Source organism: Streptomyces roseifaciens (genome assembly GCF_001445655.1).
Taxonomy (GTDB): domain Bacteria; phylum Actinomycetota; class Actinomycetes; order Streptomycetales; family Streptomycetaceae; genus Streptomyces; species Streptomyces aureoversilis.
Genome location: NZ_LNBE01000004.1, coordinates 2,842,782 through 2,898,280 on the forward strand (window position 1 = coordinate 2,842,782; position 55,499 = coordinate 2,898,280).

Annotated in this window: 55 protein-coding genes and 1 pseudogene (2 of these 56 cut by a window edge); 32 read left to right on the forward strand and 24 right to left on the reverse strand. The window is 71.9% G+C overall.

What is annotated here, in order from left to right:
* Positions 1-109 carry the final stretch of a hypothetical protein gene (locus tag AS857_RS30005; protein WP_058046303.1) on the forward strand. It extends 473 nt beyond the left edge of the window, so 109 of the gene's 582 nt are visible here — the last part of the coding sequence; its start codon lies off the left edge, out of view; its stop codon occupies positions 107-109.
* Between the two features lie 30 nt (positions 110-139).
* Here AS857_RS30005 and AS857_RS30010 read toward each other — a convergent pair whose 3' ends face one another.
* Positions 140-712 (reverse strand): cob(I)yrinic acid a,c-diamide adenosyltransferase, encoded by a 573-nt coding sequence (locus AS857_RS30010; RefSeq protein WP_058046304.1) that lies wholly within the window; start codon positions 710-712, stop codon positions 140-142.
* A 249-nt stretch (positions 713-961) separates the two neighbouring features.
* Here AS857_RS30010 and AS857_RS30015 point away from each other — a divergent pair, with 249 nt between their 5' ends.
* The 3 genes from AS857_RS30015 to AS857_RS30025 all read left to right on the forward strand — a co-directional run bounded on the left by AS857_RS30015 (position 962) and on the right by AS857_RS30025 (position 5,281).
* On the forward strand, positions 962-1,810 hold the full coding sequence (locus tag AS857_RS30015) for a 3-hydroxyacyl-CoA dehydrogenase family protein (protein ID WP_058046305.1): 849 nt from the start codon (positions 962-964) through the stop codon (positions 1,808-1,810).
* A gap of 191 nt (positions 1,811-2,001) precedes the next feature.
* Positions 2,002-2,334 (forward strand): STAS domain-containing protein, encoded by a 333-nt coding sequence (locus AS857_RS30020; protein WP_058046306.1) that lies wholly within the window; start codon positions 2,002-2,004, stop codon positions 2,332-2,334.
* 271 nt (positions 2,335-2,605) lie between these two features.
* A complete protein-coding gene (locus tag AS857_RS30025; protein ID WP_058046307.1) occupies positions 2,606-5,281 on the forward strand; it encodes an ATP-binding protein in 2,676 nt (891 codons plus the stop codon).
* A gap of 65 nt (positions 5,282-5,346) precedes the next feature.
* Here the strand turns inward: AS857_RS30025 and nucS are convergent, their stop codons facing one another.
* Positions 5,347-6,009, reverse strand: a complete 663-nt coding sequence (gene nucS, locus AS857_RS30030) for an endonuclease NucS (RefSeq protein ID WP_058046308.1) — start codon at positions 6,007-6,009, stop codon at positions 5,347-5,349.
* Positions 6,010-6,217: 208 nt separating this feature from the next.
* Here nucS and AS857_RS30035 point away from each other — a divergent pair, with 208 nt between their 5' ends.
* Positions 6,218-6,610: an SCO5389 family protein gene (locus AS857_RS30035; RefSeq protein WP_058046309.1), complete on the forward strand. Its 393-nt coding sequence runs from the start codon at positions 6,218-6,220 to the stop codon at positions 6,608-6,610.
* Positions 6,611-6,744: 134 nt separating this feature from the next.
* On the opposite strand, the gene AS857_RS30040 is transcribed toward AS857_RS30035, so the two are convergent.
* Positions 6,745-7,770, reverse strand: a complete 1,026-nt coding sequence (locus tag AS857_RS30040; protein WP_058046310.1) for an LLM class flavin-dependent oxidoreductase — start codon at positions 7,768-7,770, stop codon at positions 6,745-6,747.
* A 205-nt stretch (positions 7,771-7,975) separates the two neighbouring features.
* On the opposite strand from AS857_RS30040, the gene AS857_RS30045 reads away from it, so the two are divergent.
* Positions 7,976-8,308, forward strand: a complete 333-nt coding sequence (locus AS857_RS30045; RefSeq protein ID WP_058046311.1) for a hypothetical protein — start codon at positions 7,976-7,978, stop codon at positions 8,306-8,308.
* Positions 8,309-8,329: 21 nt separating this feature from the next.
* Here AS857_RS30045 and AS857_RS30050 read toward each other — a convergent pair whose 3' ends face one another.
* The 8 genes from AS857_RS30050 to mce form a co-directional block, all read right to left on the reverse strand.
* The gene (locus tag AS857_RS30050; RefSeq protein WP_058046312.1) at positions 8,330-9,250 is read right to left on the reverse strand and encodes an ABC transporter permease subunit; all 921 of its coding nucleotides are present in this window, start codon (positions 9,248-9,250) and stop codon (positions 8,330-8,332) included.
* Positions 9,247-10,428 (reverse strand): ABC transporter ATP-binding protein, encoded by a 1,182-nt coding sequence (locus AS857_RS30055; protein ID WP_058046313.1) that lies wholly within the window; start codon positions 10,426-10,428, stop codon positions 9,247-9,249. Before AS857_RS30055 ends, AS857_RS30050 begins: the two co-directional genes overlap by 4 nt.
* 87 nt (positions 10,429-10,515) lie before the next feature.
* Complete coding sequence (locus tag AS857_RS30060; protein WP_063804382.1) at positions 10,516-11,415, reverse strand: hypothetical protein; 900 nt, start codon at positions 11,413-11,415, stop codon at positions 10,516-10,518.
* Between the two features lie 133 nt (positions 11,416-11,548).
* A complete protein-coding gene (locus AS857_RS30065; RefSeq protein ID WP_058046314.1) occupies positions 11,549-12,316 on the reverse strand; it encodes an ABC transporter permease in 768 nt (255 codons plus the stop codon).
* Positions 12,317-12,318: 2 nt separating this feature from the next.
* Positions 12,319-13,320 carry an ATP-binding cassette domain-containing protein gene (locus tag AS857_RS30070; RefSeq protein ID WP_058046315.1) on the reverse strand — a complete coding sequence of 334 codons (1,002 nt, stop codon included), beginning with the start codon at positions 13,318-13,320 and terminating at the stop codon, positions 12,319-12,321.
* A gap of 157 nt (positions 13,321-13,477) precedes the next feature.
* Positions 13,478-14,416: a coiled-coil domain-containing protein gene (locus tag AS857_RS30075; protein WP_058046316.1), complete on the reverse strand. Its 939-nt coding sequence runs from the start codon at positions 14,414-14,416 to the stop codon at positions 13,478-13,480.
* A gap of 114 nt (positions 14,417-14,530) precedes the next feature.
* The gene (locus AS857_RS30080) at positions 14,531-17,275 is read right to left on the reverse strand and encodes a hypothetical protein (protein WP_058046317.1); all 2,745 of its coding nucleotides are present in this window, start codon (positions 17,273-17,275) and stop codon (positions 14,531-14,533) included.
* 181 nt (positions 17,276-17,456) lie between these two features.
* Positions 17,457-17,897: a methylmalonyl-CoA epimerase gene (gene mce, locus AS857_RS30085; protein WP_058046318.1), complete on the reverse strand. Its 441-nt coding sequence runs from the start codon at positions 17,895-17,897 to the stop codon at positions 17,457-17,459.
* A 193-nt stretch (positions 17,898-18,090) separates the two neighbouring features.
* On the opposite strand from mce, the gene AS857_RS30090 reads away from it, so the two are divergent.
* The 3 genes from AS857_RS30090 (at position 18,091) to AS857_RS30100 (ending at position 22,272) form a co-directional block, all read left to right on the forward strand.
* A complete protein-coding gene (locus AS857_RS30090) occupies positions 18,091-19,266 on the forward strand; it encodes an acetyl-CoA C-acetyltransferase (RefSeq protein ID WP_058047162.1) in 1,176 nt (391 codons plus the stop codon).
* A gap of 37 nt (positions 19,267-19,303) precedes the next feature.
* The gene (gene meaB, locus AS857_RS30095; RefSeq protein ID WP_173864822.1) at positions 19,304-20,275 is read left to right on the forward strand and encodes a methylmalonyl Co-A mutase-associated GTPase MeaB; all 972 of its coding nucleotides are present in this window, start codon (positions 19,304-19,306) and stop codon (positions 20,273-20,275) included.
* 62 nt (positions 20,276-20,337) lie between these two features.
* A complete protein-coding gene (locus AS857_RS30100; protein WP_079110725.1) occupies positions 20,338-22,272 on the forward strand; it encodes a transglycosylase domain-containing protein in 1,935 nt (644 codons plus the stop codon).
* A 55-nt stretch (positions 22,273-22,327) separates the two neighbouring features.
* On the opposite strand, the gene AS857_RS30105 is transcribed toward AS857_RS30100, so the two are convergent.
* The 4 genes from AS857_RS30105 to AS857_RS30120 form a co-directional block, all read right to left on the reverse strand.
* Entirely contained in the window at positions 22,328-22,804 is a 477-nt protein-coding gene (locus tag AS857_RS30105; RefSeq protein ID WP_058046320.1) for a MarR family winged helix-turn-helix transcriptional regulator, read from the reverse strand.
* A gap of 99 nt (positions 22,805-22,903) precedes the next feature.
* The gene (locus tag AS857_RS30110; protein WP_058046321.1) at positions 22,904-23,677 is read right to left on the reverse strand and encodes an AIM24 family protein; all 774 of its coding nucleotides are present in this window, start codon (positions 23,675-23,677) and stop codon (positions 22,904-22,906) included.
* The gene (locus AS857_RS30115; protein ID WP_058046322.1) at positions 23,674-24,324 is read right to left on the reverse strand and encodes an AIM24 family protein; all 651 of its coding nucleotides are present in this window, start codon (positions 24,322-24,324) and stop codon (positions 23,674-23,676) included. The genes AS857_RS30110 and AS857_RS30115 overlap by 4 nt, the downstream gene beginning before the upstream one ends.
* On the reverse strand, positions 24,324-24,962 hold the full coding sequence (locus tag AS857_RS30120; RefSeq protein ID WP_058046323.1) for an AIM24 family protein: 639 nt from the start codon (positions 24,960-24,962) through the stop codon (positions 24,324-24,326). The genes AS857_RS30115 and AS857_RS30120 overlap by 1 nt, the downstream gene beginning before the upstream one ends.
* Positions 24,963-25,134: 172 nt before the next feature.
* On the opposite strand from AS857_RS30120, the gene AS857_RS30125 reads away from it, so the two are divergent.
* From AS857_RS30125 to AS857_RS30155, 7 genes and pseudogenes are all read left to right on the forward strand, one after another.
* A complete protein-coding gene (locus AS857_RS30125) occupies positions 25,135-25,479 on the forward strand; it encodes a DUF3817 domain-containing protein (protein WP_058046324.1) in 345 nt (114 codons plus the stop codon).
* Positions 25,476-25,772, forward strand: coding sequence for an MTH1187 family thiamine-binding protein (locus tag AS857_RS30130; RefSeq protein ID WP_058046325.1), 297 nt, complete (start codon positions 25,476-25,478; stop codon positions 25,770-25,772). The genes AS857_RS30125 and AS857_RS30130 overlap by 4 nt, the downstream gene beginning before the upstream one ends.
* Before the next feature lie 241 nt (positions 25,773-26,013).
* A pseudogene (locus tag AS857_RS30135) lies at positions 26,014-26,419 on the forward strand (MFS transporter); the annotation flags it as partial.
* A 31-nt stretch (positions 26,420-26,450) separates the two neighbouring features.
* A complete protein-coding gene (locus AS857_RS30140; protein ID WP_058046327.1) occupies positions 26,451-26,813 on the forward strand; it encodes a hypothetical protein in 363 nt (120 codons plus the stop codon).
* 43 nt (positions 26,814-26,856) lie between these two features.
* On the forward strand, positions 26,857-27,378 hold the full coding sequence (locus tag AS857_RS30145) for a MarR family winged helix-turn-helix transcriptional regulator (protein ID WP_058047164.1): 522 nt from the start codon (positions 26,857-26,859) through the stop codon (positions 27,376-27,378).
* Positions 27,379-27,434: 56 nt separating this feature from the next.
* Positions 27,435-27,764 (forward strand): DUF3817 domain-containing protein, encoded by a 330-nt coding sequence (locus AS857_RS30150; protein WP_058046328.1) that lies wholly within the window; start codon positions 27,435-27,437, stop codon positions 27,762-27,764.
* A 168-nt stretch (positions 27,765-27,932) separates the two neighbouring features.
* Positions 27,933-29,633 (forward strand): coenzyme B12-dependent isobutyryl-CoA mutase large subunit, encoded by a 1,701-nt coding sequence (locus AS857_RS30155; protein ID WP_058046329.1) that lies wholly within the window; start codon positions 27,933-27,935, stop codon positions 29,631-29,633.
* A gap of 117 nt (positions 29,634-29,750) precedes the next feature.
* Here the strand turns inward: AS857_RS30155 and AS857_RS30160 are convergent, their stop codons facing one another.
* Positions 29,751-30,368 (reverse strand): TetR/AcrR family transcriptional regulator, encoded by a 618-nt coding sequence (locus AS857_RS30160; RefSeq protein WP_058046330.1) that lies wholly within the window; start codon positions 30,366-30,368, stop codon positions 29,751-29,753.
* Positions 30,369-30,551: 183 nt separating this feature from the next.
* Between AS857_RS30160 and AS857_RS30165 the strand changes: the two genes are divergently transcribed.
* The 4 genes from AS857_RS30165 to AS857_RS30180 all read left to right on the forward strand — a co-directional run bounded on the left by AS857_RS30165 (position 30,552) and on the right by AS857_RS30180 (position 34,589).
* Positions 30,552-31,523 (forward strand): tetratricopeptide repeat protein, encoded by a 972-nt coding sequence (locus AS857_RS30165; protein WP_058046331.1) that lies wholly within the window; start codon positions 30,552-30,554, stop codon positions 31,521-31,523.
* A gap of 555 nt (positions 31,524-32,078) precedes the next feature.
* Positions 32,079-32,720, forward strand: a complete 642-nt coding sequence (locus tag AS857_RS30170) for a DUF6230 family protein (RefSeq protein ID WP_058046332.1) — start codon at positions 32,079-32,081, stop codon at positions 32,718-32,720.
* Between the two features lie 101 nt (positions 32,721-32,821).
* Positions 32,822-33,307 carry a DUF6114 domain-containing protein gene (locus AS857_RS30175; RefSeq protein WP_058046333.1) on the forward strand — a complete coding sequence of 162 codons (486 nt, stop codon included), beginning with the start codon at positions 32,822-32,824 and terminating at the stop codon, positions 33,305-33,307.
* The gene (locus AS857_RS30180) at positions 33,297-34,589 is read left to right on the forward strand and encodes a hypothetical protein (RefSeq protein ID WP_058046334.1); all 1,293 of its coding nucleotides are present in this window, start codon (positions 33,297-33,299) and stop codon (positions 34,587-34,589) included. Before AS857_RS30175 ends, AS857_RS30180 begins: the two co-directional genes overlap by 11 nt.
* Positions 34,590-34,669: 80 nt before the next feature.
* Here the strand turns inward: AS857_RS30180 and pyk are convergent, their stop codons facing one another.
* The 3 genes from pyk to pta form a co-directional block, all read right to left on the reverse strand.
* On the reverse strand, positions 34,670-36,097 hold the full coding sequence (gene pyk, locus AS857_RS30185; RefSeq protein ID WP_058046335.1) for a pyruvate kinase: 1,428 nt from the start codon (positions 36,095-36,097) through the stop codon (positions 34,670-34,672).
* Between the two features lie 72 nt (positions 36,098-36,169).
* Complete coding sequence (locus AS857_RS30190; protein WP_058046336.1) at positions 36,170-37,381, reverse strand: acetate kinase; 1,212 nt, start codon at positions 37,379-37,381, stop codon at positions 36,170-36,172.
* Between the two features lie 100 nt (positions 37,382-37,481).
* A complete protein-coding gene (gene pta, locus AS857_RS30195; protein ID WP_058046337.1) occupies positions 37,482-39,590 on the reverse strand; it encodes a phosphate acetyltransferase in 2,109 nt (702 codons plus the stop codon).
* A gap of 295 nt (positions 39,591-39,885) precedes the next feature.
* Here pta and AS857_RS30200 point away from each other — a divergent pair, with 295 nt between their 5' ends.
* The 3 genes from AS857_RS30200 to AS857_RS30210 all read left to right on the forward strand — a co-directional run bounded on the left by AS857_RS30200 (position 39,886) and on the right by AS857_RS30210 (position 42,572).
* Positions 39,886-40,911 (forward strand): ATP-dependent 6-phosphofructokinase, encoded by a 1,026-nt coding sequence (locus AS857_RS30200; protein WP_058046338.1) that lies wholly within the window; start codon positions 39,886-39,888, stop codon positions 40,909-40,911.
* A gap of 394 nt (positions 40,912-41,305) precedes the next feature.
* Complete coding sequence (melC1, locus tag AS857_RS30205; RefSeq protein WP_058046339.1) at positions 41,306-41,671, forward strand: apotyrosinase chaperone MelC1; 366 nt, start codon at positions 41,306-41,308, stop codon at positions 41,669-41,671.
* A gap of 40 nt (positions 41,672-41,711) precedes the next feature.
* A complete protein-coding gene (locus tag AS857_RS30210; RefSeq protein ID WP_058046340.1) occupies positions 41,712-42,572 on the forward strand; it encodes a tyrosinase family protein in 861 nt (286 codons plus the stop codon).
* Positions 42,573-42,655: 83 nt separating this feature from the next.
* Here the strand turns inward: AS857_RS30210 and AS857_RS30215 are convergent, their stop codons facing one another.
* Entirely contained in the window at positions 42,656-43,078 is a 423-nt protein-coding gene (locus AS857_RS30215) for a MarR family winged helix-turn-helix transcriptional regulator (RefSeq protein WP_245700575.1), read from the reverse strand.
* Positions 43,079-43,219: 141 nt separating this feature from the next.
* Between AS857_RS30215 and AS857_RS30220 the strand changes: the two genes are divergently transcribed.
* Entirely contained in the window at positions 43,220-43,729 is a 510-nt protein-coding gene (locus AS857_RS30220) for an allene oxide cyclase barrel-like domain-containing protein (protein WP_058046342.1), read from the forward strand.
* Between the two features lie 95 nt (positions 43,730-43,824).
* On the forward strand, positions 43,825-44,442 hold the full coding sequence (locus AS857_RS30225; protein WP_058046343.1) for an NAD(P)-dependent oxidoreductase: 618 nt from the start codon (positions 43,825-43,827) through the stop codon (positions 44,440-44,442).
* 1,126 nt (positions 44,443-45,568) lie between these two features.
* On the opposite strand, the gene AS857_RS30230 is transcribed toward AS857_RS30225, so the two are convergent.
* Both AS857_RS30230 and AS857_RS30235 read right to left on the reverse strand, forming a co-directional pair.
* Positions 45,569-45,790 (reverse strand): DUF397 domain-containing protein, encoded by a 222-nt coding sequence (locus AS857_RS30230; protein ID WP_058046344.1) that lies wholly within the window; start codon positions 45,788-45,790, stop codon positions 45,569-45,571.
* On the reverse strand, positions 45,787-46,614 hold the full coding sequence (locus tag AS857_RS30235) for a helix-turn-helix domain-containing protein (protein ID WP_058046345.1): 828 nt from the start codon (positions 46,612-46,614) through the stop codon (positions 45,787-45,789). Before AS857_RS30235 ends, AS857_RS30230 begins: the two co-directional genes overlap by 4 nt.
* A gap of 133 nt (positions 46,615-46,747) precedes the next feature.
* Here AS857_RS30235 and AS857_RS30240 point away from each other — a divergent pair, with 133 nt between their 5' ends.
* The 6 genes from AS857_RS30240 to AS857_RS30260 all read left to right on the forward strand — a co-directional run bounded on the left by AS857_RS30240 (position 46,748) and on the right by AS857_RS30260 (position 53,225).
* Entirely contained in the window at positions 46,748-46,948 is a 201-nt protein-coding gene (locus AS857_RS30240) for a hypothetical protein (protein WP_058046346.1), read from the forward strand.
* Positions 46,873-47,190, forward strand: a complete 318-nt coding sequence (locus AS857_RS42470) for a DUF6255 family natural product biosynthesis protein (protein ID WP_420823978.1) — start codon at positions 46,873-46,875, stop codon at positions 47,188-47,190. Before AS857_RS30240 ends, AS857_RS42470 begins: the two co-directional genes overlap by 76 nt.
* A gap of 220 nt (positions 47,191-47,410) precedes the next feature.
* Complete coding sequence (locus AS857_RS30245) at positions 47,411-48,409, forward strand: AraC family transcriptional regulator (protein WP_058046347.1); 999 nt, start codon at positions 47,411-47,413, stop codon at positions 48,407-48,409.
* A gap of 228 nt (positions 48,410-48,637) precedes the next feature.
* Positions 48,638-49,465 carry an ABC transporter ATP-binding protein gene (locus AS857_RS30250; RefSeq protein ID WP_079110726.1) on the forward strand — a complete coding sequence of 276 codons (828 nt, stop codon included), beginning with the start codon at positions 48,638-48,640 and terminating at the stop codon, positions 49,463-49,465.
* 144 nt (positions 49,466-49,609) lie between these two features.
* Positions 49,610-52,141: an ABC transporter permease gene (locus AS857_RS30255; RefSeq protein ID WP_058046349.1), complete on the forward strand. Its 2,532-nt coding sequence runs from the start codon at positions 49,610-49,612 to the stop codon at positions 52,139-52,141.
* Between the two features lie 148 nt (positions 52,142-52,289).
* A complete protein-coding gene (locus AS857_RS30260) occupies positions 52,290-53,225 on the forward strand; it encodes an NAD(P)-dependent oxidoreductase (RefSeq protein ID WP_079110727.1) in 936 nt (311 codons plus the stop codon).
* 17 nt (positions 53,226-53,242) lie between these two features.
* Here AS857_RS30260 and AS857_RS30265 read toward each other — a convergent pair whose 3' ends face one another.
* Positions 53,243-54,079, reverse strand: a complete 837-nt coding sequence (locus tag AS857_RS30265; protein ID WP_058046351.1) for a carbohydrate ABC transporter permease — start codon at positions 54,077-54,079, stop codon at positions 53,243-53,245.
* 66 nt (positions 54,080-54,145) lie between these two features.
* Entirely contained in the window at positions 54,146-54,592 is a 447-nt protein-coding gene (locus AS857_RS30270) for an RICIN domain-containing protein (RefSeq protein ID WP_058046352.1), read from the reverse strand.
* A gap of 141 nt (positions 54,593-54,733) precedes the next feature.
* Between AS857_RS30270 and AS857_RS30275 the strand changes: the two genes are divergently transcribed.
* Positions 54,734-55,499, forward strand: the 5' portion of a protein-coding gene (locus AS857_RS30275) for a hypothetical protein (RefSeq protein ID WP_058046353.1). Its footprint extends 5 nt past the window's final position; only the first 766 of its 771 coding nucleotides appear in the window; it begins with the start codon at positions 54,734-54,736; the stop codon falls past the right edge of the window.

Consider the following 55,499-nt stretch of genomic DNA (forward strand, 5'->3'; position numbering starts at 1 on the left):
GGCCGGAATCAACCTGGCCATCGCGACGAGCTACACGATCTGGCCGAAGCAGGCCCCGGGTCCGGAGAAGACGGAGCAGGCCCCGGCCCCGGAGGAACTGAAGCGCTGACGCCCGACCGGTCCCCGGGCGCGCCGTGCGTCAGCGGTTCTCGCCCGGGACCCACAGGATGTCCCCGACCTCCTTGTTGGCCGTCCTCGCGAGAATGAACAGCAGGTCCGAGAGGCGGTTCAGGTATGTGGCCGTCAGCGGGTTCATGATGTCCGCGTGGAGTTCCATCGCCGCCCAGGTGGAGCGCTCCGCGCGGCGCACGACCGTGCAGGCCTGGTGCAGCAGCGCCGCCCCCGGCGTGCCGCCCGGCAGGATGAAGCTGCGGAGCTTCTCCAGGTCCTCCAGGAAGCGGTCGCAGTCCGCCTCCAGCTTGTCGATGTAGGACTGCTCCACGCGCAGCGGCGGGTACTTGGGGTTCTCGGCGACGGGCGTGGCCAGGTCGGCGCCCACGTCGAAGAGGTCGTTCTGGATGCGGACGAGCACCTTCACGATCTCCTCGGGCAGCTGCCCGAGCGCGATCGCCACCCCGATCGCGGCGTTGGCCTCGTTGGCGTCGGCGTAGGCGGCGATGCGGGTGTCGGTCTTCACGGTGCGGCTCATGTCGCCGAGGGCGGTGGTGCCCGTATCACCGGTGCGGGTGTAAATGCGCGTCAGGTTGACCATGGGGACGAGCCTAGCCACGTGGCGGGGGCCTGCCGAGGCCGACGCGCACCGCGCCACCCCTGTGACTCCTGAGGCTGAAGGGGCCCAACTGCAGTGTGGGGACCGGCCAGTGGGCGTCTCGATGTGATGTCCGTCATGTGGGACGTGACGCGCATCTCTTACCGCCCAACCGCGCCGCGACGGGCGCTAAGGTCCGGCCGAGAGAGTGCGTTGAGAACAGCTATGTGCACAGGGAGTAAGGGGACAGCCGTGGCCAAGAAGCTCGCCGTCATCGGGGCCGGACTGATGGGGTCCGGGATCGCGCAGGTCTCCGCCCAGGCCGGGTGGGACGTCGTGCTGCGGGACGTCACCGACGCGGCGCTGCAGCGCGGCACGGACGGCATCAAGGCCTCGTACGACAAGTTCGTCTCCAAGGGCAAGCTGGAGGCGTCCGCGGCCGAGGAGGCCCTCGCCCGCATCACCACCACGACGGACCTGGACGCGGCCGCCGATGCGGACATCGTCGTCGAGGCCGTCTTCGAGGACATCGACACCAAGCGGGACATCTTCCGCACCCTGGACGGCCTGGTGAAGGACGAGACGGTCCTCGCCTCCAACACCTCCGCCATCCCGATCACCAAGATCGCGGCGGCCACGCAGCGCCCCGAGCGCGTCGTCGGCGCCCACTTCTTCTCGCCGGTGCCGATGATGCAGCTGTGCGAGCTGGTCCGCGGCTACAAGACCAGCGACGAGACGCTGGCCAAGGCCCGTGAGTTCGCCGAGGGCGTCGGCAAGACCTGCATCGTCGTCAACCGCGACGTCGCCGGTTTCGTCACCACGCGGCTGATCTCGGCCCTCGTCGTCGAGGCCGCCAAGCTGTACGAGTCGGGCGTGGCCACCGCCGAGGACATCGACATCGCCTGCAAGCTGGGCTTCGGCCACGCGATGGGCCCGCTGGCCACGGCCGACCTGACCGGCATCGACATCCTGATGCACGCCACGGGGAACATCTACACCGAGTGCCAGGACGAGAAGTTCGCGCCGCCGGAGATCATGCGCCGCATGGTCGACGCGGGCGACCTGGGCCGTAAGAGCGGACAGGGCTTTTATCAGCACTGAATCGGCTCCGACCGGGTAACCGATACCTAATTCACCCGCCCGGGTGAATTAGGTATCGGTTCGCCAACAAGCGGCAACCTTGTCGTGTGAGAGGCAGTCAGTTCTTTGTAACCACAGAGCCTTGAGAACCGCACGGGGCTGCAGAGCCACACCGTCATCACGCACCATCGGGCATCACTCCGGGAGCGCATATGCACATCAGGGGCGACCACGCCGAACTGGTCGTCGGGGGCCGCCTCGACGTCCGCAGCGCGGCGGACGCCCGTACGGTCCTGCACTCCGCCCTCGACTCCGGCCGCGGCGACCTCGTCCTCGACCTCACCGAGCTGGACTCCTGGGACGCCACCGGCCTCGGCGTCATCATGGGCGCCCACCGCCGCGCCGGCCGCTCCGGCCGCCGCCTCGTCCTGCGCGGCGTGCCCGACCGGATGCAGCGGCTGCTCGTCGCCACCCGGCTGCACCGCATCCTCGCCATCGAGGGCGGAATCGGCGTCGAGGCGGGCGAGCCCCTGCCCCGCGTGTGAACGCAGTTGCCATAGAGGCACCCGCGTCCGGATGCGTCCCCTTCTTTCCGATTCTCATGAGACTGTGACATGCCCCGGGCAGCGGGGCCCCCGTCGCTTCATGGATACTGTGCCCAGGTCTGAGGTTCGGTTTTCCCGCCGCGAAAGGCCGCATAACAGAGCCCACGGCGGGCACCGATGAAGCGCCGGCCGGTATGCCCGGCCGAGGGTTGAGGAGTGCGGCAGGCCGGAAGGGCAGGACGGCACGCCACGCATTTGGGGGGCTTTCACCATGGACCCGACGAACCGACCCGAGGAATTCGGCGAGGGCGCACACGAGTCCGCGGAGGGCGGCGGCCCGCGCGACCTCCCGGGCGCCGAGGCCGGGGAGCAGGCCCCCGGGCTCGCCCGCGTCGTCCGGCTGGTCGCCGGCGACTACGCCCTCACCGTCAACCCCGTCGACGGCAGCGAGATCGAGCCCTGCCTGCCCGCCGAGGTGCCCCCGCACCCCGGCAGACACACCCCCGAGGAGCGCGCCGAGCTGCTCCGCGCCGCCGCGCCCCCGCCGCCCGCCCGCCAGGCCGGCCCCGAGCTGCCCCTGCTGCACCGCCAGGAGGAGCGCGAGCGCCTCTCCCGGCTGCTCTCGCGCGGCCGCTCCGTCCGGCTGACCGGCCCCTCGGGCTCCGGCCGCAGCGCCCTGCTGGACGCCGTCGCCGACGACTGCGTCCGCCTCGCCCCCGACGGCGTCGTCCGCCTCACCGGCCACCACCGCACCGTCACCGACGTCCTGTACGACCTCTTCGCCGCCGTCCACCACGCGCCGCTGCACCGCCCCGACCGGGCCGGGCTGCTCTCCCTCGTCCGCGAGATCGGCGCCGTCGTCGTCCTGGACGACCTCGAATTCGGCGGCGCCGCGCTGGACGAGCTCCTCGACGCCACCCCCGAGTGCGCCTTCCTCTTCGCGGCCACCCCCGAGGTCGCCGCGCCCTCTCCCGACTCGCACGTCGAAGAGGTCTTCCTCGGCGGCCTCGACCGCACCGCCTGCCTGGAGCTCCTGGAGCTCTGCGTCGACCGGCCGCTGACGGACGAGGAGGCCGACTGGGCGGCGGACCTGTGGTTCGAGTCCGAGGGCCTGCCGCTGCGCTTCGTCCAGGCCGGCGCACTGCTGCGGCTGGGGGCGCTTCCCGGTGCCGGCGGGAGGGACGCCGCCGGCGCCGACCCCGCCGCCGCCGACGAGTTCGGCGTCTTCGCCGAGAGGCCCTACGTGGCCGCAGCCGAGGCCGAGGCCGAGGGCGGTGCCGCACACGGCGTGCCGCTGCCCCCGCTCGCCGAGGCGTCCCGCCCGGCCGTGCCGCTCGCCTCCCGCCTCGACGACGCCTCCCGCGAGACCCTGCGCTTCGCCGTCGCCCTCGGCGGCGAGGTCCCGCACCAGGCCCATCTGCCCGCGCTCGTCGGCGACACCCACGCCGACGCGGCCGTCGGCGAGCTGCTCGCCGTCGGCCTGATCACCGCCGTCGCCGGGCACTACCGGCTCGCCGCGGGCGTCGCCGGCCAGCTCACCGCCGAGGGCTACGGCGCGGGCGCTGCCGAGCGCGCCCACTCCGCCGCCCAGCACTACGCCTGGTGGGCCGGCCACCCCTCCGTCGCGCCCGAGCGGGCCGCCGCCGAGGCCGACGCGATCCTCGCCGCGCTCGCGGCCCTCGCGGCCGACGGCGACCCCGGGCACCGCGCCGCGGCCGTCCAGCTCGCCCGAACCGCGGCGCCCGCCTTCGCCGCCGCCCTGCACTGGAGCGCCTGGGAGCGCGTCCTGCGCTACGGGCAGGAGGCCGCCCGGCGCGCCGGAGAGGTCGGCGAAGAGGCCTACTTCCACCACGAGTTGGGTGTGCTGGCGCTGTGCACCGGCAATCTGCAGCGGGCCCGCGCCGAGCTCGAGGCGTCCGTCGGCATGCGCGGTGTGATGGCGGACAAGCGCGGCGCCATAGCGGGCCGCCGGGCGCTCGCGCTGGTCGCCGACCGCTCCGGGTTCGCCGCGAGCGGCCCTGCGGGCGGTCCGCCCGCAGCCGGGCCCGGCGCCGCCGGTGCCGCCCCGGTGCCGCCCGTGCCGCAGCCGTCCGCGTCCCGGCCCGCAGGCGGCCCCGCGGGCCGTACGCCCGCGGGCGAGGAGATCCCGGCCGCCCGCAGCGAGCAGTCCGCCGTGCCGCCCTCCGTGCCCTCCGCCGCCTCCCCGGCGGCCCCCGGCGCCGACCCGGACCAGGTCGCCACGACGGTCATCGCCCGCCTCGCGGCCGAGCGCGCCCAGCGGCAGCGGGGCGCCGCGCGGCAGCCGTGGGCCCGGAAGATGATGATGGGCGGCGCCCGGCGCAACCTCGTCGCGGCCGGTGCGGGCGCCCTGCTCGCCGCCGTCCTCGGCACGGTCGTCACCCTGGGGGTGACCTCCGGCGGCCAGGACGGAAAGTCGCCCGAACGGGTGAAGCCGGGCCAGTCCGCGTCCCAGCAGGACGGTGACAACAGCCTCACCGCCGACCAGCCGGGCCCCGGTGAGGCCGGGCACGCCCAGGTGCCGGGCAAGCCGGGGAAGCCGAACCACTCGCCCGGCGCGGGCGGCTCCGGCTCGGCCTCGCCGGGCGCCTCCGGCAGCACGTCGCCGAGCGGCGCCCCCAGCGGCAGCGGCGAGCCGTCGGGCCGGCCCTCCTCGGGCGGGACGTCGCCGAGCCCGTCGCGCTCGCAGGGCGGCACCAAGCCCTCGCAGTCGCCCGAGCCGAGCAGGAGCAGCAGCGGCGGCACCGAGCCGTCGTCGAAGCCCTCGTCCTCCCAGCCCTCCTCGCCCTCCCAGCCGTCCTCGCCGGCCGGCAGCGGGTCGAGCTCGGCGAGCGGCCCCGTCGGCGGCAGCAGCCAGTCGGCCGCGAGCGGCTCGTCGGGCAGCAAGCCGGCCGACGGCAGCGGCAGCCCCTCGTCCGCCGGGGCGTGAACGCGAACGCCGGACGGGCCTGGTCGGCCCGTCCGGCGTGGTGATGCTCCCGCGCGCGGTGCGCGTCAGAACAGCCGCAGCTTGTCGTCCTCGATGCCGCGCAGCGCGTCGTAGTCCAGGACGACGCAGCCGATGCCGCGGTCCGTGGCGAGCACGCGAGCCTGCGGCTTGATCTCCTGGGCCGCGAAGACGCCGCGCACGGGCGCCAGGTGCGGGTCGCGGTTGAGGAGCTCCAGGTAGCGTGTGAGCTGCTCCACACCATCGATCTCGCCACGCCGCTTGATCTCCACGGCCACCGTCGCGCCGTCGGCGTCGCGGCACAGGATGTCCACCGGGCCGATCGCGGTGGGGTACTCGCGGCGGATCAGGGAGTAGCCCTCGCCGAGCGTCTCGATGCGGTCCGCGAGGAGCTCCTGAAGGTGTGCTTCCACGCCGTCCTTGATGAGGCCGGGGTCCACGCCGAGCTCGTGGGAGGAGTCGTGCAGCACTTCCTCCATCGTGATGATCAGCTTCTCGCCCGCCTTGTTGACCACGGTCCACACGTCCCCGTCGCCCTCCTTGAGGGTGCACGGCGGGGACATCCAGTTGAGCGGTTTGTAGGCGCGGTCGTCCGCATGGATCGAGACGCTGCCGTCCGCCTTGACGAGGATCAGCCGCGGGGCGGAGGGGAGGTGGGCGGTGAGCCGGCCCGCGTAGTCCACGGAGCAACGGGCGATGACGAGACGCATGGTGCGCAACGCTACTCGACTCCTGCCCCCCGACGCGATTCGCCCCCGATGGGCCCTTTGGCTGTGGCTGGTTGTCGGTGCGTTCTCCTGGTGCGCCCGCAGTGGCCGAATTACCGTTGAAGCGGGCGGTCGTCGTACGGGCACGGGGCGTCGTCGTCCGCTCGCCCACCCCTGAGACCCCGCTCGCGGGGTCGCGAGAGGAGAACCCATGTCGCTCGACGTCTCACCGGCCCTCCTCGAACAGGCCGAGCGAGGCGAGGTCGATGAAGCGGAATTCGTCGACTGCGTCCGGACCTCCCTGCCGTACGCGTGGGAGATGATCAGCTCCCTGGTGGCCCGGCTCAGGATCGACGGTGGCGAGTTCGCCGACAACCAGACGCCTCCGCCGGACGAGCAGGCCCGTGGCCAGCTGCTGCGCGCCCTGGCGAGTGATGCCATCCGAGGTGCCCTGGAGCGGCACTTCGGAGTGCGCCTGGCGTTCCAGAACTGCCATCGGGTGGCGGTGTTCCCGCTTGCCCCGCAGGCGGACCAGCGCCTGGCCCGTTTCACGTCGATCCGGGGCCAGCTGCTGAACCAGTCGCCGGAGCTGCGGGACTGCTGACGCGCTGACGCTGCCGCTCCGCACGCGGGAGGTGTCGATCAGTGCGGGAGCGGCAGCGGCCCCGGGAACGGCCGATGGCGGGCGAGTGGAGCCGGACCACGGGGGCGGAGGGGCCACAGGGGCGGCGAGGAAGGTCAGGAGAGGAGCGGCAGCACCTCGGTGCCGAGCCGGCGGAGGTTGTCCTCGGTGGCGGCGAGGTCGCCGGAGCCCTCGGCCAGCAGGGCGAAGCGCGTGATGCCCGTGCGCTCCGCGGTGGCCGCGAGGCGGTCGGCGCACAGCTGCGGCGGGCCGACGGGATGGATCTCGCACAGCAGCTTGGTGTACTCCAGCGGATCACGCATCGTGCGCGCCCGGCCGTCGACCGTCACGTACGCGGAGAGGCCCTGGTGCAGCCAGCCCGGCATGGCCTTCGTCAGGGTCTCCGCGGCCTCCTGCCGACGGTCCCCGACCTGCACGACCCCGGCGGAGACGTGGGCGGCCGCGGCGACCTCCCCGGGCGAACGCCCCGCCTCCAGCGAGCACTTGCGCCACAGGGCCACCATCTCCGCCTTCTCCTCGTCCCCGCTGTGCATCCCCAGCAGCATGGGCAGGCCGTGCCCGGCCGCGAGCCGGACGCTCGACGGCGAGGTGCACGCCATGAGGACGGGCGGGCCGGAACGATCCTCCAGGTCGTCGGGGCGCGGCACGACCGGCACTTCGCGGAAGCGGAAGCGGGGGCCCGCGGCGCCCACCCGGGGCTCGCGCAGCCACCGCATCAGCAGCGCCAGGGACTCGGGGTACCCCTCCTCGTACGCCGCCAGACCGGAGTTGAAGACCTCCAGGTCCACCCAGGGGCCGCCGCGGCCCACCCCGAGGGTGAACCGGCCCTCGGAGGCCAGGTGCAGCAGGGCGGCCTGCTCGCCGAGGGCCACGGGGTGGGTGGTGGGCAGCACGCTGACGGCCGTGCCCACGCGGATCCGGCGGGTGCGTCCCAGGGCCAGTGCCGCGAGCGTCACCGCCGAGGGGCAGACCCCGTACGGCATGAAGTGGTGCTCGGCGAACCAGACCGCGTCCAGCCCCGCCTCCTCGGCGACCACTGCCGTCCGCACGGCCCGGTGCAGGGCCTCCGCATGCCCCTGCCCGGGGAATTGGGCGGCCAGGACGAATGCTCCAACGCGCATCGCTCTTGCTCCTCCTAGCGACCGACGCGGCATCCCCCCACCGGAAATAACGGCTGACACGTGCCATGGGCACGGCTCGGCGTTAAGTTTTCATGATGATCGGGGGAGTGTCGCCGCGGTGCCGGGGGGACGCCTGCCCACCACGGTGACTCTGGCGCGTAATCTGGTCACGGCCCGTAGCCCCCCAGACCAACCGAGGTGCCCCGTGTCTCCGCGCCGAAACCGCCCGCGAGGCGGCGCAGACAAGCAGCCAGACGCCCCCCGCGGCGAGGGCGGCGACCGCTACGGCCTGGAGCGCACCGAGGACTGGCAGGGCGAGGAGTGGGCGGTGCGCACGATCGGCGGCGGCGCGGCCACGAAGCACTACCGCTGCCCGGGGTGCGACCAGGAGATCCCGCCGGGAGTGCCGCACCTGGTGGCCTGGCCGCAGTACGGGGCCGGCGTCGACGACCGGCGGCACTGGCACAAGTCCTGCTGGAACGCGAGGGACCGCCGGAGCGTGCGGCTCCAGCGGTCCCGGAATGCCCCTCGTTACTGAGGGTTCGTCAGCGGTGTGCGGTCACGCGTCGCGCTTCAGCAGCGAGGCGTAGGCGCCGCCGAGCGCGACGGCCGCGGCGATCGCCATGATCCACATGGGGTCCCAGCCGCTGAGGCTGGTGGCCGAGTCCTCGCCGGAGGCGCCGTAGAAGACCGACAGCTGCATGGGGATCGAGTACTCGAACAGCGCCTTGCGCAGGTCCGACAGGCTCTCCGTGAACATGAACATCGCCACGACCAGCGGCAGCAGCACCACGCCCAGCATCACCGTGATCGCTCCCGCGGAGTGCCGCAGCAGCGTGCCCATGGCGAGCGAGACCAGCCCGAGCAGGCCGATGAAGAGGCTGGTGCCGATCGTCGCCCGGAGCCATTCACTGCCGGTGGAGGCGAATTCGGCCTGGTCCTCCAGCAGGGCGACGTCGATGATCCCGACCAGCGCCGTGGCGACCAGGGTGATCACGAAGGTCAGGGTGAAGAAGACGATCGCCTTCGCCGTGAGCACCCGGGCGCGGTCGGGGCAGGCCGTCAGCGTCGTACGGATCATGCCCGTGCCGTACTCGGAGGAGATCGTCAGCACACCGAGCGTGAGCACGCAGATCATGCCGAGCATCACGCTGAAGAACCCGGCGGCGAGCGCGTTCGTGCCGTTCATGGAGCTGCCGGCGGCGTTGACGGCGGTTGCGATCAGCAGCCCGATGCCGACGATGATCCCCACCATGATGCTCAGCGTCCAGATCGTGGAGCGCACGGAGCGGATCTTGGTCCACTCGGCCGCGACGGCGTCCATGAGGGTCGCCTTGCGGACCGGGATCGGCGAGACGTAGCCGGAGACGCCGCCCGCGGGCGCGGTGCCGGGCCAGTAGCCGGGCGCGGCGTGCGGCGGGGCCTGCGGGGCGGCCTGCGGAGTCGCCGGGTGGGCCGCCTGGGGCTGGGGGGTGGTCATCGGGCGTCCTCGCTGTCGCGCTTGGTGAGGTCGGCGGGGGCAGGGGCGGGAGCGGCGGCGGGCGCGGCGGGCGGCGGGCCCGCGGGGGCCTGCGGAACCCCCGGGGCGCCGGCCGGGACCTGCGCGTACGGGTTGGGCTGCTCGCCCGGGAGCACGGGGTAGGGGTTGCCCTCCGGCGGGGCCCAGCCCTGCGGGGCGGGGGCGCCGGGGTGGCCGTAGCCGGGGCCCGGGGGCGGCGGGGCGAGGGCGGCGAGCTGGTCGGCCGTCGAACGGTAGTCGACCGCGCCCTGCGTCATCCGCATGTACGCCTCCTCCAGCGAGGCCTGGTGCGGCGAGAGCTCCCAGAGGCGGACGTCCGTCCCGTGGGCGATGTCGCTGATCCGCGGCAGCGGCAGACCGGTGACGCGCAGGCCGCCGTCCGGCTCGGACAGCACCTGGCCGCCGGCCTCGACGAGGGCGGCCGTGAGCTTCTCGCGGCTCGCCGGCTCCGTCTCCGGCGTGCGGACGCGCGCGAAGTCCGCGGAGTTCGCGGATATGAAGTCCTTGACGCTCATGTCGGCCATGAGCTGGCCGCGCCCGATGACGATCAGGTGGTCGGCGGTCAGCGCCATCTCGCTCATCAGGTGCGAGGAGACGAAGACCGTCCGGCCCTCGGCCGCGAGCTGCTTCATCAGGTTGCGGACCCAGAGGATGCCCTCGGGGTCGAGGCCGTTGACCGGCTCGTCGAAGAGCAGCACCTGCGGGTCGCCGAGCAGCGCGGCGGCGATGCCGAGGCGCTGCCCCATGCCGAGCGAGAAGCCCTTGGAGCGCCGCTTGGCGACGTCCTGGAGGCCGACGACGCCGAGGACCTCGTCCACCCGGCGGGCCGGGATGCCGCCGAGCTGCGCGAGGGAGAGCAGGTGGTGGTAGGCGCTGCGCCCGCCGTGCACGGCCTTCGCGTCGAGCAGCGCGCCGACCTGGCGCGGTGCGTTGGGGAGGCTGCGGAAGGGGTGGCCGCCGATGGTGACGCGTCCGGACGTGGGCTGGTCCAGTCCCAGGATCATGCGCATGGTCGTGGACTTGCCTGATCCGTTCGGACCCAGGAAGCCGGTGACGGCCCCGGGCCGCACCTGGAACGACAGATTGTGTACGGCCGTCTTGGCGCCGTAGCGCTTTGTCAGACCGACTGCCTCGATCATTCTCCGCCCCTCGCGAGCTCTTTTGGGCGTAAGGCCCCGTAAGGGTTAGGAGCATAACGAGGAGCTGACGGTTCCCGTTACCCGCGATTAGCTGCGCGGGGTGGGGAGCGCCTGGTGAGGGCGGTCGCCGGGCTGATCGCCGGGACGGCCGCCGGCCTGGTCCCCGACCCGGCCCTCGCCCAGGGACAGGCCTTCGGGGAGCACCCAGCCCTCCCTCCGGAAGACCGCCCGCCCCTCGGCCCGTACCGCCTCGTCCGCCCGCGCCCGGGTGACCCAGTCCTCCGGGCCCGGCCCGAGCAGCTCGCGCAGGGCCTGTGAGGCGGCCAGCAGCGCGCTCAGCAGGCCGCCCTGGTCGCCGCCGCCCGCGCGGGGCCCGCCGCCGCCCGGGTCGGCCAGGACGCCGTGCAGGCTCACGTAGAGATGCGCGCCGCCGAGCCGGTGTCCCGAGGGCAGCGCCATCGGGAAGTCCCCGCCCGGCACCCACACCCGCCGGTAGTTGAATTCGGTCTCGTCGACGACGGCCAGCTGCGCGTCGTCCAGCCAGCCGGCCACGAGCGTGCGCCGGGCCGCCGGGTCCGCGTAGGGCGCCGCGGCCACGTAGCCGTGGCGCCCGATGTGCGCGGAGCATCCGACGCCGATGCCGTGCACCTCCACGGGTGCCATCGGCACCGTGGCCCCCGCGCCGCGCCGCGTGAGCTTGTGGTGCAGCTGGGCGGGGGAGGCGTTGGACCCCACGGCGAGCACGGGGTGCCGCGACCGGACGCGCGCCGCGCTCATCCGGTCGAGGAAGGCGTCGAGGCCCGGCTCCGCGCCTCCCATCCCCGTCACCACCCGCCACTCGCCCGGCGGCCCCGGATCCGGCCGCAGCGGCAGCAGCTCGCCGCCCGTCAGCAGGGCCGGCTCCCCGACCGGGCGCCCGGGATACGTCAGCGGCAGCTCGGCGGGGGCACCGTCGAGCCCGAGGGCCCGCAGACTCCGATCGGCCAAGGCAGCTCCTCGTTCACGGATTCCCCGTCCACGGAATGGAACGGACTACGTCGCGCGCCCTGGAGAGAACTGCCCGCCGCCACGGCGATCCACCCCCGCGGCGAGGGCCCGGTGTGATCCGCCGGCAAAGGCGCTACGCGTCGCGCCGCTTCAGCACGACGTACCCGCCGGCCAGCGCCGCCGCCACCCACAGCACCATGATCGTGAAGCCGCCCCACGGCCCGTACGGGGCGTCGTCGACCGACACCACCTGCATGACCTTGTGGCCCGCCTGGTCGGGGAGGTACTGCCCGACCTTCTTCGTCGCCTCCACCGCGCCCAGAATGCTGGAGATGATGAAGAAGAACGGCATCAGAATGCCGAGCGAGAGCATCGGGCTGCGCAGCATCGCCGCGATCCCCATCGAGAACACCGCGATCAGCGTCATATAGAGGCCGCCGCCGATCACCGCCCGCAGGACTCCCGCATCGCCGATCGAGGTCCGGTGACTGCCGAGCATCGACTGGCCGACGAAGAAGGAGACAAAGCTGGTCAGCATCGCGATGACGAACGCGATCAGCGTGGCCACGGCGATCTTGCTGAAGAGGAACGTGCCCCGCTGCGGAACCGCCGCCAGTGAAGTGCGGATCATTCCGGTGCTGTATTCATTGGACACCACCAGCACCCCGAAAACGATCATGGCGAGCTGGCCGAGTCCCATTCCCGCGAAACTCGTAAAGGTCGGGTCGAAATTCACCCGCTCCTGCACCGGCATACGCTCGAAGTTACTGCTGGAGAAGGCACTGATCAGCGCGCCGAGCGCAACGGTGACCACCAGCGCGAGACCGAGCGTCCACACCGTGGAGCGGACGGATTTGATCTTCGTCCATTCCGATTGCAGGACCTGCCCCACCACCGCCATCGTCAGGATCCCTTCTTCCGCCAGTCGGCTCCCCACCCGCCGCCGGGCGGCACCGCGCCCCCGCCCGGCGGAGCGCCTGCGCCCGCATCCGCGGCCGGCGCGCTGTGCGCGTGGTACTCCACCGACTCGGCGGTCAGCTGCATGAAGGCCTCTTCCAGGGACGCCTGCTGGGGGCTCAGCTCGTGCAGGACGAGCTGGTGCCGCGCGGCGAGCTCGCCCAGCCGGGCCGCCTCCGTGCCGTCGACCTCCAGGTGGCCGTCCTGCGTGGTCACGGCCGTGATCCCGGCACCGGCCAGCACGTCCAGCAGCCGCTCGGTCTCGGGGGAGCGCAGCCGTACGTACGAGCGCGAGTTACGGGCGATGAAGTCCGCCATCGAGGTGTCGGCGAGCAGCCGGCCCTGGCCGATGACGATCAGGTGCTCGGCGGTCAGCGCCATCTCGCTCATCAGGTGCGAGGAGACGAAGACCGTACGCCCCTGGGAGGCGAGGTTCTTCATCAGATTGCGGATCCAGTGGATGCCCTCGGGGTCGAGGCCGTTGACGGGCTCGTCGAACATCAGGATCTGCGGGTCGCCGAGCAGCGCGGCGGCGATGCCCAGGCGCTGCCCCATGCCGAGCGAGAAGCCCTTGGAGCGCTTTCCGGCCACCGAGGCCAGGCCGACCGTGTCCAGAACCTCACGGACGCGGGAGCGCGCGATGCCGTTGCTCTGCGCCAGGCACAGCAGGTGGTTGTAGGCGCTGCGGCCACCGTGCATGGCCTTGGCGTCCAGCAGGGCGCCGACGGTCCGCAGCGGGTCCTTCAGCTGCCGGTAGTGCTGCCCGTCGATGAGGACCGTGCCGGCGGTGGGGCTGTCCAGGTCGAGCATCATCCGCATCGTCGTGGACTTGCCCGCGCCGTTGGGGCCCAGGAAGCCGGTGACGATCCCGGGGCGGACGGTGCAGGTGAGGCCGTCGACGGCGAGCTTGTCGCCGTAGCGCTTGGTCAGGCCCTGCAGCTCGATCATTCAGTCACGGTAAGGGGGGCCGGCATGCCCCGCCAGCGGTAGCGGGCCGTCCGGGGGAGCGGCCCGGGGCGCCCGGGAGGGCGACCGCTGCCCCGTGCGCCCGCACAGGCGGCGCACAGGGCAGGACGGGAGTCCCGGAAGGTCAGCGGCCCTGGGCTCAGCGGCTCTGCTGGGCGGGGACGCCGCGGGAGATCGGCTCGTCGTCGCCGGGGACGCCGGCCGCGGCGACGGCGGCGCCGGTCAGCGTGGCCAGCATCTCGCGGACGTTGGTCAGCTGGGCGTTGATGCTGTCGCGGCGGTTGGTGAGCGCGGCGAGCTCGCGCTCGGACTCGCTGCGGATGCGGTCCGCCTTGGCGTTGGCGTCGGCCACGATGTCCTCGGCCTGGCGCTGGGCGGTCTCCACCGTCTGGCGGGCGCGGCGCTCGGCGTCCGTGCGCAGCTTCTCCGCCTCCAGGCGCAGCTGCTCCGCGCGGTGCTCGATCTCCGCCAGCCGCTTCTCCGCCTTGGCCTGACGGGAGGCCAGGTCGCGCTCGGACTGCTCGCGCCGCTTGGCCAGGTTGGTCTCGAAGTCGGCGGCGGCCTGGGCCGCCTTGGCGCGGGTCTCCTCGAAGAGGGCGTCCGCCTCCTCGCGCTTGGACTGGGCGTCCTTCTGCGCCTCGGCCCGCAGCTGGGCGGAGTCGCCCTTGGCCTTCTCGACGATGCGCGCGCCCTCGTCCTCCGCCTTCGCCTTGCGGTCGGCGGCGAACGACTCGGCGTCGTTGCGCACCTGCTGGGCGGCGGACTCGGCAAGCTCGCGGTGCTGCTCGGCGGCGCGCCGCGCCTCCTCACGCAGATCCTTGGCCTCTTCCTCGGCCAGCCGAAGGATCTTCTCGACCCTCGCCCCCAGCCCCGCATAGGACGGCTCGGCGTCATTGACCTGGGCCTGAGCATTCTGCGTCTCGAGGTGCAGCTCCTCGATGCGCTTTTCCAGAGAGGTGATGCGTGCCAGTGCGCTGTCTCGGTCGGCGACGAGCTTGGTAATGCGGTCGTCCACCTGGCCGCGGTCGTATCCACGCCGCACAAGCTCGAAGCCGAAGGGGGAGGAAGTGTCACTCATGGGGTTCCTGTCATAAGAGACCGGTGAGGTGATAGAGGGAATCCTAGGGGTGCGAGCGGCGTGTCATCAGGTGAATGGTTGGCAGATCTGGAGAATGTCCCCCCGTTTGAGTGGCTACTTCTGTGACTGCTTGCCACCCGAACGAGTAGCACCGGCACCCGCCGCTGCCTTCACCCCGCCATCCTTGGCGCTTCCGGCCCCCGGGGCCTCAAAAGATTCCAACGCCTCCAACACGTCCTGGACACGGGAAATCTCGGCCTGAATGTCCTCGCGACGGCGCACCAGGACCTCCAACTCCCGCTTTCCCTCCTCGACAAGGCGCTTGGCCTCCTCCGCACCCTCGGTGCGCAGGCGCTCCGACTCCCGTACGGCGGCGGCCTTCTTCTGCTCGGCCTCCTTGAGCAGCCCCTCGACCTTCTTCACCGCGGCGATCCGCACCTTGCTGGCCTCGCTGCTCGCGTCGGACAGCAGCTTCTTCGCCTTCTCCTCGGCCTCCTCGAGCTGCTCGGTCGCGGCCGCGACGAGCTTGTCGCAGCGCTCGCCCGCCGACTGCATCGCCTCGGCGGCCTCGCGCCGCGCCCGGCCGTGCAGCTCCTCGACCTCGCCCTCGACGCGCGAGCGCAGCTCGTCGGCGCGCTCCCTTATCGCGGTGGCGTCCCCGCGCGCCTCGGCGAGCAGCGTGTCCGCGTCCGTACGGGCCTGCTCGACCAGGGCGTTGCCCTCGCCGGTGGCCTCCGTGACGATCCGCTCGGCCTCGCGGCGGGCGACGCCCACCATCGTGTCGGCCTGCTCCTCGGCGGTCGCGGCCGTGCGCAGCGCCTCCTCCTGCGCCTTGGCGATCAGGGCGTCCGCCTGCTCGCCCGCGTCGGCCAGCCGCTTGGCGGCGGCCTCACGGGCGTCGTCGACGGTCTGCTCGCCCTCGGCACGGGCCTCCGCGCGCAGCCGCTCCGCCTCCTGGACGGCGTCGGCCTTGATGCGTGCGGAGTCCGCGCGCGTGCTGTTGGCGTTCTCCTGCGCGGCGGCCAGCGCCTCGGAGGCCTCCAAGGCCATCCGCTCGGCCTCCGCCGTCGCCTCGGCGACGAGGCTGTCCGCCTGCTCGGCGGCCTCGGTGCGGCGGGCGTTCGCCGCCTCCCGGGCCTCGTCGAGGACCCGGGCGGCGTCGGTGCGCAGCCGCTCGGACTCGGCGTCCGCCTCGGCGAGCGTGCGCTCGGCCTTCCCGGCGGCCTCCGTGCGGACGGCTTCGGCGGCCTCGCGGGCCTCCTCGCTCGTACGGGCGGCCTCGCGGCGCGCGGTCTCCACCGTCTCGGCGGCCTCGGCCCGCAGCTTCTCCGCCTCGGCCGTGGCCTCGGAGATCAGCTCGTCGGCCTGCGCGGCCGCTTCCGTACGGTGCCGGCCGGCGGCCTCGCGGGCCTCGTCGACGATGCGGTCGGCCTCGCTCTGCGCCCCGGAGGTGAGCTCCTCGGCCTCGCGGATGATCCGCTCGGCCTCGGCGTGGCCCTCGGAGCGCATCCGGTTCGCGTCCTCGCGGGCCTCGGCGCGCGCCCGCGCCGCATCCTGCTCGGCCGACGCCAGGGCGTCGGACGCGTCGGTGCGCATCTGCTTGGAGCGGGCGGACGCCTCCGCCACCGTGCGCTCCGCGTCGGCCTTCGTCTTGGCGAGGAGCGCCTCGGCGGCCTCCTCGGCCTCGCGCCGGTGCTTCCCGGCGTCCTCGCGGGCCTCCGTGACCGTCCGCTCGGCCTCGGCGCGCAGCCTGGCGGCCTCCTCGGCCGCCTCCGCCTGCTGCGCCTCCGCCGACTCGCGGGCCTCCTCCAGGACGGAGCCGGCCTCGGCGACGAGCCGCTCGGCCTCCGCGGCGGCGTCCGCGCGCAGCTGCTCGGCCTCGGCCTTGAGCGCCTCGGCGTCCTTGGTGGCCTCGCTGACCAGCCGGGCGACCTCGGCCCGGGCGGTGCGGGTGCGCTGCTCGTTCTCCGACTCGGCGCCCGACAGGCGGCGCTCGGCGCTCTCCTTCGCCTCGGCGACCAGCTTCTCGGCCTCGGCGCGCGCCTCGCGCAGCGACGAGTCGGCCTCCTGCAGGCGGGCCTCGGCGGTACGGGTGAGCTCGGCCGCGGCCGTACGGGCCTGGTCGCTCTCCGTACCGGCGGACGCGCGCAGCCGCTCGGCGTGGTCGGTGGCCTCCTGCGCCTGCGCGGACGCGGCGGTCAGCAGCCGCTCGGCGTCCGTACGGGCACGGCGCAGCAGGGCCTCGGCCTCGGCGCGGGCCTCGTCGGCCGCGGAGCTGAGGCGGGCGCGGGCCTGCTCGGCCAGGCGCTGGGCCTCGGCGCGGGCCGTGGCCAGCGCCTGCTCGGCCTCCGCCCGGGACTCCTCCAGCAGCCGCCGGGCCTGGGACTCCGTGCGCGCACGCAGCTGCTCGGCCCAGGCCACGTTCTCGTTGACGTGCGACTCGACGGTCTGGCGGCGCTCGTTGAGCTCCTCGTCCAGGCGCTGGCGGCGCGCGACGGCCTCCGCGTGGAGCTCGGCCTCCATCCGCGCCTGGCGCTCGGCCTGCTCCTGCAGCAGACGCTGCGTCTGCGCCCGGGCCTCGCGCAGCTCGCGCTCGGCGTCCGTGCGCATCTGATCCGCCTGAATCTGGGCATTGCGGAGCAACTGCTCCGCCTGGTAACCCATGTCGGCGGTGTCGTACGCCGGGCGGTGGGCGAGATTGCGGCGCGCCTCGTGGAGCTTGGCGCGCAGCACCTCGACCTGGTAGCCGAGGTCGTCGGCGTGCTGGACCGCCTTCTCCCGCTCCTTCTTCAGCCGCTCCATCTCGGCTTCGAATTGCGAGAGGTGGTCGTCAGCCTCGTAGCGGTCGTTGCCCCGCACTGCGCGGTCCCATCCGTCCCCTGGTCGCCTTGGCGGCCGGCCCGTTCCCGCGTGTATCGGTTGGAATCCGGAGCCCGCCCTTCCGAAGAAATGGTGTCAGATCATCGGTACAGCCCGGTCCGGGCCCCCACCCCCAGGACCCCGGCCGAACCCGCACTCTACCGGCCGGGGGAGGTGAGGGTCAGTGCTCCCGGTCCGCCGGGGGCGCCGAGGTGACCAGTTCGGTCAGCACGCCGTGGCAGTCCTTGGGGTGCAGGAAGGTGATCCGCGAGCCCATGGAACCGATCCGCGGCTCGTCGTAGAGCACCCGCACGCCCTTGCCGCGGACGGCCTCGGCGTCCCCGTCCACGTCCGCCGTGCCGAAGGCGATGTGATGGACTCCCTCGCCGTTCTTCGCCAGCCACTTGCCGACCGCGGAGTCCTCCCTGGTCGGCTCCAGCAGCTGCAGGTAGGAGGCCCCTCCGTCGGAGGTCTCGTTGATTTTGAGCATGGCCTCGCGGACGCCCTGCTCCTCGTTGACCTCGGTGTGGAACACCTCGAAGCCGTACGTGGCACGGTAGAACTCGACAGTCCGGTCGAGGTCGAAGCAGGCGATCCCGATGTGGTCGATACGCGTCAGCATGGAACCAGTGCACCGCCGTACGGCTTGGTCACGCAACGTGTACGCAACGTGCTTGCGATCACACCCGCTGCCCGGTGACCCCGCGGGTACCGCTCAGTACATTGACGGAAACCACCGTTAACCTCCGCTCGAAGTCGACTCGAAGGGGCCGCGCCTCATGTCTGGTACGAACGGTTCGACCAGCACCACCTCCGTGATCGTCGCGGGCGCCCGTACGCCCATGGGCAAGCTGCTCGGCTCCCTGCGCAGCTTCTCCGCGGCCGAGCTGGGCGGCTTCGCCATCAAGGCGGCCCTCGACCGGGCCGGCATCGGCGGCGACCAGGTGCAGTACGTGATCATGGGTCAGGTGCTGCAGGCCGGCGCCGGGCAGATCCCGGCCCGCCAGGCGGCGGTCAAGGGCGGCATCCCCATGAACGTCCCCGCGCTGACCATCAACAAGGTCTGCCTCTCCGGCCTCGACGCCATCGCCCTCGCCGACCAGCTCATCCGCGCGGGCGAGTTCGACATCGTGGTGGCCGGCGGCCAGGAGTCCATGACCAACGCCCCGCACCTGCTGCCCAAGTCCCGCGAGGGCTACAAGTACGGCGCGATCGAGATGCTCGACTCGATGGACCACGACGGCCTCACCGACTCCTTCGAGTCCATCGCCATGGGCGCCTCCACCGAGAACCACAACACCCGCCTCGGCATCGGCCGCGCCGCCCAGGACGAGATCGGCGCCCGCTCCCACCAGCGCGCCGCCGCCGCCCAGAAGAACGGCATCTTCGAGGCCGAGATCACCCCGGTCGAGGTCCCGCAGCGCAAGGGCGACCCGGTGGTCTTCGCCCACGACGAGGGCGTCCGCGGCGACACCACCACCGAGGTCCTCGGCAGGCTGCGCCCGTCCTTCAGCAAGGACGGCACGATCACCGCCGGCACCTCCTCGCAGATCTCCGACGGCGCCGCCGCCGTCGTCGTGATGAGCAAGGCCAAGGCCGAGGAGCTGGGCCTGGAGTGGATCGCCGAGATCGGCGCCCACGGCAACGTCGCAGGTCCCGACAACTCCCTGCACTCCCAGCCCTCCAACGCCATCCAGCACGCGCTGCGCCGCGAGGGCCTGACCGTCGAGGACCTCGATCTCATCGAGATCAACGAGGCGTTCGCCGCCGTCCTCGTGCAGTCAATCAAGGACCTCGGCGTGTCCCCGGAAAAGGTGAACGTCAACGGCGGTGCCATCGCGCTCGGTCACCCGATCGGCATGTCCGGCGCCCGCACCGTCCTGCACCTCGCGCTGGAGCTCAAGCGGCGCGGCGGCGGCGTCGGCGCGGCGGCCCTGTGCGGCGGCGGCGGCCAGGGCGACGCCCTGATCATCCGCGTCCCCGGCAAGTGACCTCACGCTTCCCGAGGTTTCCCAGAACGGAGCACTGATGGTGGACGTCCCCGCACTGGTGGAGCAGGCCCGCGAAGGCCGGCCGCGCGCCGTGGCCCGGCTGATCTCCCTGGTGGAGGGGGCGTCCCCGCAACTGCGCGACGTCATGGCCGCCCTGGCGCCGCTGACCGGCGGCGCGTACGTCGTGGGCCTCACGGGCTCGCCCGGCGTCGGCAAGTCGACGTCGACGTCGGCGCTGGTCAGCGCCTACCGGCGGGCGGGCAAGCGGGTCGGGGTGCTGGCCGTCGACCCGTCCTCGCCGTTCTCGGGCGGCGCCCTGCTCGGCGACCGCGTACGGATGTCCGACCACGCCTCCGACCCGGGGGTGTACATCCGTTCCATGGCCACGCGCGGCCATCTGGGCGGCCTGGCCTGGGCCGCTCCGCAGGCCATCCGCGTCCTGGACGCGGCCGGCTGCGACGTGATCCTCGTCGAGACGGTCGGCGTCGGCCAGTCCGAGGTGGAGATCGCCTCCCAGGCCGACACGAGCGTGGTGCTCCTCGCCCCGGGGATGGGCGACGGCATCCAGGCCGCGAAGGCGGGCATCCTCGAGATCGGCGACGTCTACGTCGTCAACAAGGCCGACCGCGACGGCGCCGACGCCACGGCCCGCGAGCTCAACCACATGCTCGGGCTGGGCGAGGCCAGGGGCCCGGGCGACTGGCGGCCCCCGATCGTCAAGACGGTGGCCGCGCGCGGCGAGGGCACGGACGAGCTCGTCGAGGCCCTGGAGAAGCACCGGGCCTGGATGGAGGAGCGGGGCGTCCTGGCGGACCGCCGCATCGCCCGGGCCGCCCGCGAGGTCGAGACCATCGCCGTCACCGCCCTGCGCGAACGCATCGCCGACCTCCACGGCGACCGCCGCCTGACCGCCCTGGCGGAGCGCATCGTCGGCGGATCGCTGGACCCGTACGCGGCCGCGGACGAGCTGGTCGCGGGCCTGACGGAACGCGGTGCGCCCGCCTCCTGAACTGTCATGGAACGCTCATACGATTCGCCGAAACGGATCTTGGTCGGGGAACGTCTTTACGGATGTCCCCCGTTTCCGTCGAGAGCGATCAGCCCTTGAGCAAGAACCGGCAGAAGCTGCGTCCCCGCCGCCGCAGGACGGAGGAAGCGGCAGCCCGCAAGCGCTTCATCGACTACCCCCGTCGGGGCAGACGCGGCGTGCGCCGCTGGCTGCCGTCGTGGCGGCTGACGGGAGGCACCCTCCTGCTCGGCCTGGGCGGTGTGACCGGGCTGTTCGCGTGCGTCTACGCGAGTGTCGACATTCCCGACGAGAACGCCGCGGCCCGCCGGGAGGCCAACACCTACTACTGGTCGGACGGTTCGCGGCTGGCGAGCATCGGCGAGGTCAACCGCACCATCGTCCGGCTGTCCGACGTACCGGAGTCCACGCAGAACGCGGTGATAGCCGCCGAGAACGAGAGCTTCTACCGTGACCGCGGAGTGTCGTTCAAGGGCATCCTGCGGGCCTTCGCCAGCACGGCGGGGGGCGAGGAGACGCAGGGCGGCTCCACCATCACCCAGCAGTACGTGAAGAACACCTACCTCTCGCAGGAGCAGACCGCCACCCGGAAGGTCAAGGAGTTCGTCATCTCGCTGAAGGTGGACCGGACGAAGAGCAAGCAGGAGGTCCTGCAGGGCTACCTCAACACCAGCTGGTTCGGGCGCGGGGCGTACGGGATCGAGGCCGCCGCCCAGGCGTACTACGGCATCCCCGCGAAGAAGCTCGACCCGAGCCAAGGCGCCATGCTCGCCGCCCTGTTGAAGGGGGCCGAGCTCTACGACCCCTCGGTGAGCCGGAGCAACCACGCCCGGGCGGAGGACCGTTGGAAGTGGATCCTGGACCGGGAGGTGAAGACCGGCCGCATGTCCCGGGCGGAGCGCGACACTTACCGCACCTTCCCCGAACCCCGCAAACAGTCCGTGTCCACCGGGCTCGGCGGCCAGGCCGGCTATCTGGTCGACGTCGCCAACAAGGACATCAGGCAGCGGGCCATGCTCACCGAGCAGGACCTGGCCCTCGGCGGCTACCGGATCCACACCACCTTCGACAAGAGCCGCATGGAGCGGCTGAAGAAGGCCGTCGACGGCGTCCTCGCGAAGGACACCGATCCGCGGAAGCGGCCGGATTCCGACACGGACGTCCAGGCGGGGGCCGCCTCCGTACGGCCCTCGGACGGCGCCGTCCTCGCCCTCTACGGCGGGCCCGACGCCACGAAGCACTTCGCCAACAACGCCGACACCTCGGGCGTCCCGGCGGGCTCCGCCTTCAAGCCCTTCGTCCTCGCCGCCGCCCTGCAGGACGGCGTGGACCCCGGCAGCTACTACGACGACAGCGGCAAGCTCCAGGAGGCCGGGGACTCCGGCCCCGACGAGAACCACCCCACCCTCCGCCAGGCCCTGACGAGCGGGGGCAACGCGACGTACGTGCGCCTGGGGCAGGAGGTGGGCCTGAAGAAGGTGCGGGACACGGCCGTCCGGGCCGGCCTGCTCAAGAGCAGCATGGCCGAGCTGGAACAGGCCTTCCCCATCGGCACGTCCACGCCGAGTGCGATCCGCATGGCCGCGGCGTACGGCACCTTCGCCGAACGGGGCCTGCAGAACGACCCCTACTCCGTCACCAAGGTCGTCAAGGGCGGTGCGTCCGTGGGCGGCTTCGAGAGCCGGGCCAAGGCGCGGCGGGCCCTGGACAAGGACGTGGCCGACGAAGTGGCGCGCGCCCTCCGCGACCCCGGCGGGAGCTCCTGGTCGGCCGGGCGGACCGGCGACCAGGACCGCCTGAACTCGGCCTGGTTCACCGGCTGGTCCGGGAACCTCTCCACGGCCGTGACGGTGTTCCGCACGAAGCCCGAGGGCGGCCCGCTCCTGCCGATGCCGGACCTGGGCGGCGAGGAGGGTCAGCGGGGCAACGCCTTCCCGGCCCGCATCTGGGCGGACTACATGGGCACGGCCCGCCCCTGAGCGCGTGCGGCGGCGCCGGGGCGGGCCGGGCCCGGGCGCGGCTGCGGGGCGGGGCTCAGGTGCGGCCGCGCAGGGAGCGCAGGTGCTGGGCGACCGGGGCCAGGGAGGCGTAGAGGGCCTTGAGGTCCGCCTCGCCCAGCAGGTCGATGAAGTGCTCGCGCACGGAGGCCACGTGGTGCGGGGCGACCTGCCGCATCGTGTCCCAGCCGTGCTCCGTGAGGACGGCGTACAGGCCCCGGCGGTCCGACTCGCAGTTCTCGCGCCGGACCAGGCCCGCGTTCTCCATGCGGGTGATCTGGTGGGAGAGACGGCTCTTGGACTGCAGCGTGGCGGTGGCGAGGTCGCTCATCCGCATGCGGTGGTCCTCGGACTCCGAGAGGTTGACCAGGATCTCGTAGTCGTTGTTGGTGAGGCCGAACGGCTGCAGGTCCCGTTCGAGCTGGTGCATCAGCAGGCGGCTGACGTCCAGGTGGGCGCGCCAGGCGCGCTGTTCCTCTTCGCTGAGCCAGCGGGTGCCGTTCTCGGTGTCCATAGACATAGAGGAATTCTACCTAAGAAAGTTGAAAGATTAACCAGTTGTGGTGCGGAGCGTGAGGTCACACGTTCGACGTCACACTCCGCAGAGTACCGCTCACAGCCCGAAGCGGCGCTGGAGGTCTCCGAGCTGGCCCGGCATACGGGGCGTGGTTGGCTGATTCGACGGGCTTGCGTGAGGGACCCCCTCCTGCTGCGGCGTCTCACCGGTCGGGATCTCGGCCATCAGCTGCTCCGTGGACTGCAGCAGCACCGTACCGGCGCCCACGAACTCGAACTGGTGCTCCTCGCCCGAGGTGCCGCCGAGGCCCGTGAAGGCGCGCACGCCGCCGAGCACCCCCCGCAGGTACTGGTGGTCGTAGTGGTGGCAGGGGGAGGGGCAGTCGGCCCAGCCGACGAGGGCCTGGGGGTCCACCCGGACGGGTGGCTCCACGAAGACGACGGGGCCGTTGGAGGCCGCCACGAACTTGCCCGTGCCGATGAGCGTGAGGAATCCGGGGACGATCGACTGCTTGAGCGAGAGCGACGGCTGGAACGCGAGCAGATTGCCCGACCGCACCGTCAGATTGCCCTCCTCCAGGTCGTAGGAGTTGACGTCGAAGCTGCGGTCCGCGAGCAGCATCTTGCCCTTGCCCTCGGCGACCACCCAGTCCGCGGCGTGCAGCGGCGAGTGGAAGCTGTGGGCGATGAGACGGTCGAGGCGGCCGTGCCCGATGCCGTGGAAGTCGATGTTCCCGTAGTAGGCGATCATCTTCCCCTTCTGCAGGAACCACTGCCCGTCGAGGTCCACGCTGAAGGCGTACGGGTTGACGTTGTCGTCGGCCGGCAGGGTGTGCGCGTCGAAGACGACCGGACCGTTGGCAGTGCTCACAGCTTCTCCTCCGACGCCTGTACGTAGACCGTGCCCTCGCCGGACAGCTCCAGCTGGAATGCCTCCCCGGAGCCGCGCCCCACCATCTCGCGCCAGCCGATGGCGGTGGAGAGCTTGCTGCGGACCTCGCCGCGGTGGGCGACGTAGGCCTGCGGGTCCACGTGGACGGCCCGCTGGTGGCGGATCGGCAGCTCGATGACGCCGCCGTGGGCCATCACGGCGACCGCGCCGTGGCCCTTGAGGGTCGTGGTGAACAGGCCCTGGCCGGTGACCTGGCCGCGGACCATGCCCATGACGCCGCCCTGCGAGCCCATGAACATCGTGCCCTGCCGCAGGGTGCCGTCGAAGGCGAGCAGCCGGTCGGCCTCGACGTAGAGGGTCTCGCCCGACAGTTCGATCACCTGCACGTGGTGGCCGCCGTGGCCGAACATCACCGTGCCGCTGCCCTCCACGGTCATCAGCGGGGTGGCCTCGTTGGCGACGCGGCGGCCGATCATGCCCATCACGCCGCCCTGGCCGCCGGTGATGCTGGGGGTGAAGGAGACGTCGCCCTTGTAGGCGAGCATGGCGCCGCGCTGGCTGAAGAGGCGCTGGCCGGGGGCGATCTGCGCCTCGACCATGCGGGAGTTCAGGGTCCGGAACGGCATCAGACGTCGCCTCCCACGGTGGTGCGCTCGCTCGGCTGCACGTAGACCAGGCCCTCGCCCTCGAAGCGGATCTGGAACGCCTCGCCGGAGCCCTCGCCGATGAACGTGCGGAAGTTGACGCCGGACTGGAAGTGCTGCTTGAGCTTGCCGGTGTGGGCGATGTACGCGCCCGGGTCGACCTGCAGGGGCGTGGACGGGGTCACGCGCAGCACGACGGCCGTGCCGTCGGACATGATCGCCGCCTGTCCCGTGCCCTCGACGGTCGTGGTGAACAGGCCGTTGCCCTGGGAGGCGCCGCGCAGGCCGGTGAAGGTGGTGCCGGTGCGCAGGCCCGCGTCGGCCGCGAGGAGGTTGCTCGCCTCGACGTGGAGCGTCTCGCCGCGCAGGGAGACGAGGTTGATCTCGGTCGCCCGGTCGGCGAAATAGCAGGTGCCGTGTCCTTTCACCTCCATCACTTCCATCTGCTCGCCGGTGAGCCGGCGGGTGACCATGCCGCGCAGGCCGTCCCCGCCACCGGTCATCTTCTTGAAGTTCATGTCGCCCTCGTACGCGATCATCGAGCCGTTCTTGGCCTTGACCGCGTCGCCCGCCAGGTCGACGGCGAGGACTTTGCTCCCCTGGAGCCGAAACTGTGCCACGGGACGACGCTAGCGGGCGGACTCGCCGGTCGACAGGGCCTTGGTCCCGGAATGACCCCGGATCCAGGCATCCGGGACGAGGCTGCAACAATGGACGAGCTTGTGAATGCCATCACAAGCTGTAGTCGTCCCGCCACTGTCCAGCCACTGACTCACGAAGGTGCGTACCCCCGTGGACATCAAGACCGCCTCCGCCCTGCGCCGGCTCCGCCTGGTCTCCGCTCCGGAGGCCGTTTCCTTCCTGCTGCTGCTCGTCTGCTCCGTGCTCAAGCGCATGACGGACTTCAACGCCGTACCGGTGATGGGTGCCGTCCACGGCGTCCTCTTCATCATCTACGTGATCTTCTGGCTGGACGCCTGGAACAAGACCAAGTGGTCCCTGAAGACCGCCGCCCTCTACTTCGTCCTCTCCGTCCTGCCGACGGGCGGCTTCTTCGCCGACCGCATGCTGCGCCGCGAGGCCGAGGCGAGCCTGATCGCCGCCCGCGCCCGCAAGGAGGGCGTGGTCAACGCATGATCGTCGCCTTCTCGGTGTCGCCGCTGGGCGTCGGCGAGGACGTCGGCGAGTACGTGGCGGACGCGGTGCGCGTGGTGCGCGAGTCGGGCCTGCCGAACCGTACGGACGCGATGTTCACGTCGGTCGAGGGCGAGTGGGACGAGGTCATGGACGTCGTCAAACGAGCCGTCGCAGCGGTCGAGGCCCGCGCGGGCCGGGTCTCCCTCGTCCTGAAGGCGGACATCCGCCCGGGCGTGACGAACGGCCTGACGTCGAAGGTGGAAACGGTCGAGCGGTACCTCTCCGAGGGCTGACCCCGGCTGACGGAAACGGCCCGGTCCGGGAGCGCACATGCGCTCCCGGACCGGGCCGTTCGCCGTTGTGGGGGCGCGTCATCCGCCGGTGCCGGAGGCCGCGCCCGTCAGGGAGGCGAGGAGGGCCGCGCGGTTGGTGCCGAGGAGGCGGACGAGCGCGTGCGCGCCCCCCCCGTGCCGGGCCCGGCCCACAGGCCGCCTATCCCGCGCGCCGGGTAGACGACCGTCGCCTGCCACGGGGGGTTCGATCGCCGGCGAGGTGCTGGCCGGGTCGCTGCTGGGCCCGCGGGACCGCGAACGCGTCACGCTGCCCGCGGCGTCCGTGCTCCTGTTGCCCTTCCTGCTCTACGCGGTGAGGCCCTCCCTCGGCTGGGCGCTGGGCGCTGGGCGCCGTGGCCCTGGCCGGTCTGGGCGCGGCGTACACGCTCGGACTCGACCAGTGGTTCGTCGCCGCGGTGCCCGAGGAGCTGCGCGGACGGGCGATGACCCTGCAGACGGCGGGGACGATGACCATCCAGGGGCTGGGCATGGCGCTGGCCGGGGCGGCGGCCGAGTACGCGCCCGTCCACTGGGTCGTGGTGGGCGCCGGGGCGATCGGCACCCTGGTGGTCGGGGGCGCCGTGCGGCTTGTCGTAGGCTCGGCGTGATCCACGGTCAAGATCTGCAGGGGGAGTTGCGATGCTCGACGTGTTCACCGGCGGGACGAAGAAGTCCGGCGCCGACTTCGAGGTGGTGGTGCTGCGCGACACGCAGGCGGTCGCCGTGGCGATACGCGAGGCGCTGGCCGTGGCCGGCGCCGAGGAACGGCCCGGGCTGGAGCGGGCGGCCGCGCTGATCGCCGAGCACGCGGCCCGCCCGGAGCGCGAGGTGCGGGCCGAGTGGGTGCGCGGCATCCTCGCCGAGGCGGGTGTCGACGCGCGTAGCCAGGAGCTGCACGCGATCAAGGCGCTGCGCAAGGCCGAGCGGGGCCTGAGCCTGGCGACGGCGGTGCGGCTGGTGCGCGAGGCCGCGACGGTGCCGGCGGATCCGTCCGGGATCTGAGATACGCCCGACCGGGATATGACCGAACTGTAGGCTCGTGACCGTGCCCAAGCCGCTCAGCCTCCCCTTCGACCCCATCGCCCGAGCCGATGAGCTCTGGAAGCAGCGCTGGGGCTCCGTGCCGTCGATGGCCGCGATCACTTCGATCATGCGCGCCCATCAGATCCTGCTGGGCCAGGTCGACGCGGTCGTCAAACCGTACGGGCTGACGTTCGCGCGCTACGAGGCGCTGGTGCTGCTCACGTTCAGCAAGGCCGGTGAGCTGCCGATGTCGAAGATCGGCGAGCGGCTGATGGTGCACCCCACGTCGGTCACCAACACCGTGGACCGGCTGGTCGCCTCCGGCCTCGTCGCCAAGCGCCCCAACCCCAAGGACGGGCGCGGCACGCTCGCGTCGATCACGGAGAAGGGCCGGGAGGCGGTGGACGGCGCCACGCGCGACCTGATGGCGATGGACTTCGGCCTCGGCGCCTACGGGGCGGACGAGTGCGGCGACATCTTCACGATGCTGCGGCCCCTGCGGGTGGCCGCGGGTGATTTCGCGGAGCCCGGCGAAGAGGAGTAGCGCGGCCGGGCGGGGCGGCGAAGATCGCCCCGGAACGGGCGGTTACGCTCGTTGCCATGAAGAAGAGCGTCCTGACCCGATACCGCGTGATGGCCTACGCCACCGCCGTGATGCTGCTGGTCCTCTGCGCCAGCATGGTCCTCAAGTACGGCTTCGACACAGGCGCGAACGCGACGCTGGTGATCTCCCAGATCCACGGCGTGCTCTTCATCGTCTACCTGATCTTCGCCTTCGACCTCGGCTCCAAGGCCCGCTGGAAGTTCGGCAAGCTGCTGTGGGTGCTGGTCTCCGGCACCATTCCGACGGCCGCGTTCTTCGTCGAGCGCAAGGTCGTCCGCGAGGTCGAGCCGCTGATCGCGGACGCCCCGGTCCGGGCCACCGCCTGACGGCACCGCCGCCCGTACCCTCCCCGTCGCCCCGCGACACCCCGCCCCGGACACCCCTTGTGTTCGGGGCGCTCTTGCGCGACGATTTACTAGGACGTCCTAGTAAATTGCCCGCCGGGCCAGCGCCGGACCGGAGCGGGCAGGACGCGGAGAGGTGGACGAGAGCACATGGATGCAGCAGCCATCGAGGCCGGTCGCGGCCGCTGGCAGGAGCGTTTCGACGCGGCCCGCAAGCGGGACGCCGACTTCACCACCCTCTCCGGTGACGAGGTCGCTCCCGTCTACGGCCCCCGCCCCGGCGATGCGTACGAGGGCTTCGAGCGCATCGGCTGGCCGGGGGAGTACCCCTTCACCCGCGGCCTGTACGCCACCGGCTACCGCGGCCGCACCTGGACCATCCGCCAGTTCGCCGGCTTCGGCAACGCCGAGCAGACCAACGAGCGCTACAAGATGATCCTCGCCAATGGCGGCGGCGGACTCTCGGTCGCGTTCGACATGCCCACCCTCATGGGCCGCGACTCCGACGACCCCCGCTCGCTCGGCGAGGTCGGCCACTGCGGCGTCGCCATCGACTCCGCCGCCGACATGGAGGTCCTCTTCAAGGACATCCCCCTCGGCGACGTGACGACGTCCATGACCATCAGCGGGCCCGCCGTGCCCGTCTTCTGCATGTACCTCGTCGCCGCCGAGCGGCAGGGCGTCGACCCCGCCGTGCTCAACGGCACGCTCCAGACCGACATCTTCAAGGAGTACATCGCGCAGAAGGAGTGGCTCTTCCCGCCCGAGCCCCACCTGCGCCTGATCGGCGACCTGATGGAGCACTGCGCCCGCACCATCCCCGCCTACAAGCCCCTGTCCGTCTCCGGCTACCACATCCGCGAGGCCGGGGCCACGGCCGCGCAGGAGCTCGCCTACACCCTCGCCGACGGCTTCGGGTACGTGGAGCTCGGCCTGAGCCGCGGGCTCGACGTCGACACCTTCGCACCCGGCCTCTCCTTCTTCTTCGACGCCCACGTCGACTTCTTCGAGGAGATCGCCAAGTTCCGCGCCGCCCGCCGCATCTGGGCCCGCTGGATGAAGGAGGTCTACGGCGCGAAGTCCGAGAAGGCGCAGTGGCTGCGCTTCCACACCCAGACCGCGGGCGTCTCCCTCACCGCGCAGCAGCCGTACAACAACGTCGTGCGCACGGCCGTGGAGGCCCTCGCCGCGGTCCTGGGCGGCACCAACTCCCTGCACACCAACGCCCTCGACGAGACCCTCGCCCTCCCCAGCGAGCAGGCCGCCGAGATCGCCCTGCGCACCCAGCAGGTGCTCATGGAGGAGACCGGCGTCGCCAACGTCGCCGACCCGCTCGGCGGCTCCTGGTACGTCGAGCAGCTCACCGACCGGATCGAGGCCGACGCCGAGAAGATCTTCGAGCAGATCAAGGAGCGGGGCACCCGGGCCGTGCCGAACGGCGCGCACCCGATCGGGCCCGTCACCTCCGGCATCCTGCGCGGCATCGAGGACGGCTGGTTCACCGGCGAGATCGCCGAGAGCGCCTTCCGCTACCAGCAGTCCCTGGAGAAGGGCGACAAGCGGGTCGTCGGCGTCAACTGCCACCACGGCTCGGTGACGGGCGACCTGGAGATCCTGCGCGTCAGCCACGAGGTCGAGCGCGAGCAGGTGCGCGTCCTGGCCGGGCGCAAGGCCGCGCGGGACGACGCGCGGGTACGGGCGTCGCTGGACGCGATGCTGGCCGCGGCGCGGGGCGGCTCGAACATGATCGAGCCGATGCTGGAGGCGGTGCGGGCCGAGGCCACGCTCGGGGAGATCTGCGGGGTGCTGCGGGACGAGTGGGGGGTGTACGTCGAGCCGGCCGGGTTCTGAGTTCCCGGGGCTCCGCCCCGGACCCCGGTCATCGAACGCCGGGCAGGCTTGATTTTGCTGAGGCCTCGGTAAAGCCGGGCCGGTCCGGCGGCATACGGGCGCCGCGCAGCAGCGCGGCTACGCCCGCAAGCCCCCGAGCAGGAGCACGGCGAAGCCGCGGGCCCATTCGGGGTCGACCCGCTCCGCGCTGACCAGTGTGCGGTGCACCACCGCGCCGGCGATCACGTCGAAGATCAGGTCGGCCGTGCGGGCCGCGGCCGACGGGTCTTCCTCGTAGGGGAGTTCCCCGCGCGCCTGGGCTCGCTCCCGCCCCAGGAGGACCAGGCGCTTCTGGCGGTCCACGATCGCGTCCCGGATGCGTTCGCGCAGAGCATCGTCCCGCGTGGACTCCGCGACCACGGCCATCAGAGCCGTCTTCGTCTCCGGCCGTTCCAGCAGCGCCGCGAACCGCAGCACCACGCCCTCGATGTCGGCCTGCAGGCTGCCGAGGTCCGGCAGCTCCAGCTGCTCGTCGAAGAGTGCCGCGACCGCGTCCACGACGAGCTCGTTCTTGTTCGCCCAGCGCCGGTAGAGCGTGGTCTTCGCCACCCCCGCGCGGGCGGCCACGTCGCCCATCGTCAGCTTTCCCCAGCCCAGCTCGACCAGCGCGGCGCGCGTCGCCTCGAGGATCGCGCGGTCGGCCTCGGGGCTGCGCGGGCGCCCGGTGCGGCGCGCGGGGGAGGGGACGGGGCTCATGGCACGGGACCCTACCGCCGAGTAGGCCCCGGGGCAGGGGGGCTTGCGGAGGGGGCGGGGGGTGCAGTTACGCTACGGCTCGTAGCGTAAGAGCGACAACCACGGACGCCGGGTGGGGACCCGGTGTCGCACGCCGACCGCTATTTTTCCGGTTCACCGGGTCGAGGGGGGAGGATAGGGCCCATGCAGCCACGGAACATGTCCATGAGTGGAGTGGTCGACCTCGCCGCGGTGAAGGCGGCCGGGGAAGCCAAGCAGAAGGCGGAGCAGGCGCGCGCCGAGGCCGCCCGCAAGGGCACGCCGCCCGCCGCCGCGGGCCGCCTCGTCTTCGACGTCGACGAGGCGGGCTTCGAGGCCCAGGTCCTGCAGCGCTCCGCCGAGGTGCCCGTCGTCATCGACTTCTGGGCCGACTGGTGCGAGCCGTGCAAGCAGCTCGGCCCGCTGCTGGAGCGGCTGGCGGCCGAGTACGCGGGCCGTTTCGTCCTGGCCAAGGTCGACGTCGAGGCCAATCAGCTGCTGTTCCAGCAGTTCGGCGTGCAGTCGATCCCCGCGGTCTTCGCGGTGGTGGCCGGCCAGGCCCTGCCGCTGTTCCAGGGCGCCGCGCCCGAGGCGCAGATCCGCCAGGTGCTCGACCAGCTCGTGCAGGTGTCCGAGCAGCGCTTCGGCATCGTGGGCGCGCCGGTCGCCGCGGATGCGGCGGAGGAGGCCGGGGCCGCGGAGCCCGAGGCGCCTGCCGGTCCGTACGACGGCGTGCTGAGCCTCGCCCACCAGGCGCTGGACGCGGGTGACCTGGGCGGTGCCGTCCGGGCTTACGAGAACGTGCTGGCCGAGGACCCGGCCAACCCCGAGGCGAAGCTGGGCCTCGCGCAGGCCGAGCTGCTCCAGCGCGTCCAGGGCGTGGACCCGCAGGCGGTCCGCAAGGCCGCCGCGGACCGGCCCGGCGATGTGCAGGCGCAGATCGCCGCGGCCGATCTCGACCTGGTCGGCGGCCATGTCGAGGACGCTTTCGGCCGTCTGATCGATGCGGTCAAGCGCACCGCGGGCGAGGACCGCAATGCGGCGCGCGTACGGCTGCTGGAGCTCTTCGAGGTGATCGGGTCGGACGACCCGCGGGTGAGTGCCGCGCGGACCGCGCTCTCTCGCGCGCTGTTCTGACACAAACGAAACAGCGGCATCGCTTTACCAAAACTTGGTAAACGGGGCCGCCGTTACTGCGAGTAAGAAAAGCCCGGGCTTTCGCCCGGGTTTTTCTGTTACCTCCACTTCTCTCCGGGCACGGTGCGGCGACGTCCGCGCACCCGTAGATGCACACCGGACGCCCCGCGGTTATCGGCTCGTTACTCGCTAGTAATGAACCTCTTGTGCGGCAGCCGTGAATGCACCACGATCGGCCAAGCTCGGTCCATTCCTCCAACCCGGCAGCCGGCCGGCGTCGGGGGAGCGGGTCCCCACCGGGCGGACCGGCCCCGCGCGGGCCGGTTCAGGGACAGGGGGGTCCCTGCCGCACAACGGCAGGGCCTGTCCCCGCGGTTGCGCGAAGGCGTGGCCAAGTGGTTGTCGCTCGGGGGTGATCGCCGGTGTTCCCGGAGGCGTTTCGCGTCGCCGGACGGCGGCGCTCCTTCCCGAGGACGTAGCACGTCTCCCATCCCCGGGCACGGCTCGCGACGCGAGGCCCGCGCCGGAGATGTACGTCCGAGAAGGAGGCAAGTCATGGAGTCCCAGACTCGTGGTGGGACCAGATGGCGGCGGTTCGCCGTCGTCATGGTGCCCAGCGTCGCGGCGACGGCCGCGATCGGAGTCGCCATAGCGCAGGGCGCGCTGGCGGCGTCGTTCAGTGTTTCGGGCCAGCAGTTCCAGGTGACCGCCGGGAAGCTGCACGGCAAGGGGTTCGTCCAGTACGGCGCCATGGACCAGACGAAGGCGGGCAGCAAGCCCGTCGCGGTGGTCGGCATCGAGACGGCGGAGATCAACAACCTTTGCCAGGCGGTCACCATCCCCATCCCCGGCATCGGCAAAGAGGTGTCGATGAAGCTGGAGGCCGGGGGCGACAAGCAGGTCACGGCGTCGAAGCTCTACATCGACGCCGAGGACATGAAGGCCAACGCCACGTTCAAGAACGTCGACATCGGCGTGTCCGTGGACAACACGACCAAGGGGCCGGGCCCTGCGGGCGCGGGCAAGAACGGCGAGGGTGCGCACGTGCCCGGCTCGTTCGCCCAGCAGGCGGACGAGGTCTGGTTCGACAGCGTCGACCAGAAGGCCTGGGCGACCTCGGCGGGCACGTTCACGCTCCCCGGTCTGCACATGGGCATCAGCTGGGGCAAGTCCGAGTGCAAGGTGCCCAAGGCTTGACACGCTGAACGGACGGGTGCGGGACGGGAAAGCGCGCTTCCGCACCCGTACCGCGTCCGCTTCGTACCGAAGAAGATGCCCGTCCCTAGGAGCTGTACGACATGAGCGTCGACACGCGACCCCAGCAGGTCGGTTCATTCGGCCGCGCCCGCCGTTCGTTCCGGGAGTGGCGGTGGCAACGCCCGTTCTGGGGCGGGTTGTGGACCCTGCTGTCCGGGATCCCGATCATGTACATCCCTTACCAGACCATGACGTTGGGCGATCTGCACATCCGCATGGCCACCACGGCGGGCGCCGGGTCGCTGATCATAGGGGTCCTGCTGGTCGTGCTCGGCCTGACGCTCTGGTTCCAGCAGCAGTCCCGGATCTTCGCCGGAGTCGCGGCCATCCTGCTCGCGCTGGTCTCCCTGGTCGTCTCCAACTTCGGCGCGTTCCTTATCGGTTTCCTGCTCGCCCTCGTCGGCGGCGCCCTCGGTGTCTCCTGGGCGCCCGGCAGGCCCGCCAGGCCCGCCACCAGCGCCGTCGCGGAGCCGGCGGCCGCCATATCGCTCAGCAAGGAGCGGGACGGAGGTCACGGTGCCGAGTGAGGGGCCGCGCCACGCCGCGCCCAGAAAGCCGCTGCTCGCCCGGCTGCACATGCCGGCGGGCAAAGCCGTCGCCCTCGCGGCCATGCCGAGTGCCGTCCTCATGGGCATGGGGCTGACCCCCACGCTGGCGTCCGCCAAGCCCGCGCCGAAGAAGCTGTTCGACGGAGCGTGCGCCACGGCTCCGGACACGGCGGCCGAGGGGGAGACCCCGGACGCCGGCGAGTCGGGCGCACCGAGCGGCAAGCCCAGCGGCAAGCCGAGCGCCGGCCCCGGCGCCGGCCCGAGTGCCGCGCCCGGTGCGGGGGCGTCGTCCGCGCCCGCCGAGGGCCGGAAGAAGCCGGAGAGCCCGGAGAAGCCGGCGGCTCCCGGGAAGGGCACGTCCGCCAAGCCCGGCGCGCCCTCCGGCTCGCCGTCCCCGGCGGCCCCGAAACCGTCCTCTTCCCCGTCCCCCTCCTCTTCGCCCTCCGCCGCGAAGCCCGCCAACCCCCTCGACCCGCTGGGCCTCGGCGACAAGCTCCGCGACATCCTGACCGGCGGTGGGAAGGCGGGCGAGAAGGCGGGCGAGAAGCCGGCCCCGCCGCCGTCCCCCGGCCCGGCGTCCTCGGCCCCCGCGCCCAAGCCCTCGGCGCAGCCCGACAGGGCCCGGAAGGACCCCACGGAGAAGCCCGGGGAGCAGGACAAGGGCAAGGGCGAGGAGAAGGGCGGCCCCTCCGCCGGTCCGTCCGGGTCCCCCGCTCCGGCCCCGTCCGGCTCGACTTCCCCCTCGGCCGCCCCGGAGACGGGCGACGGCGAGCTGCCGCCCTGCCCCAAGGGCACGGTCGTGGACGAGAACGAGCACCACGCGTTCCCCAACCAGCCCTGGTACCTGGAGGCGAGCAAGCTCACCCTCACCGGGCTGACGTACGAGGGCGTCAAGAAGATCACCATGGTGAACGGGCAGCAGAAGGACGTCCTCAAGTTCACCGCCGACTCGCTGGCGATCAAGGACCTGCACCAGATCGTCAACAGCCGGGGCAAGCAGTACCACGTGGCCGGCATGGGCACGGAGTCCACCATCACCGGCGGCAAGGTGACCATGTACACCGAGGAGCTGAAGGGCAGCCTCCTCGGGATCATCCCGGCGACGCACTCGCCGAGCGTTCCGCCGCCGCTGATACCCGGGCTGAAGCTGCCGATCCCGGTCTTCTACACCAACGTCAAGATCCGCCAGGGCGGGCAGTTCGGCGGCACGCTGCACATCCCGAACCTGCACCAGTACATGACCGACGGAACGTATCCGTAGAGCACTGCGCAGCCGGAACGGCCGTGGCCGCCGTCCCCTCGCGAGGGGACGGCGGCCACGGCCGTGAGCAGGGGTGGAACCTAGCGGCTCTCGCCGCCGAGGTGGTGCACCCGCACCATGTTCGTGGTGCCGGGGACGCCGGGCGGGGAGCCCGCCGTGATGATCATGGTGTCGCCGTCGTTGTAGCGCTTGAGCTTCAGCAGCTCGGCGTCGACGAGGTCGACCATGGCGTCGGTGTTCTCCACGTGCGGGACGACGAAGGTCTCGACGCCCCAGCTCAGCGTGAGCTGGTTGCAGGTGGAGGCCTCCGTGGTGAAGGCCAGGATCGGCTGGGCCGCGCGGTAGCGGGACAGGCGGCGGGCGGTGTCACCGGACTTGGTGAAGGCGACCAGCGACTTGGCGCCGAGGAAGTCGGCGATCTCGCAGGCCGCGCGGGCGACCGAGCCGCCCTGGGTGCGCGGCTTCTTGCCCGGGACCAGCGGCTGCAGGCCCTTGGAGAGGAGCTCCTCCTCGGCCGCCTCGACGATGCGCGACATCGTCTTGACGGTCTCGATCGGGTACGCGCCCACGCTGGACTCGGCGGAGAGCATGACCGCGTCGGCGCCGTCGAGGATGGCGTTGGCGACGTCGGAGGCCTCGGCGCGGGTCGGCCGCGAGTTGGTGATCATCGACTCCATCATCTGGGTCGCGACGATCACCGGCTTGGCGTTGCGGCGGCACATCTCGATGAGGCGCTTCTGCACCATCGGGACCTTCTCCAGCGGGTACTCCACCGCGAGGTCGCCACGGGCCACCATCACGCCGTCGAACGCCATGACGACGTCCTGCATGTTGGCGACGGCCTGCGGCTTCTCGACCTTGGCGATGACCGGGACCCGGCGGCCGACCTCGTCCATGACGCGGTGGACGTCGAGGACGTCCTTGGCGTCGCGGACGAAGGACAGCGCGACCATGTCGCAGCCCATGGCGAGGGCGAACTTCAGGTCCTCGACGTCCTTCTCGGACAGCGCCGGGACGTTCACCGCCGCACCGGGCAGGTTGATGCCCTTGTGGTCGGAGATGACGCCGCCCTCGATCACGATGGTCCGCACGCGCGGGCCCTCGACCTCGGTGACCCGCAGCTCGACGTTGCCGTCGTTGATGAGGATCTGGTCGCCCTTGGAGACGTCGCCCGGCAGGCCCTTGTAGGTCGTGCCGCAGATGGTGCGGTCGCCCGGGACGTCCTCGGTCGTGATGATGAACTCGTCGCCGCGCACCAGCTCCACCGGGCCGTCCGCGAAGGTCTCCAGGCGGATCTTCGGGCCCTGGAGGTCGGCGAGGACGCCGACCGCGCGGCCGGTCTCCTGCGTGGCCTTACGGAGGCGGTGGTACCGCTCCTCGTGCTCCGCGTGGGTCCCGTGGCTCATGTTGAAGCGGGCCACGTTCATGCCGGCCTCGATCAGCGTCTTCAGCTGGTCGAAGGAGTCGACGGCGGGGCCCAGGGTGCAGACGATTTTGGAACGGCGCATGGGGCTGATCCTATCGGTTTGTTTCGGAGCGGAATATTCGAGCTGTGGGAACGACCGAGTGCCGGCCGTCGATCAAGCGCTGACCAGGTCGTACGTCTGGGTGGCGATCTCCAGCTCCTCGTCGGTGGGCACGACCGCGACGGCGACGCGGGCGCCGTCGGGGGAGATCAGGCGCGGCTCGCCGGACCGGACGGCGTTGCGGCCGGCGTCCACGGCCAGGCCCAGCCCCTCCAGGCCGGCCACGGCGGCCTCGCGCACGGGCGCCGCGTTCTCGCCGACGCCGGCGGTGAAGGCCACGGCGTCGACCTTGCCCAGGACCGCGTAGTAGGCGCCGATGTACTTCTTGAGCCGGTGCACGTAGATGTCGAAGGCGAGCGCCGCCCGCTCGTCGCCCTCGTCGATGCGGCGGCGGATCTCGCGCATGTCGTTGTCGCCGCACAGGCCGATCAGGCCGCTCTTCTTGTTGAGCAGCGCGTCGATCTCGTCGGTGGACATCCCGGCGTTGCGGGACAGGTGCAGGATGACCGCCGGGTCCAGGTCGCCCGAACGGGTGCCCATGACCAGGCCCTCCAGCGGGGTCAGGCCCATGGAGGTGTCGACGCACCGGCCGCCCTCGACCGCCGAGGCCGAGGCGCCGTTGCCCAGGTGCAGGACGATGACGTTGACCTCGGAGGGGTCCTTGCCCAGCAGCTTCGCGGTCTCGCGCGAGACGTAGGCGTGCGAGGTGCCGTGGAAGCCGTAGCGGCGCACCATGTGGGCGTCGGCCGTGGCCACGTCGATGGCGTAGCGGGCGGCGGCCTCCGGCATCGTCGTGTGGAAGGCGGTGTCGAAGACGGCGACCTGCGGCAGGTCGGGGCGCAGCGCCTGCGCCGTGCGGATGCCCGTGACGTTGGCCGGGTTGTGCAGCGGGGCGACCGGCACGAGCCGCTCGATCTCCGCCAGCACCTCGTCGGTGATCACGGTGGGGGCGGTGAACTTCTGGCCGCCGTGCACCACCCGGTGGCCGATCGCGGCGAGCTCCGGCGAGTCCAGGCCCAGCCCGTCCGCGGCCAGCTCCGCGGCGACCGCCTGCAGCGCGGCCTCGTGGTCGGCGATCGGCGCCTCCTGCTCGCGCTTGGCGCCGCCCGTGGCGAGCGGGGTGTGCGCGAGGCGGGAGGTCTCCTCGCCGATGCGCTCGACCAGGCCCACGGCCAGCCGGGCGCCGTCGGCCATGTCGAGCAGCTGGTACTTGACCGAGGAGGAGCCGGAGTTGAGGACGAGGACTCGGGTGGGGTTGGCAGTCATGAACGCTTTCCGGGTTGTGGGGGTCTCGGGGGCTGGGTCTTCGACGTCGGTGGGGGATGCCGTACGGGACCGGGCGGCGGTCCCGTACGGCCTACGGGCGTCAGACGGCGGGCGCGTCCGGCGCGGTTCCGTTCCCGGCCTCGCCCTGGGCCTGGATCGCGGAGATCGCGACCGTGGTCACGATGTCCTGCACCAGCGCGCCGCGGGAGAGGTCGTTGACGGGCTTGCGCAGGCCCTGCAGGACCGGGCCGACGGCCACGGCGCCGGCCGAGCGCTGGACGGCCTTGTAGGTGTTGTTGCCGGTGTTGAGGTCGGGGAAGATCAGCACGGTGGCCTTGCCCGCGACCTCCGAGCCGGGGAGCTTGGTCCTGGCGACCGCGGCGTCCACGGCGGCGTCGTACTGGATCGGGCCCTCGACCTTGAGGTCCGGGCGGCGCTCGCGGACGATCTCGGTGGCCTTGCGCACCTTGTCGACGTCCGCGCCGGAGCCGGAGGTGCCGGTGGAGTACGACAGCATCGCGATCCGCGGCTCGACGCCGAACTGGGCGGCGGTCGCCGCGGACTGGATGGCGATGTCCGCGAGCTGCTCGGCGTTCGGGTCGGGGTTGACCGCGCAGTCGCCGTAGACCAGCACCCGGTCGGCCAGGCACATGAAGAAGACCGAGGAGACGATCTGCGCGCCCGGCGCGGTCTTGATGATCTCGAAGGCCGGGCGGATGGTGGCGGCGGTGGAGTGCACCGCGCCGGAGACCATGCCGTCGGCCAGGCCCTCCTGGACCATCAGGGTGCCGAAGTAGGAGACGTCGGTGACCACGTCGTGCGCGAGCTCGACGGTCATGCCCTTGTGGGCGCGGGCCTTGGCGTAGATCTCGGCGAAGCGCTCGCGCAGCGGGGAGGTCTGCGGGTCGATGATCTGCGCCGAGGCCAGGTCGATGCCCAGCTCGCCCGCGCGCTTGCGGATCGCGCCCTCCTCGCCCAGGAGCGTGAGGTCGCAGATGTCGCGGCGCAGCACCACGTCCGCGGCGCGCAGCACGCGCTCCTCCGTGCCCTCGGGCAGGACGATGCGGCGGCGGGCCGAGCGGGAGCGCTCGATCAGCTCGTGCTCGAACATCATCGGGGTGACGCGGCTGGAGCGGGCCACGGCGATGCGGTTCGTCAGCTCCGCGGTGCCCACGTGCCGCTCGAACAGGCCGAGGGCCGTCTCCGCCTTGCGCGGCGAGAACGCGTCGAGCTTGCCCTCGATCGCGAACAGCTCGGCCGCGGTCGGGAAGGAGCCGCCCGGCACCGAGACGACCGGGGTGCCCGGGGCCAGCCGGTCGGCGAGCGCCAGGATGTCCGGGCCCGGCTTCTCGTCCAGGGTCAGCAGCACGCCGGCTATCGGCGGGGCGCCGGCGCTGTGCGCGGCGAGGGCGCCGACGATCAGGTCCACCCGGTCGCCGGGGGTCACGACCAGGCAGCCCTCGGTCAGGGCGGGCAGGAAGACCGGCAGCATGGCGCCGCCGAAGACGAAGTCCTTGGCGTCGCGGGCCAGGCCCGCGTCGTCGCCGAGCAGCACCTCGGCGTTCAGCTTGCGGACTATCTGCGCCACGGTCGGCGCGGAGAGCCCGGCCTCCTCGGGGAGGGCGTAGCAGGGGACGGGCAGGCTCGCCGACAGGCGCTCGGCGACGGCCTCGCGGTCGGCCGGGGCGACCCGGTTGACGACCAGGGCGACGACGTCGCAGCCCAGGGCCTCGTAGGCGCGGTAGGCGTTGCGCGCCTCGGCCCGCACGGACTCGGCCGTCTGGTCCTGGCCGCCGACGACCGTGATCACCGAGGCGCCGAACTCGTTGGCGAGGCGGGCGTTGAGGGCGAGCTCGTCGGGGAGCGTGGAGCCGACGTAGTCGGTGCCGAGCACCAGCACGTACTCGTAGTCGCGGGCGACCGCGTGGAAGCGCTCGACCAGCCGCGAGACGAGCTCGTCCGTGCCGCGCTCGGCCTGCAGCGCGGAGGCCTCCGCGTAGCTCATGCCGTGGCCGGACTCCGCGGACTGCCCCAGCCGGTAGCGGGACCGCAGCAGGTCGAAGAGGCGGTCCGGCCCGTCGCCGTGGACGAGCGGGCGGAAGACGCCCACCCGGTCCACCTGACGGGTGAGGAGCTCCATGACTCCCAGCTCGATGACCTGGCGCCCGTCGCCCCGGTCGGTCCCGGTCACGTACACGCTGCGCGTCACGCGTGCTCTCCTTGCTCCATCGCCGTGTTCTTCGGTGTTCTTCGGTGTTTCTTCGCCGTGTGCTTCGGCTTTAAAAAATACCCGTTATGGTGGGCTTGACCTCTTGACAATACCTGCGCCCCTGGCTAAGGCGCGCGTCAGCAAGGCGTCCGGGCCCGCAGGGGCGGAGGTCAGGGCCGGCGCGGCCCCGGGGTGCGCCGGTACCCATCGGACCGTGAAACAATCGGCCCGGCTCACATGTACCATCCCCTTACCTTCGGTAGGGGGGACCCCAGAGCAGGAGACACAGCACGCGATGCGCATCGGAGTTCTCACCGCAGGCGGCGACTGCCCCGGCCTGAACGCTGTCATCCGCTCGGTGGTGCACCGCGCGGTCGCCGGCCACGGTGACGAGGTCATCGGCTTCGAGGACGGCTTCAAGGGCCTGCTCGACGGCCGGCACCGCAAGCTCGACCTGGAAGCGGTCAGCGGCATCCTCGCCCGCGGCGGCACCATCCTCGGCTCCTCCCGCCTGGAGCGGGCCCGGCTGCGCGAGGCCTGCGAGAGCTCCAAGGAGCTCGCCCGCGAGTACGGCATCGACGTGCTCATCCCGATCGGCGGCGAGGGCACGCTGACCGCGGCCCGGATGCTGTCGGACGCGGGCCTGCCCGTCGTCGGCGTCCCCAAGACCATCGACAACGACATCTCCTCCACGGACCGCACCTTCGGCTTCGACACCGCCGTCGGCGTGGCCACCGAGGCGATCGACCGCCTCAAGACCACCGCCGAGTCCCACCAGCGGGTGATGGTCGTCGAGGTCATGGGCCGGCACGCGGGCTGGATCGCCCTGGAGTCCGGCATGGCCGGCGGCGCCCACGGCATCTGCCTCCCCGAGCGGGCCTTCGCGGTCGACGACCTCGTGAAGATGGTCGAGGAGCGCTTCGCCCGGGGCAAGAAGTTCGCCGTCATCTGTGTCGCCGAGGGCGCGCACCCCGCCGAGGGCTCGATGGAGTACGCGAAGGGCGCCATAGACCAGTTCGGCCACGAGCGCTTCGCCGGCATCGGCACCAAGCTCGCCGCCGAGCTGGAGAAGCGCCTGGGCAAGGAGGCCCGCCCGGTCATCCTCGGCCACGTCCAGCGCGGCGGCACCCCCACCGCGTACGACCGCGTCCTCGCCACCCGCTTCGGCTGGCACGCCGTCGAGGCCGCCCACCGCGGCGACTTCGGCAAGATGACGGCCCTGAAGGGCACCGACATCAGGATGGTGCCGATCGCCGACGCCGTCACCGAGCTCAAGCGCGTGCCGGAGAGCCGGATGGACGAGGCGGAGTCGGTCTTCTAGGCCTTCCGTCCCCTCGACTCCTACGAGGCTTCAGCCACGAGGCCCTCGCCGACCAGGTCGGCGAGGGCCTCGTGGCTTTTCGGCTTTCGGCTTTCGGCTTTCGGCTTGTTGGCTTTTGGTGAGGCATGCCACGCTTTGGCTGTTGTGCCGGAAATCTTCCGGCTGTGCGTGCTGCCTGCGCAAAGTTCTCCCGTGGTGGCCGGGGTGCACGCCGCCCCTTTCCGGAAGGCCCCTTTATTAATACAGCCTCATATTGGCTGTATCTCGCCACATGTCCGGCTCTTCCCGAAGATCTGTTACGTTCATGATCATCTACGCCGGTCGGGGGGTCGGGGGAGCTCGACGAGCTGGACCCCCTGGTCGGAAGGAACGTTTCTTCTGAAGGGGGACCCGGGTGTCCGACCTCACCCGCCGCCGCATGCTCGGCCGTACCGCCGCAGCTGCCGCCGGAATCGTGCTCGCCGGACCGGCCGCGCAGGCCTTCGCCGCCGAGAGCGGGCACGACCACCACGGCAACGGCTCCGGCCACCGGCCGTTCGACGAGATCTACGAGGGCCGCCGCATCGAGGGCCGGCTCACCTCCGGCAGCGGCGGCCACCACGACTTCGGCATCGCCGTCTTCGTCGACGGCCGTCCGCTGCACATCATGCCGCGCGGCAACGGCTGGATCAGCGTCATGAACCACTACGAGGTCTTCGCGTCGCCGTACGAGGTGACCCGCGCCGCCGTGCGGGCGCTGCGCGGCGTCAACCTCGTCTGAGCCACCACCTGATCCCGTTTCCGTAAAGGGCCACATTCTCATGGCAGTTCGCAAGAACCAGGCAAAGCTCACCAAGGCCGAGCGGCGCGACTTCGTGGAGGCGCTGCTGGAGCTCAAGCGCCGCGGCGGCTACGACAAGTACGTCGAGATGCACGACCGCTTCGTGATGAGCGACCTGGACGACCAGGAGCGCACCGGCCACGTCTCGCCGTCGTTCCTGCCCTGGCACCGGCAGTTCCTGCTCGACTTCGAGCGGGACCTGCAGTCCGTCAACCCGGCCGTCACGCTCCCGTACTGGGACTTCACGGTCAACCGCTCGCTGTCCGACCCGGTCTTCGCCCCCGACTTCCTCGGCGGCAACGGGCGCGAGCGCGACGCCCAGGTCATGGACGGCCCGTTCGCCTACGGCGGCGGCCGCTGGCCGATCTACTTCAAGGCCGACGAACGCCCCTTCCTGATGCGGGAGATGGGGCGGAGCAAGAGCACGCCGCAGCTGCCCACGGCCGCCACGGTCGAGGCCGCGCTGGCCGCCCCGTACTACGACGAGGCGCCCTGGAACTCCACCTCCAAGGCCGGCTTCCGCAACCTCGTCGAGGGCTGGGCGAACGGCAACACCGGCCCGCACAACACCGTGCACCGCTGGGTCGGCGGCCACATGAACACCGGCATGTCGCCCAACGACCCGGTGTTCTGGCTGCTGCACTGCTTCATCGACAAGCTGTGGTCCGACTGGCAGCGCCGGCACCCGAAGGCGCCCGCCTACCTGCCGGTCGAGCCGGTCAAGGACATCGTCGCCCTCGACGAGCCCATGAAGCCGTGGAGCGAGAAGGGGCAGCGGGTCACCCCCGCCGACATGATCGACCACAGGAAGTTCTACGCGTACGACACCGACGCCGCGTAAGCGGCGGCGGGGGCGCGGGGGGAACGGGGGAGCGGGGGAGTGGGGGAGCGGGGGCGGGCCGGGCATCCGGTCCGCCCCCGCTGCTATCCCGCGTCCCGCAGCTTCCGCAGGATCCGCTCCAGGGCGCGCCGGTCCGCCGCCGATAGGCGGCCGCTGACGTGCGTGCGCAGGTGCGCGAGGTGCTGCTGCAGCGCGCGGTCCAGGGCCTGCTCGCCCGCCTCCGTCAGCACCGCGAGCGCGGCCCGCCGGTCGTCCGGGTCCGGCTCCCGGCGGATCAGCCCCGCCTCCTCCATCCGGTCCGCGAGCCGCGTGAAGCCGCCGGAGCTGAAGGCGACCGCGGTCGCCAGGTCGCTCATCCGCAGGGCGTGCCCGGGCGTGCGGCCCAGCCGCAGCAGCACCTCGAACCAGGTGTCCGGGACCCCGAGGTCCTCGTGGACCAGTGGCTTCAGGCGGCTGAACGCCTCCACGAACAGTCCGTACAGCGTCACGTCGTCGTCATGCAGCATGTGCTCCTCCACCTCACCAGGGTCCCAGACAATCGCCCCCACCTGCAGAACCTTCCCTTGCAGTATCTGCCGCAACAGACATATTGTCTGCTGCGGCAGATATTTCTGCCACCACGGATCGCAACAGGCTGGAGTACGTCCATGCGCAAGCGCACCCTTCCCGCCCTGGGCCTCACCGTCGCCGCGGCCGGTGTCGTCGGCGCCGCCCTCGCCATGAGCCCCGCCACGGCGGGTGCCGCCACCGCCTCCCCGGCCGGCCCGCGCTCGGTCACCATCGAGGCCGTCGAGAAGGGCACCTCGGTCAACTTCGTCGACGTCGCCCCGTCCGACTCCGCCCTCGGCGACCAGCTGATCGGCACCGGCGACCTCGTCGGCGCCGACGGCCGCAGGATCGGCACCAGCAGCTTCCAGGGCATCTCCACCGACGCCAAGCCGCGCACCGCCGAGATGCTGACCTTCGTCTACGACCTCGGCGACGGCAACAGGATCACCACGTCGGGCGCCGCCCGGCTGAACGCCCAGGGCCCGGTCTTCGACGAGCAGTTCGCCATCACCGGCGGCACCGGCAAGTACAAGAACGCCCGCGGCCAGGTGCGCGTCCTGCAGGAGACCGTGGAGCGGGCGAAGGTCACCTTCGACATCCAGCTCTGACCGCGTCCCGGCCGTGACGTGCGGGCCCTCGTGCCCACCCCGGCCGTGACCGCCACGCCCGCCCCGTCGCCCCCGCACTTCTGGGAGAACCCCGCATGAACACCCCCGTCAAGATCACCGTCCTCGGCGCCACCGGCATGGCCGGCAGCCGCATCGTCGACGAGGCGCTCACCCGCGGCCACGCCGTCACCGCCGTCGCCCGCCGCCACGACGAGCAGGCCCCGGCCCGCGACGGCCTGCAGCGCGTGACCGCCGACGTGACCGACCCCGTCCTGCCGCTCGAGGCCGCGGACGTCGTCGTCAGCGCGCTGCCCGCCCGCGTCGCCCTGCCGCTGCTGCCCGAGCTGACCGTCCGCGCGGCCGGCCGCCGCCTGCTCTTCGTCGGCGGCGCCGGCAGCCTGCGCCTGCCGTCCGGCGAGCGCGTCATCGACCAGCCCGGCTTCCGCGAGGAGTGGAAGCCCGAGGCGTCCGCGCACGTCGAGCTGCTGGACGCGCTGCGCGCCCTGCCGCAGGACGTCGACTGGACCTTCCTCAGCCCCTCCGCCCTCTTCCTGCCCGGCGAGCGCACGGGCACCTTCCGCCTCGGCGGCGACGACCTGCTGGCCGACGCCGACGGCACGTCGCGCATCTCCGCCGAGGACTACGCGGTCGCGCTGCTGGACGAACTCGAGACGCCGCGGCACCGCCGTCAGCGCTTCACCGTCGGCTACTGAGCACCGCCGCCCGGCGAGCGGGTGCGAGGCCCCGGAGGGGAGGCCTCGCCCCTCTCGTCACGTGCTGAAGCACGGCACCGTCCGGTGGGCGCACTTCGCCGAGCATCCAGCCCCGCGAGCGTATCGGCGGGGCAGTGGGGTGCGGGGGTGGGCTGGGTTCCGTGGTTCGTGTGCGGGTTAGAACAGGCTGGCAGCGGGGGGAGGGGTGGGGGGCTCGGGTCCGGCTGCTTGGCTGTGCGGCCGGTGGGAGGCTGGCCGCCGTACTCCTGCCGTCGCGGATGCGGGTGCGTGAGGAGACCGGTCTGTCCGGTTGTGGCTGAGGGGGAGCTGGCTGCTGCCGCGATGTGGCTGGGCCCGTCGTGGGCGCTTCGCTCGGCGCGCCGCCGTTGTGGTTGCTCGTCCGGCTGCGGGATGCATGTGGGTGCGGATTTCACCCAGTGTGGGCGTGGGGCGGCGGATAAGTGGCCCGGGATGGCGGCCGAGCACCTCAGCAGCCCCCTGAGTGTGCTCCTGTCACAGACGAGCCCACTCAGGGACGGCCTGCCGCCCGCTGCGGCGGATAAGCGGGCCGAGTTGCAGACTGCAGGCCACCTTCAGTCCCGCTGGGCCTCCCCTGTCACAGGAGCTTCCACCCAGGGGCGGTTAACTGCCCGCCGCGGCGGATAAGCGGGCCGAGCTGCAGGCTGCAGGTCACCTTCAGCCTCACCGGGCCTCTCCTGTCACAGGAACTCGCATCCAGGGGCAGCCTGCCGCCCGCGGCGGCGGATAGGTGGGCCCGGTCGTCAGTTGCAAGCCACCCGCAGCCTCACCACACGCCCTCTGTCACAGGAACCCCTACTCAGGGGCAGTCGCCCGCCCGGCCACGACGGTGGCGAGCTGAGCGAAGCGCCCATGACGGCAGGAACCACATCGCGGCAGCTGCCAGCTCCCCCTCAGCCACAGACGGGCAGACCGGTCTCCTCACGCAGCCGCATCCGCGACGGCAGGAGTACGGCGGCCAACCTCCCACCCACCGCACAGCCAACACACCGAACCCGAGCCCCCCACCTCTCCCCCCGCTGCCAGCCTGTTCTAACCCGCACACGAACCACGGAACCCAGCCCACCCCCGCACCCCGCCCTGAGGCTCAGGTTCGGAAATGGCCGTCGCACACCGCGGTCGCGAACAAGGACCACGCTTCCGGCGCAAAGGTCAGCGCCGGGCCGCCGGGTATCTTCGAGTCCCGTACAGGAACGATGCCGTGGGCGGCGGCGAGGGTGGGGGCCCATTCGACGCAGTTGCCGCCGTCACCGTTGCTGTAGCTGGACTTCAGCCACTCCGTTCGGGAGAGGTTGAGGGGAGCGCTCACGAGGGTGCCTCCGTTACGGCTCGGATGAAGGCCGCCGACTTGCTTGGCGACAAGGCATAGGCCCTCAGCAGATCGTAGGACCGGCGGCGAGCGCTGACAGTCTCCGGATCTTCGATCAGCGAGCCGGTGGCGATGCTCTCCACGTAGGCGACGTTCGTGTCGTCGTCCAGTGTCATCAGCGTCAGGGCGCCGCTCATCAGGGCATGTTCCCCATGTTCGAACGGCAGAACCTGAACAGTCGTCGTCGCGGTGTCCACGAGCTCGACCAGGCTGACCAATTGGGCCCGCATGACGGCCGGGCCCCCGACGGGACGTCGGATCACCGCCTCGTCCAAGATGATGGACAGATCAGGCGGCGCCTCCGCCGTCAGCAGCACCTGACGGCTCAGCCGGGCCGCCACCATCTCCTCGATCGCGTCCGGCGAAGCTTTCGGATTGCTGACGCGGAAGAGAGCCCGTGCGTAGCCCTCCGTCTGGACGAGGCCCGGCACGACGTGGGCGGCGTACTCGTCGATCACCCGAGCCTGGGCTTGCAGCTCCATGAATCTGCGGTACTTGTCCGGATGGACCTCATGCCGCGCGATCGCGTAGAGCCTCGCGAAGTGCTCGCCCGTGCCGAACACCTCGTCCAGCCGCGCAGGCAGGTCAGGCGGCGGCACGTGCTCGGCCGTCTCGATACGCGCCAGGTGGCTGCGGCTGTACCGGACGACCTCGGCGAGTTTCTCCAGCGTCATGCCCGCCGCCTCCCGCCGGTGTCTGAGGTCGGCGCCGAAGAGGTGGCGGGCGGACCGGTCCGGTGTCAGCTTCCGCGGTGTGCGCGCCATCCCGGTAACTCCTTTTCTCGGGTACCCGGTTGGGAATTGAAACTCTGGCCGAGCGTACGTACGGCCCGCGACGCTGGAACCGCAGACAACGAGCACCCCCCACCAAGGGGTGAATGTGACGGAGGCAAGTCGCGTGGGTGGACAGCAGCAGCTAGAGCACGGTTTCGCGCCGGAAGAGGGCACGGGCCGGCGGCCCCTTGACCTCTCGAAGTGGTGTCTGCGGTGCGCCGAGCTCCGCGTGCGTTTTCACGGGGCCGCATGCCTGGGCCGCACCGTGGAGGCCGAGGCGCTGAACGCCGAGTTCGTCCGGCATCAGCGGCTGGTGCACTCGTGACCCGGACGGCGGTCGGGCGTCTCGTGCTCCGCCGCTGCGCCCACCCCGTGGGATGGTCCCGCGCGCTCGGGTTCGAGCGGTGCGCCCTGTGCGGTGCCGAGCGCCATGCGGGCTACGCGGCGCTGAGGATGCCGATGCCCGACAGCGCCCCCGCACCGGCGTGGGGATGCCCCAGCCCCGGCGCTCCGGGGCAGCGGCCACCCGGGAGTGCGCACGCGAAGACCCCGCCGTCTGTCCGCTGACGGCGGGGCGCCCCCGCTTGCGGGACCGGCCCTGGATGTCCCCCGTGAACCCAGGGCCGCGACCCGCTTCCCCCCGACGGGGCCCTGTCCCGAAACAGCTGTGGGGACCGGCCGCGCCTTGACTGCGGACAAGGGGAACGGTACTAACGGGGCCATCCATCGGCTACTCGCCAAACGCGGCACCTGTCCCGGATACGCGGACACCCGAGGGAAGCCCCTGATGACTGAACCAGGCGTGGGGCCCGAGGCCCCCGGCAACATGCGCACGCTCGTCCTCAGTAATGATCTCGACGAGACCAGGGAGATCATCAGCTCTGCCTACAGTCCTTATCAACTCAGCGTGCTCGGCGACCCGAAGGACTTCTCCGCGTGGTACGCGGAGGGCGGCTTCCCGGGCATCACGGTGTCGGGCCTGCAGTACGGCGCCGAGACGCTCGTCGCGCCCCAGCCCCTCGACTCGTACCTGCTGGTCTGCCAGCTGGTACGCGGCCGGGTGCGGGTGTCGTCGCCGGGACGGGAGGAGCGGGTCGTCGGGCCCGGGCAGACGTACGTGCTCGACCCGTACCGCTCCTTCCAGGTGCACTGGGCGCCCGGTGCGCGGATGACGACCGTCCGGCTCGACCGGGAGATGGTGGAGCGGGCGGCGGCCGACGCGCTCGGCATCGACGGTTCCGTACGGGCCCGCTTCTCGCTCAACGGCACCACCTCGGCGGCGGCGGCCAGGAGCTGGGCGGGGATCTCGGCGGCCGTGCACCGGGAGGTGCTCGGCGAGGGCGTGGCCCGCAGCAGCCCGCTCGTGGCCGGGCACCTGACGCAGTCGACGGCCGCGATCCTCATGCAGACGCACGAGCTGATCACGCAGGGCGTGGACGCGCAGCGCCCGGGCGAGGTCGCGCACCCGGCCGTGCGGCGGGCGATGGCGCTGGCCGAGGAGCGCGCCGACCAGCCGCTCACGCTGGCCGATCTCGCGGCGGCGGCGCGGGTGAGCCCGCGCGCCCTGCAGGAGGCGTTCCGCCGGCACGTCGACTCCACGCCGCTGGGGTACCTGCGCGAGGTCCGGCTGGGCCGGGCCCACCAGGAGCTGGTGGCGGCGCGGGGCGACGGCGACGTCACCGTGGCCGAAGTGGCATACCGTTGGGGTTTCAACAACCTCGGCCGCTTCGCCGCGTACTACCAGCAGCGGTACGGGCGCCCGCCCTCCCGCACCCTGCGCGCGTAGCCGCGCCGCAGAGTCCGCCACGGGCCCCTGTGCGCCCCGATCCCCAGGGGCCCCGTGCGTCCTGAGGATGACGCCGTCCGTCTGGGGGACTACGCCCGGACCCTCCCGTCGACCTTTTGGGCGTACGGCTTTCCGGCCGTACGGCTGACGCCCCGCGCGGGCCGCGCCCCGAGAATTGGAGGAGTTGATTCCGGCCATGGTGTCCCCGGGAATTCCCGGCGCGGACCCATGACCGGACCCCCTTCCCCTATCTCCCGGAGGAGACCCGTGTCCCACGCGGCCGCCTTTCCCACGACCCCCGTCGGCACGGCCGGCACCGCCGTCGCCGCCCGAGCCACCGGTCTGAGCAAGGTCTACGGGCAGGGCGACACCCGCGTGACGGCGCTGGACTCCGTCTCCGTGGAGTTCCGCCGCGCCGAGTTCACCGCGATCATGGGTCCCTCGGGCTCCGGCAAGTCCACGCTGATGCACTGCATGGCGGGCCTCGACACGATCTCGTCCGGATCGACGCAGATCGGCGACGTGGAGCTCGGCTCGCTCGGCGACCGGCAGCTGACGCGGCTGCGCCGGGACCGGATCGGGTTCATCTTCCAGGCGTTCAACCTGCTGCCGACGCTGACCGCCCTGGAGAACATCACCCTCCCCATGGACATCGCGGGCCGCAAGCCCGACCAGGCGTGGCTGGACATGGTGGTCGGCACCGTCGGCCTGTCCGGGCGGCTCTCGCACCGGCCGAGCCAGCTCTCGGGCGGCCAGCAGCAGCGCGTGGCCGTGGCCCGCGCGCTCACCGCCAAGCCGGAGATCATCTTCGCGGACGAGCCCACCGGCAACCTCGACTCCCGCTCGGGCGCCGAACTGCTGGGCTTCCTGCGCGAGTCCGTGCAGGCACTGCAGCAGACGATCGTCATGGTCACCCACGACCCCGTGGCCGCCTCCTACGCCGACCGCGTCGTCTTCCTCGCCGACGGCCGGATCGTGGACGAGATGCGCGAGCCCACCGCCGACGCGGTCCTGGACCGCATGAAGGCGTTCGACGCCAAGGGCCGTACGAGCTGAGGGACGGCCCCGCCGCCTCCCGCACCCGACGGCCCCGCACGGGCCCCTCCGCACTGCACGCTTCTGCGCCGCTCCCCGCGCCGTCCGCCCGGCCTCCGCCGGGCACCCCGCCCGCGGGCGAGGGCTCCTCCCCCAGGACAGACCATGTTCCGTACCGCCCTGCGCAACCTCCTCGCGCACAAAGCCAGGCTGATGATGACCGCCCTCGCGGTCCTCCTCGGCACGGCCTTCGTCTCCGGCACCCTGATATTCAGCGACTCCGTCGGTGCCGCCTTCCGCAACAAGATGACCAAGAGCCTCGACGACGTCGCGGTCTCCGTCACCACCGGCCACTCCAACATCGCCATGAAGGGCGTCCAGGCGCTCGACGACCGCACCGTCGCCACCGTCCGGGCCCTGCCGGGCGTGGCGTCCGTACGCCCGTCCGTCAGCGGCGTCGCCATGGTCGCCGACCGGCAGAACAACCCCGCCGGCAGCGAGTGGGGCAGCTCCGGCGCCAACTACGTCCCGGGCAAGGACGGCAAGGACAGCCGCTACCCGATCGTCAAGGGCCGCGGGCCCGCCGCCGAGGGCGAGATCGTCCTCGACGCGAAGACCGCCGCCAAGACGGGTACGAAGATCGGCGGCACCGTCCGGCTGGCCATCGACGGCCCGGTGATGACCAAGAAGCTCGTCGGCATCGCCGAGACCGACGACCCGCGGGTGAGCGCCGGCGGCAGCCTCGCCCTGTTCGACACCGCGACCGCGCAGAAGCTCTTCGGCAAGCCCGGCGAGTTCAGCGAGCTCGTCGTCTCCGCGAAGCCCGGCACCGACCAGCAGAAGCTGACCGCCGAGGTCCGCAAGGTGCTGCCGGACGCCTTCAACGCGCAGAGCGGGAAGCAGCTGGCCGCCGAGCAGTCGAAGGCGATCGACAAGGAGACCAGCTCGATCCGCAACACCTTCCTGGCGTTCGCGGGCATCGCCCTCTTCGTCGGCATTTTCATCATTGCCAACACCTTCACCATGCTCATCGCCCAGCGCAGCCGGGAGATCGCACTGCTGCGCGCGGTGGGCGCCTCGCGCCGCCAGGTGGTGCGCTCGGTGCTGATCGAGGCGGGGCTGCTGGGCCTGGTCGCCTCCGCCGCGGGCTTCGTCCTCGGCCTGGGCGTCGCCACCGGTCTGCGCTCGGTGCTGAACTCGGCCGGCGCGAGCCTGCCGGACGGCCCGCTGGTCATCGAGCCGGCCTCCGTACTGCTCGCCCTCGGCATCGGCGTCGTGGTGACCGTGCTCGCCGCCTGGCTGCCCTCCCGCAAGGCCGCGAAGATCGCCCCCGTCGAGGCGCTGTCCACCGCGGAGCAGCCGCCGGCCGTCAAGAGCCTCGTCGTCCGCAACGGCATCGGCGCCGTGCTCACCGGCCTGGGCGTCGCGATCATGCTGTACGTCACCACCCTCAAGGACAGCGACGGCCTGCAGATCGCGATGGCGGGCGCGGCCCTGACCATGGCGGGCGTCATCGTGCTGGCCCCGCTGCTCTCCCGCCCGATCGTGCACCTCTTCGCCCGGGCCACGGGCCGGTTCACCGGCATCAGCGGCAAGCTCGCCAAGGAGAACGCGCTGCGCAACCCGCGCCGCACCGCCGCCACCGCCTCGGCGCTGATGATCGGCCTCTCCCTGATCACCGGCCTGACCGTGGTCGCGGTCTCGTCCAACCAGGGCATGGCGAAGATGGGGCAGCAGGACCTGACGGCCGACTACAAGGTCACCTCGGCCAACTTCGGCGGCCTGTCCACGGACATCGCCAAGACCCTCGCCAAGGAGCCCGGCGTGGCCGCCGCGGTCCCGATGCGCTCGGTCGGCTTCCAGTCGGACGACGATCCGGCACTGGTCCACGCCACGGACCCGTCGGCGATCGGCAAGGTGTCCTACGGGCGCTTCATCAGCGGCTCGGCCACCGACATCCGCGACGGCACGGTCGCCGTCTCCGACGAGTACGCGAAGAAGCGCGGCCTGAAGGTCGGGTCCGCCCTGCCGATGACCTTCTACGACGGCAAGAAGGCCGCCCCGAAGGTCGCCGCGATCTACGCCAAGAACGACGTCTACTCCTCCGTCCTGGCCACCTTCTCCCTCGTGGACCCGCACCTGGACAAGGTGCGCGACGACGAGGTGCTCGTGAAGGCGGCCCGGGGCGAGGCGGCCGAGCTCCGCGCCAAGATCAAGGAGACCCTGGGCGGCAACCCGCTCATCAAGGTGCAGTCGCCGGAGGACCTGCGCCGCGCCGAGGCGGGGGACATCGACGACATCCTCTACCTGATGTACGGGCTGCTGGGCATGGCGGTCGTCATCGCGGTCGTCGGCGTCGTCAACACCCTCGCCATGTCGGTCTTCGAGCGGACCCGGGAGATCGGGATGCTGCGCGCGATCGGCCTGGCCCGGCGCGAGGTCAAGCAGATGGTCCGGCTGGAGTCCGTGATGATCGCGATGTTCGGCGCGGTGCTGGGCGTCGGGGTCGGCATCTTCCTCGCCTGGTCCGGCGGCCACCTGGTCCGCTCGTCCTTCCCGCAGTACGAGATGGTCGTGCCGTGGGCGCGGATCGCGGTGTTCCTGCTCATCGCGCTCGCCGTGGGCGTACTGGCCGCGGTCTGGCCGGCCCGCAGGGCGGCGAAGCTGAACATGCTGGAGTCGATCGGGGCGCAGTAGCCTCCGGAGGCCACCACCGCCCCGCCCCACTCACCTCCAGGTAAGTGCCCACCTTTTTGTGCGTACTTGGCGTGGCGCGCCCCATCGGGAAATCTGATGGAGGCGCGCCACAGCCGTTTCCGCACCGCACACCTGGAGCTCTCCGCACATGAGCAACACCTCTGCCCCTGCCTCTGCCCCTGCCACTGCGCCTGCCCTTGCCTCCGCCCCCGCTTCCGCCACCCCCGTCACCGTTCTCGGTCTGGGCGCCATGGGACAGGCCCTGGCCACCGCCTTCCTCACGGCGGGTCACCCCGTCACCGTCTGGAACCGAACCCCGGACAAGGCCGACCCGCTCCTGGCCCTGGGCGCCGTCCGGGCCGGCGACGTCACGGCCGCGGTCACCGCGAGCCCGCTGGTGATCGCCTGCATCCTGGACTACGCCTCGGTGTACGAGACGCTGGCCCCGGCCACCGGGGCGCTCGCGGGCCGCACCCTGGTCAACCTCACCACCGGCACCCCCGCCGAGGCCCGCGAGGCGGCGGAGTGGGCCGCCTCGCACGCGTTCGCGTACCTCGACGGCGGGATCATGGCCGTGCCGCCGGGCATCGGCACGGAGCAGGCGTTCGTCCTCTACAGCGGCGAGCGGGAGGTCTTCGACGCCCACCGCGGGGCGCTGGAGCGCCTGGGCGCCGCGCACTTCGCGGGCGCCGACCCGGGCCTGGCCGCCCTGCTGGACATCGCCCTGCTCAGCGGGATGTACGGGCTGTTCTCGGGCGTCTTCCACGCCCTGGCGCTGGCGGATTCGGCGAACGTGCCGGCGGACGAGTTCGTACCGCTGCTGAGCTCGTGGATCGGCGGCATGGCGACGGCCGTTCCGCACATGGCGCACCAGGTCGAGACGGGCGACTACGCCGACGGCGTCGTGTCGAACATCGGCATGCAGGCCGCGGCCTTCGGCAATCTGCTGCGGGCGTCCGAGGAGCAGGGCGTCCGGCCCGACCTGTTCACGGCCCTCCACTCCCTGATGCAGGAGCGCGTGGCCGGCGGGCACGGCGCGGAGGACCTGACGGGCGTCGTGGAGCTGCTCAGGAACCGTGCCTGACGCAGGACGGATGCGGGTCAGCCCTTGACGGCGCCGCCGAGGGCGAAGCCGCCGCCGAGGCGGCGCGAGATCAGGGCGTAGAGCAGGATCACCGGCGTCGAATACAGGATCGAGAACGCCGCCAGCTGCCCGTACGCGACCTGCCCGAAGTTCCCGAAGAAGGTGAAGATGCTGACGGACGCCGGGAGTTGGCCGGGGGAGAGCAGCAGCATGAAGGGCACGAAGAAGTTGCCCCACATCATGATGAAGCTGTAGATCGTCACGACGCCCACGCCCGGGCCCATCAGCGGCAGGACCACCCGCACCAGCGCCTGCAGCCGGCTCGCCCCGTCCGTCCAGGCCGCCTCCTCCAGGACGGCCGGCACGCCGTCCATGAAGTTCTTCATCAGCCAGATGGCGAAGGGCAGTTGGGCGGTGGTCATGAAGAGGGCCGTGCCGGTGAGCGTGTCGATCAGGTCGACCCGTACGAAGAGGCCGTAGACCGGGACCATGATCGCTGTGATCGGCAGACAGGTCGTGAAGAGCACGCCCAGCAGGTACGGGCGGGTCAGCCGGGAGCGGTAGCGGGAGAGCGGGTAGGCGGCGAGGGTCGCGCACACGACTGTCACGGCGGTCGCGCCCCCGCACAGCAGCAGGCTGTTGAGCACGGGCGTGAAGGTGATCTCGTCCGTGAGGACGGCGGAGAAGTTCTCCGCGGTCGGATGGTCCGGAGCCCGTACGGTCAGCCCCGCCTCGGCGTCGACGGAGGCGAGCAACAGCCAGACGAGCGGCACGGAGAACGCCGCGACCACGACGAGCAGCGCCGCGTCGGCGGCCAGGCGCTGACGGGTGCGCCGGGCGGGGAGCGGGCGCATGGCACCTCCGGGCGGGGCGGGGGAGTGCGGGCCTCTCAGGTCCTGAATTCCCTGCGGCCCCGCCGCCTAGGCATCCGGCGCCGGCTCCAGCTGCCACCACTGGCCCGGGCTGTCCGTGTCCTCGCCCTGCTGGACGTTGGCGCCGTGCTCCGTGGACGCGTCGGCGACCTCCAGGAGCAGGCCGCTGATGTGGGCGACGAGGGTGACGGTGCCGGGGGCGTCGAGGTGCTGTTCGATGAGCCACTCCTGGGCGCCGTAGTTGTTGGCCTTCCACTGCTGGACGTTGGCGCCGTTCTCCACGCTCGCGTTCGCGACGTCGAGCCGCTTGCCGCTGGCGGCGTTCACGAAGTGGTGCAGGCCGCTGCCCTCGTGGACGGGGCTCACGTGCCACAGCTGCGCGGCGCTGCCGTCCTCCCGGCCCTGCCGGACGTTGGCGCCGCTGCCCTTGCGGCCGCCCTCGACCTCCAGCAGCAGACCGCTGCCGGTGTTGCGTACGCGGAACGTGCCTTCCATGACTCCAGCCGTTGTCGATCAAGTGTTCGAGATCTGATCGTAATGCGTGCCGGGCGTCCGGCGGCGGGAAAGATATTGAACTTTTTACCTGCGCATGACTATATGTGGGGTCGCTTCCGATCCAGTTCAGGGGAACCATTCATGCGCCGCTCCACCGTCCGCCGTACTGCTCTCGCCGCCTCCGCCATGTCGCTGGCCCTGCTCGTGAGCGCCTGCGGTTCGGACAAGTCCGAGGGGAAGAAGGACGAGCCCAAGGGCAAGGCGTCCGCCAGCGCCCCCGCCGCAGGCAAGGCCGCCTCGGCGGAGGAGCTGGGCAAGCTCGTCCTGGCCGAGAGCGACGTCCCGGGCCACAAGGTCACCGAGGCCACCGCGGCCGACCTCGCCACGGCCAAGAGCGTCACCAGCGACAAGGCCGAGTGCAAGCCGCTGGTCGACGCGATGAGCCTGCGTTCCGGCGGTGCGCCCGCCGCGCTCGTCATCCGCAAGGTCATCGCGATGCCGAAGTCCCCCGCCCCGGACGCCGCCCCCGAGGACAAGATGAAGGCCGGCCTCAGCGCCCTGGGCGGCACGATCACGTCCGACACGCTGGGCGCGTACGGCGACGCCAAGGCGGCCGGTGACGTCATCGCGGCGCTGAAGAAGTCCGGTGCGGACTGCGCCGGCGGCTTCAACCTCGTCGCCGGTGCCGACAAGACGAAGTTCACGAAGGTCGCGCCCGCCGACTTCGCCGCGGGTGGCGACGAGGCGGTCTCCTTCACGCTCAACCTGGACGCGGAGGGCACGACCGGTACGACCCACCTGATCGCGGTCCGCAAGGGCAACACGGTCGCCACCTTCTACGCCCTGAGCCTCGCCGGCCAGGCCGAGCAGCCGAAGGCGGTCGTCGAGGCCCAGGTGAAGAAGCTCG

Excerpts from the sequence above, each read along its gene's own strand:
- AS857_RS30075 (WP_058046316.1), bottom strand. The coding sequence starts at position 14,416 with ATGAGTGACACTTCCTCCCCCTTCGGCTTCGAGCTTGTGCGGCGTGGA.
- AS857_RS30025 (WP_058046307.1), top strand. The coding sequence starts at position 2,606 with ATGGACCCGACGAACCGACCCGAGGAATTCGGCGAGGGCGCACACGAG.
- AS857_RS30020 (WP_058046306.1), top strand. The coding sequence starts at position 2,002 with ATGCACATCAGGGGCGACCACGCCGAACTGGTCGTCGGGGGCCGCCTC.
- AS857_RS30255 (WP_058046349.1), top strand. The coding sequence starts at position 49,610 with ATGTTCCGTACCGCCCTGCGCAACCTCCTCGCGCACAAAGCCAGGCTG.
- nucS (WP_058046308.1), bottom strand. The coding sequence starts at position 6,009 with ATGCGTCTCGTCATCGCCCGTTGCTCCGTGGACTACGCGGGCCGGCTC.
- AS857_RS30175 (WP_058046333.1), top strand. The coding sequence starts at position 32,822 with ATGAGCGTCGACACGCGACCCCAGCAGGTCGGTTCATTCGGCCGCGCC.
- AS857_RS30055 (WP_058046313.1), bottom strand. The coding sequence starts at position 10,428 with ATGATCGAGGCAGTCGGTCTGACAAAGCGCTACGGCGCCAAGACGGCC.
- AS857_RS30035 (WP_058046309.1), top strand. The coding sequence starts at position 6,218 with ATGTCGCTCGACGTCTCACCGGCCCTCCTCGAACAGGCCGAGCGAGGC.
- AS857_RS30100 (WP_079110725.1), top strand. The coding sequence starts at position 20,338 with ATGTCCCCCGTTTCCGTCGAGAGCGATCAGCCCTTGAGCAAGAACCGG.
- AS857_RS30265 (WP_058046351.1), bottom strand. The coding sequence starts at position 54,079 with ATGCGCCCGCTCCCCGCCCGGCGCACCCGTCAGCGCCTGGCCGCCGAC.
- AS857_RS30270 (WP_058046352.1), bottom strand. The coding sequence starts at position 54,592 with ATGGAAGGCACGTTCCGCGTACGCAACACCGGCAGCGGTCTGCTGCTG.
- AS857_RS30210 (WP_058046340.1), top strand. The coding sequence starts at position 41,712 with ATGGCAGTTCGCAAGAACCAGGCAAAGCTCACCAAGGCCGAGCGGCGC.
- AS857_RS30130 (WP_058046325.1), top strand. The coding sequence starts at position 25,476 with ATGATCGTCGCCTTCTCGGTGTCGCCGCTGGGCGTCGGCGAGGACGTC.
- AS857_RS30155 (WP_058046329.1), top strand. The coding sequence starts at position 27,933 with ATGGATGCAGCAGCCATCGAGGCCGGTCGCGGCCGCTGGCAGGAGCGT.
- AS857_RS30220 (WP_058046342.1), top strand. The coding sequence starts at position 43,220 with ATGCGCAAGCGCACCCTTCCCGCCCTGGGCCTCACCGTCGCCGCGGCC.
- AS857_RS30190 (WP_058046336.1), bottom strand. The coding sequence starts at position 37,381 with ATGACTGCCAACCCCACCCGAGTCCTCGTCCTCAACTCCGGCTCCTCC.
- AS857_RS30235 (WP_058046345.1), bottom strand. The coding sequence starts at position 46,614 with ATGGCGCGCACACCGCGGAAGCTGACACCGGACCGGTCCGCCCGCCAC.
- AS857_RS30150 (WP_058046328.1), top strand. The coding sequence starts at position 27,435 with ATGAAGAAGAGCGTCCTGACCCGATACCGCGTGATGGCCTACGCCACC.
- AS857_RS30105 (WP_058046320.1), bottom strand. The coding sequence starts at position 22,804 with ATGGACACCGAGAACGGCACCCGCTGGCTCAGCGAAGAGGAACAGCGC.
- AS857_RS30260 (WP_079110727.1), top strand. The coding sequence starts at position 52,290 with ATGAGCAACACCTCTGCCCCTGCCTCTGCCCCTGCCACTGCGCCTGCC.
- AS857_RS30115 (WP_058046322.1), bottom strand. The coding sequence starts at position 24,324 with ATGCCGTTCCGGACCCTGAACTCCCGCATGGTCGAGGCGCAGATCGCC.
- AS857_RS30160 (WP_058046330.1), bottom strand. The coding sequence starts at position 30,368 with ATGAGCCCCGTCCCCTCCCCCGCGCGCCGCACCGGGCGCCCGCGCAGC.
- AS857_RS30225 (WP_058046343.1), top strand. The coding sequence starts at position 43,825 with ATGAACACCCCCGTCAAGATCACCGTCCTCGGCGCCACCGGCATGGCC.
- AS857_RS30215 (WP_245700575.1), bottom strand. The coding sequence starts at position 43,078 with ATGCTGCATGACGACGACGTGACGCTGTACGGACTGTTCGTGGAGGCG.
- AS857_RS30040 (WP_058046310.1), bottom strand. The coding sequence starts at position 7,770 with ATGCGCGTTGGAGCATTCGTCCTGGCCGCCCAATTCCCCGGGCAGGGG.
- pyk (WP_058046335.1), bottom strand. The coding sequence starts at position 36,097 with ATGCGCCGTTCCAAAATCGTCTGCACCCTGGGCCCCGCCGTCGACTCC.
- AS857_RS42470 (WP_420823978.1), top strand. The coding sequence starts at position 46,873 with ATGCCTGGGCCGCACCGTGGAGGCCGAGGCGCTGAACGCCGAGTTCGT.
- meaB (WP_173864822.1), top strand. The coding sequence starts at position 19,304 with ATGGTGGACGTCCCCGCACTGGTGGAGCAGGCCCGCGAAGGCCGGCCG.
- AS857_RS30140 (WP_058046327.1), top strand. The coding sequence starts at position 26,451 with ATGCTCGACGTGTTCACCGGCGGGACGAAGAAGTCCGGCGCCGACTTC.
- AS857_RS30245 (WP_058046347.1), top strand. The coding sequence starts at position 47,411 with ATGACTGAACCAGGCGTGGGGCCCGAGGCCCCCGGCAACATGCGCACG.
- AS857_RS30065 (WP_058046314.1), bottom strand. The coding sequence starts at position 12,316 with ATGGCGGTGGTGGGGCAGGTCCTGCAATCGGAATGGACGAAGATCAAA.
- AS857_RS30200 (WP_058046338.1), top strand. The coding sequence starts at position 39,886 with ATGCGCATCGGAGTTCTCACCGCAGGCGGCGACTGCCCCGGCCTGAAC.
- AS857_RS30010 (WP_058046304.1), bottom strand. The coding sequence starts at position 712 with ATGGTCAACCTGACGCGCATTTACACCCGCACCGGTGATACGGGCACC.
- AS857_RS30165 (WP_058046331.1), top strand. The coding sequence starts at position 30,552 with ATGCAGCCACGGAACATGTCCATGAGTGGAGTGGTCGACCTCGCCGCG.
- AS857_RS30070 (WP_058046315.1), bottom strand. The coding sequence starts at position 13,320 with ATGATCGAGCTGCAGGGCCTGACCAAGCGCTACGGCGACAAGCTCGCC.
- AS857_RS30250 (WP_079110726.1), top strand. The coding sequence starts at position 48,638 with ATGACCGGACCCCCTTCCCCTATCTCCCGGAGGAGACCCGTGTCCCAC.
- AS857_RS30050 (WP_058046312.1), bottom strand. The coding sequence starts at position 9,250 with ATGACCACCCCCCAGCCCCAGGCGGCCCACCCGGCGACTCCGCAGGCC.
- mce (WP_058046318.1), bottom strand. The coding sequence starts at position 17,897 with ATGCTGACGCGTATCGACCACATCGGGATCGCCTGCTTCGACCTCGAC.
- AS857_RS30170 (WP_058046332.1), top strand. The coding sequence starts at position 32,079 with ATGGAGTCCCAGACTCGTGGTGGGACCAGATGGCGGCGGTTCGCCGTC.